Consider the following 56,201-nt stretch of genomic DNA (forward strand, 5'->3'; position numbering starts at 1 on the left):
TCCCAGGTTTCCCAGAGATTACGAATAATCAAATGCTCTTTTTCTGACTGGGGTTCGGGCAACTGCTGGGGAATATCGTTGGTGGCCAAGACATCAAAAATTAAGACTGACTGGTGGGAGGCAATGGCCCGGCCGCTCTCGCTGATCAGGGTGGGACAGGGAACCGTTGCGGCTTCACAGGCCTCTTGCACTGCCGAGATTACATCATTGACGTAGTTTTGAATGTTGTAATTTTTGGAGGCATAAAAATTCGTTTTGGAGCCGTCGTAATCGACCCCCAGGCCGCCTCCCACATCCAGATACTGCATATTAGCCCCCAGTTTGGCCAACTGCACATAGATTTGGCTAGCCTCGGTCATGGCCTCCTTAATCACGGAAATGGAGGAAATTTGCGAGCCGATATGGAAATGGAGCAATTGCAAACAATCCAGCATTTCCACCGCCTTGAGCTGATTCACCACCGCCAGCATTTCGGGAATAGTCAGGCCAAATTTGGCCCGGTCGCCGGTGGAAATACCCCAACGTCCAACCCCCTGGGTACTCAACTTGGCCCGGACTCCCAGGATCGGTTTAATGCCCAGGGCCTGACTGATCTCAATGGCCAGGGTTACTTCGGAAACTTGTTCCACCACAATGATCGGTCGGTGTCCTAAACGCCGGGCCAGCAGGGCCGTTTCGATGTATTCCCGGTCTTTATAGCCATTACAGATCAACAGAGACTGATTAGCCTCCATATCTGGGCTTTCCGCTGGCTCCAGCATGGCTAGGGCAATCATTAATTCCGGTTTGGAACCCGCCTCTAGGCCAAAATAGTAGGGTTTTCCGTAGCGCACCAGGGCCTCGACGATATGGCGGTGCTGGTTACATTTAATGGGATAAACCCCCCGATAGCTGTTGGGATACTTGTAGCGGGCAATGCCTCGGGCAAAGGCGGCATTGATGCGGTTAATGCGGTCGGCCAGAATATCGGAAAAACGCAGGAGCAGGGGCAGGCCAATATTACGTTTCCGCAGACCCTCCACTAGTTCGTAGAGGTCGAGGGAGCCACCATGGTCTCCCTGGGGCGAGACCGTCACATGGCCAGCGGCATTGATGGAAAAGTAGGGGTCTCCCCAACCTTCGATGCGGTATAGATTTTCACTCTCTTCAATGGTCCAGGCCGGGGGGGCTGTCGAAGGGGCGGGGGCCTGGGACGTTGTTTCTAGGGTGGCGGTCATTTCCAATTCCATACGGTATAGTCTCGAAGGCTGGGCGAGAAAGCAAAGGCAAGAGTCCAGGTAGAGGCCTAGACCTTCCCAATTATCAACGATCTTGATTTTTCTGGCGGGGCCAGACTGGTAGACAGGGAAAAACCCCGGAATAGAAACGATTTGCCCTAGCGGGTGGCCTGATTCACCAGAGCCATGACATCATTACGACTTAACTTTTCCTTGCCTAGGGCTAACACATCCAGGGTGCCATAGGCCAGGGTGAGGGGAATGCGACAAAAATTCAAGGCTGGCCCCGCCGGTAGGGACTTCGTGTATTGATCCGCCAAGCTGAGATTATAGCGGGCATAGCGGTGCATATCCTTGACTTCCCAACCCTGGGGAAAGAAGCTCACGCCCCGACGCTGGTCTTCGCGGTGGTTGCGGACAATGTTCACGGCCTGTAGGCCCCGGCCAAAACCAATAGCCTGGGAACGATTGGTTTCAGTGCCATCAAACCAGGCCCAGAGATCAGACAGGAGCAGGCCCACAGCCCCAGCTACACTAAAAGTATATTGGTCTAGATCCGCTTCAGTTTCAATCAACCAGTTCCGTTCCGACCAGTAGGCCATGCGGTCTGCCATGGCCGCCGTGGCATCCCAAATGCGGGGGGCAATACTTTCCGGGGCCAGCAGGGCCCATTCCCCCACTCGTAAACTCACTTCCGGTAGGATGCCCTTATAAGTCGCTAGACCATTGGCAAAGGCTTCTGGAGTCGACTTTTCCCCCATCCCCTGGAGATTGAGACTAATTTGCCGTAAAATCCGTGCTTTGGTGACAGTATCGAGGTCAGGGTGGTCTTCCACTTCATCAATAGCCCGCATACAGAGGTAGGCCGAAGCCACCGCTTCCAGTAAACCCGCCGGCAGGATACTGATGGGAATATAGAATGTCCGGCTAGTTTCTTTCAAAACTGCGAGGGCATGATGGCGCAAATTCATTCACTTAACTCCTGACACCAAATTTAAGCATTAGCATACACTCATCTCAAAGAGAGATCCGAATCTATCCCCGGAAGTTCCAGCAACGCTCAAAATTTTGCTGAATTGTATCAAGGGAAACTCTACAATAGGTCAAATCCCTAGGCTGAGATGAATCATGACTATTTTACCTCCCTGGATTGTACTCGACCCACTTTTACAGCAGTGGCTGGTGGAGGATATTGGCCGGGGAGACCGTTCGACCCAAGGGTTAGAACTGACCCAGTCTGGCCAGGCTTATTGGATGGCCAAGGAAGGGGGCATTGTGGCAGGCTTGACCGTAGCGGCGCGGGTCTTTCAGTTGTTGGATAGTCAAGTCGTTTACACGCCCCTGGTGGCGGAAGGAGAACGGGTGGAACAGGGCCAACGGATTGCAGAAATGAGGGGCCCGTTAACCAGTCTGTTAATGGGGGAACGGGTGGCCCTCAATCTGGCCATGCGTTTGAGTGGCATCGCCACGGCTACCCGTCGTTATCTGGACGTGATCGCCGATCTCCCGACCAAGTTAGTGGATACCCGTAAAACCACGCCCGGTCTGAGGTTATTAGAAAAATACGCTACCCAGATCGGCGGGGCCATAAATCATCGTATGGGCCTTGATGATTCGGTGATGGTCAAGGACAACCATATTGTGGCGGCGGGGGGCATTGCCGAGGCGGTGAAACGTATCCGCAAATCCATTCCCTATCCCCTCACCATTGAGGTAGAAACCAGCAGTTTTCAGGAAATTCAAGCGGCCATCACCGCCAAGGCCGACATCATCATGTTAGATAACATGACCCTGGAGGAAATGACCCAGGCCGTTCAATTTATCCGTCGCCAAAATCCTGACATTCGTATTGAGGCCTCCGGCAACATTACCTTCGATAACCTACGCCTGGTGGCTAAAACTGGCGTGGACTACATTTCCAGTAGCGCCCCCATTACCCGCTCCCCCTGGCTGGACTTGAGTATGAAGCTTATTTTCTAGGACAGGGCCATGGAACGAGAAACACTATCGGCCCTAGTAACGGATTTGTTAGCCCAAGGCGGACTGGTGGGGGCCGATCCCTTAGCTTTTCAAACCCGCATCGACCACTATGGCCAACGCCTGAAAGCGGGTCAGCAAGTCCTTCTGGCGGAAGCCGATCCCCTCAATTTCCTGGCAGGTTTTCTAGCGGCCCGCCAGGCCCCGGTCTCTCTTTTTCTGGGGAATCCCGCCTGGCAACAGCAGGAATGGCAGGCCCTAACCTCCGTACTCCGGCCCGATGTCATTTTCGGAAACGTTCCTCCCCTAACTTGGCAAGGGCTAATCCCCAACCCCTCCCCAAGCTGGATCGGTATTCCCACCGGCGGTTCCTCCGGCCGTCTTCGTTTTGCCTGTCATACCGGGCAGACGCTACAGGCCGCTGTCGAGGCTTTCCAGGCCTATTTTTCAGTGAATCGTGTGCATAGCCTCTGCTGTCTTCCCCTTTACCATGTCAGCGGTTTGATGCAATTTCTGCGCTCATTGCTCACAGGGGGCCAGTTTTATTACCTGAATTATGCCCAGCTCAAACAAGGGCCCCCGACGGGAGACTTCCACGGTTGGTTTATTTCCCTCGTGCCGACTCAACTCCAATATCTTTTAAGCCATCATCCCCACTGGTTGCAACCATTTCAAGCCGTTCTCCTGGGGGGAGGGCCAGCTTGGCCCAGCCTCCTCACGGCGGCCCGTCAGGCTCAGATTAACCTTGCCCCGACCTACGGCATGACGGAAACAGCGGCCCAGATCGCAACCCTGAAGCCCAAAGCCTTCGCCCAAGGCCAGGAGGGAGTCGGCAGGATTTTACCCCACGCCCAGGTGGCGATTGTGGATGACCAGGGCCAGGCCTGCGAACCAGGCCAAGTCGGCTCCTTGCAAATCCAGGCCCAGTCCTTGTTCCATGGCTACTATCCGCCCCGGGAACGACCGACGGTGTTTAACCCTGGTGACCTCGGTTACTTTGACCCCCAGGGGCAACTCCATATTCTCGGTCGCCAGGGCCGGTGTCTGATTACGGGGGGAGAAAAGGTCTTTCCCCAGGAAATCGAAGCGCTTCTCTTATCCTCGGGTAAGGTAAAGGATGTAGTGGTGTTGGGTTGGCCCGATGCCCATTGGGGCGAACAAGTGATTGCTGTTTATTCTCCAGGTTCAGCAACCGTCACCCCCACCGAACTCCGTCGTTATCTCAAACCTCTACTCAGTGCCCATAAATGTCCGAAGCAGTGGTTGGCGATGCCAGAAATCCCCCGCTCTCCGGCAGGTAAACTCAATTATTCTGTGCTCCAGGCCTGGGTGGCTAAGCAGTTGGCCCAAGCCTAAAACAGTGTGTAAATGAAAGGAGCAATGACGGAACCCTGGGTAAAGATAATTAAGGCCCCGAGCAGAATCATGGTTAGGATCAACGGCAAGAGCCAATATTTTTGTCTTTCCCGTAAAAAGCCCCAGATATCTCGCAAAAGTTCTAGAAAATTATCCATGGCGCCAAAACGTCGTTAACTCCTCACTCAGCTTCTGATCACGATTGGTAATTGAATGGGGGTGGAGAGACTTGAACTCTCACGAGCTTATAAGGCCCAACGGATTTTAAGTCCGCAGCGTCTACCATTCCGCCACACCCCCGTTGAAAAAGATATTTTTATCGACAGCCACTTATACTAACACATTTTTATCGGAAATTCAGAAAATATTTGGGGACTCAGGTCAACAAGCTTTGCAGACCAGGGTAGTTGAAACAGAGACGATTATTTTCGTTCTGCCAGACCAAACCCTGTTTGCGGAGACGGGCCAAGAGACGAGTCACTGTCACCCGAGTTGAGCCGACCGCCTGGCCGAGTTGGGCGTGGGTCAGGGGATAGGGCAAATAGTAGTCCTGTCCGGGCGTTTCCCCCATGCTTTTGCCCCAGAGGATCAGAAAATTGAGCAGTCGATGGAAAGTCGATTTTTGGCCGAGAATGCCCATCCAAAGCAGTTGCTGACGATGCTGGGCCTTGAATTGCTCTAGGATCTGTTGGTAGAGAGCCTGCCATTGCTGGAGTTCGTTCCAGTAAAGCCAAAGAACCGCTGTGCCATCCACGTGGGCCTGGGCTGAAATCACAAAATGGGGATGGGAGACAATTTCAAAGGGTTGACCAATACCCAGCAGTCCAACCAAGGCTTCGGCCGGAGGGTGGGGCGGTAGGGCGGAAGGAAAGGTGGTCTGACTAACGAGGCGAACAACCCCGTGATGGACTAGATAGAGCGGGCCAGGCCGGGTCGGGATCAGGGCTTCCTTAGCAAAAATACGGTCTCGATAATGGTCTTTACCCCATTGCACCAAATCCAGCCACAGGGGAGAAATGGGGAGGTCAATAAAAGTCATGGTTTAGGGGGTCGTTACGTGGAAATTAGTCAAGTATCTAGGGGAAAACCATTCCCTTGCATTGAACCGTTATGGCCGATTTTATCCTTAAAATTTTGCCTGCAAACACAATTACAACAGGCCCTCACCTCTACTTATCCAACCCTTAATCTGGCGCCCCAGGCCATTCCCCTCTCCCCCAAAATCACCCCCTTTCACGTCAGCTACCGCTGTGCCCTGGCCTTTAAACTGGCTTCCCATTGCCGTCAATCCCCGGCCCAAATTTTGACTACCCTCCAGCCTTGGCTTCCTCAACAGTGTTCCTTCCCCAACGCAGTTAATCTTCCTCTCCAGCTTGAGACGACAGGGTCAGGCTGGTTCACCCTAACCTTGGCCTATGGCGACCTGGAACCCTGGCGGCAGGCCTGGATGCCCCAACTTGCTCAACAACGCCAGGCCCTACCCCCAAAGAAAGGGATAACGGCACCAACACCCTGGAGTGCCTACCAATACACCCACGCCCGCCTTTGTTATTGGTTAACATTGCTGGAATCCCAGGACTGGTCCCTACCTGACCCATCTCTCCGTCTTTCTCCCTGGCCTGCTTCGATGCAGGCATTATTGGGCCAAATATTAGCGCTGATCGATGAGTTAGCTGATCAGGGCGGTCTGTCCCATCCTCGTCTAGATAACCTCTGTGCCCTGGCCTTAGCGGTTATTGCCGACTATCCCCTGACCTACTTCCAGGCTGAACCGAATCTCCAAGGGGCCATTATGGGCCTGCTGAATCTGGCCCAATATCTCCTTGCATACAGCTTAAATCGGCAAGGAGCCTACGACGTCCCGACAGAACTGTAGAGCGACATCCGCTTGAAAAACTGTCTCTCACCAAGGGTTTGGAAGGCCTCTGCTAGGATAGAACTGAAGCAAATTCCTGTCCTAAGGCCTGGGGCAAAAGAGGCTTCCTGGAATGCTTTTAAGACTATTACCCAAACTCACCTTATCGATAACGATTTGCCAAGATGAAAATTCCCGTTCCTCTACGCCGAATTAGTGGCTATCTGCTGGCCTTTGTGGTGGGCAGTGTTTTTGCGTTAACTAGTCTGCCCAATCGTCATGCCGTTGCCGAGGATCTTACGCCTGAATTCCTCTCCCAAGTTCCTGCTCCGCTATCGGCGGATAGTTTTGTCGCTGCGGCGGTGGCTAAAACCGGCCCGGCGGTGGTTCGGATTGATACAGAAACAGTCGTGACACGACGCATTGACCCGCTGTTTGATGACCCCTTCTTTCGGGATTTTTTTGGGGGTTCTTTTCCTGTACCGCCCCGGGAGCAGAGAATTTCGGGCCAAGGTTCGGGTTTTATCATTGACCAGAGCGGTATTATTCTCACCAATGCCCACGTGGTCGATAATGCCAATAAAGTAACCGTAACCCTCAAGGATGGCCGCACCTTTAACGGTGAAGTTCGGGGAACAGATGAAGTGACTGATTTAGCTGTGGTCAAAATCAATCCTCAAAATGCTTCCCTACCCGTTGCTCCCCTCGGCGATTCCTCAAAGGTGCAGGTGGGCGATTGGGCGATTGCGGTCGGTAATCCTGTGGGCCTGGACAATACCGTTACCTTGGGTATTATTAGTACTATTGGCCGGTCGGCGGCCAAGGCCGGTATTCCCGATAAGCGCGTCGAGTTTATCCAAACTGACGCAGCCATTAATCCTGGCAATTCCGGCGGCCCGTTGTTAAATGCGCGGGGCGAAGTCATTGGTATTAATACTGCTATCCGGGCCGATGCCATGGGTATTGGCTTTGCCATTCCAATTAATCAAGCCAAGGCCCTGCAAAAAACCTTGGCGGCTGGTCAAAAAGTTCCCCATCCCTACATTGGCGTCCAGATGGTGAATTTAACCCCAGAATTGGCCCGGCAAAATAATCGCGACCCCAACTCACCTTTCGTCATTCCCGAAGTCGAAGGTATTCTTGTGGTGCGAGTCTTGCCCAATACCCCTGCTGAACGGGCTGGGGTACGTCGGGGGGATGTGATCGTGGCAGTGAATGGTCAACCAATCCGCGATGGTGCTCAACTGCAAGCCCTGGTGGATCGTACTGGTATTAACCAATCCCTCAAGCTTACTCTCCAACGCGGCGATCGTCGCTTGGATTTGTCAGTACAAACTGCCCAATTAGAAAATCCGACATGAAAAGGCGTTATCTTCTAGGAGCAGGGCCGCTCACCCTAGGGGCCCTCTGGTCAGCCCAATATTTATCCTCTAACGAAACCTCTGAGGCGAAACCCTCATCTATCATTGAATCCTCAACTCCTATGGCAAAATCCACTGAAGTCTTTGAAGTCACCAAAACCGATGCGGAATGGCAGGCCATCCTGACGCCGGAACAATACAAAGTCCTGCGGAAGCACGGAACAGAGCGGGCCGGAACGAGTCCCCTCGATAAACAGTATGGTCCCGGTACTTACCGCTGCGCTGGCTGTGACCAACCCTTATTTTCATCCGAAACGAAGTTTAATAGTGGCACCGGTTGGCCTAGTTTTTATGCCCCCCTGGAAAATGCTGTGGCGACCTCCGTTGACCGCGCCTTCTTTATGACCCGTACTGAAGTGCACTGTGACCGTTGTGGTGGTCACCTGGGCCATGTCTTTGACGACGGGCCAGCACCGACGGGGAAACGCTACTGTATGAATGGCGTGGCCCTCAAGTTTACTCCAAAGCAGGCCTAATTTGGTTTTGGTCAAGCAATTCTAGCCCCTAGGTCAGGCCCTGGGGGCTAGAATTGACCGATGGACTTCACCCAGATTCCTTGATAGGAACCTCAGAAGTGAGCCAATGGCCAAATTGCTCTAGCAAACGATCCTGTCGAATAGCTTCTCGAATGCGCGTTGTAAATCGAACCAGTTCCGTAATGTTGTGCAGAGACAGTAAAATATAGCCCAACATTTCCCGGCAACGAACCAGGTGGTGTAAGTAGGCTCGACTAAAGGTCTGGCAGGTATAGCAGGGACAAGTCTCATCCAGAGGACGAAAATCTTCCCGAAAAGGAGCATTTTTAAGGTTCCAGCGTTCTCCTTGTACCAAAGCTGTCCCATGGCGGCCTAACCGGGTGGGAATCACACAATCAAACAGATCAATGCCCGAGGCAATGGCGATCACCATTTCTTGGTAGGTGCCGACTCCCATTAAGTAGCGGGGCTTCTGGACTGGTAATAGGGGAGCGGTGGTTTGAACCACTTGGTGAATCAGTTCTGGCGCTTCGCCAACGCTGACACCACCAATGGCATAACCCGGCAAATCCAGGGAAATCAGATCTGCGACGGCCTTAGCCCGGAGGTCTAGATAAACCCCGCCCTGCACAATGCCAAACAGGGCCTGATCCTGGGGCCGACTATGGGCCTGGAGACAGCGCTCTAGCCAACGATAGGTTCGGGCCGTTGCAGCTTCTACCACTTCACGAGGCGCCTGGCCAGGAGGGCATTCATCAAAGGCCATGATTACATCCGCCCCGAGGGTATTTTGAATCTGGATCGAGCGTTCGGGGGTCATATCAATCAGGCGACCATCCTTGGGAGAGCGGAAGATCACGCCTTCCTCTCGAATCGTCCGCAGGGCACTTAGGCTAAAGACCTGAAAACCACCAGAATCTGTCAAAATTGGCCCTGGCCAACCCATGAAGGCATGGAGGCCACCGGCTTGATGAATCAGATCTTCTCCTGGTTGTAGATGGAGATGGTAGGTATTGGATAAAACCATTTGGGCCCCGGTACTCGCCAATTGGTCAGGGGTAATTCCCTTCACGGTGGCGAGGGTACCAACGGGCATAAAACGAGGGGTTTCCACAGGGCCATGGGGGGTGGTAAACACCCCCGCTCTGGCCTGGGTCTGAGAACAACAGGCCTGACAAGAAAAGGTGAAGGTCACGAACGGTTATGAGATAAGACTATCATGGTTGACTCAAGCACGTTATGTACTAATCCCAAACAAATTGTAAGACCAAGCTTGAGCCGTGCCCTGAGATAGACTCCATTTTAAGTGAGTCTTTTTTCCCCAATAACTTAGGCTAAGAATCGTCAGGAATAAAGAGGTTAAAGGGTCCACTTTCCTTCAGTTTCAGGACTTTCCTGTTTAGGAAGTCCCATGCTGTAATTGAGCACACGACTATTCAGGTTATAGGTCAGTTCCCCTGCTTGCAATAGGGAGCGAATAAAATGCTCGAGTTCAGAGCCCATACGCCGTAGATTGTATTCACTCAAATCTTCACCGCTATAGGATTCAACCAAATGGTCAAATTGCTGGTAAACCTTTTGAAGGGATTCCTCACTCCAATTAAATTCGTTATCAGGGTCAACATCAAGGGTTAGAACTTTATCACTGGGAACTAATTCATTGCCTTGAACTTCAGCCGAAAAAATGCGAATGTGACGAGTGGTAGATTTAACGAGCATAGAACCTCTGCAAACAGCCTTGGATAATGGTTTCTTTAGGACTAATCGCCCTCTTCAAACAAAAGCTCCTCTAGAATATACTGCATTCTTTCTTCTTCGGGGGTGACCAACTCAATATCTCCCCGGACGTTAGATTTTGCCAGAAACAGCAAGGGAGCAAGGGGAGTATAGATAGAGTAACGTTGCTCTTGATGATAAAAGCTGGCCAGAAATTGTAATTCTTCCGGTTCTAAACCCTCTTCCGCTTCATCGAGTTCTAGCGTCAGGATGTCCTCGTCTTCAATGGGAGGGAGTTCTCCACTCACCGTTAAAGTATAGGCTGTATATTTCAAGCTTAAATTGAGTTCTTCTAGTACTGCTTTGGCATCTGCAAAAATCAGCTCAATTTCTTCGTTATCTTCTAGTAAGACGGCTTCAGCATCGTCCTCTTCTTCACTATCTGCTTCATCTTCCCAGGCAATAATCACAATGGGAATGTCAACGGGCATGAGCAGGAGATAGGTTGCGTCGTCAAAATCAAGGGAGTTTTCAATGTAGCAATCAAGCGTTCTTCCCGCCTCATCTCGGAGAGTGACGCTATCCGCCTCATCTGGCTCATTTTCTTGGCTAAAAAGATAGGAAGACATAGGATATCACGCTAATTTGACTACTTAGAATATCACATTAGTTGTAACTACTCTGTTCTTTTGGGATGCAATGCAGTCGAAAACCAAGGGGCCTCCCTGAGGGCATGAAAACCCGCAACATCGGTTAAATTATAGTGGAGGGGGGTAATGGTGATGTAGTTGTCCTGGATAGCGTGAACATCGGTTGGAATACCAGTGGACAGGTGAAGATGTTCCGGTTGCTCAATTTCCTTAGCCACTTCTCCCGCTAGCCAGTAGTAACGTTTTCCCCTGGGGTCAAAACGCTCCTCAAAGGTTTCAATGTAGCGACGTAGGCCCTGGCGTGTCAAGCAAACGCCCGCAATGTCAGCCTCCTCAACAGGGGGAATATTGACACTAAGGAGGGTGGTATGGGGCAAGGGGTGCTGGGCCAAATGCTGCACCAGGATCTGGGCAAAATTGGCCGCTGGCTGAAAATTGTGGGCAGCAAAACTGGCCAGGCTAAAGGCAATGCTGGGAATATCTTCGATTAGACCCTCCATAGCCGCCGAGACGGTTCCCGAATATAGCACATCTGTTCCTAGGTTTGCCCCGTGGTTAATACCCGAGAGCACAAAATCTGGCCGCTGGTCTAGCACCGCATAAAGGGCAAACTTGACGCAATCAGCGGGGGTTCCTGAACAAGACCAGGCCGTGACAGCAGGATGGAAAACCCCTTCTACTTCATCGGCACGAATCGGTTGATGAAGCGTCAGGCCATGGCCGGTGGCGGAGCGTTCCCGGTCAGGACAAACGACGGTGACCCGATGCCCCGCTTCTGCAAAGGTATTAGCTAAGGCGCGAACACCGGGGGCGAAAATCCCATCATCATTACTAATCAGCAGATTCAGCACAGTCGATTGATTTTGGGGAAATACTTTCCCCCCAGCATACTGCCTTAAGGCCCAGTGAAGCTATGTTCTGCCCCACAAAGGAATCGTGCTGGCCTGGAGGCAATGAGCAGGCCCGTCTCCTAAGTACCGGACAAAAAAGAAAAAGTGGCTCTGAGAGCTTGTCGGTGGGAGGGAGTCGGGTTTAATAGCAGATGTTGAAGGTGGTCAAAACCGGTGCGAAAAACACTTTTGGCTTTGCGCCCATGGTTTTTGATAGGGATTGGGGTGTGTTGGGCAATAAATCGCCCCGTCTGCATAGCCCAGCACAAAGCCAAGGTTAATAAAGCAAATAACTTGCTCAAGCGCTCCGGGTCTTTGAAGTGGGTGGATTCGATGCAAAAGCCTCGGGTTTTGAAAGCCCCAAACCAAGTTTCAATGTTCCAGCGCTGTGCATAATCTTGAAGGGGTTCAGAGGTTCCGACCGGAGCGACGACGGTGAGCAACTGACCATCCGGCAGTCGCAGTGCTTCTACCATGACAGCACAGCCCCACACCTTGCAAGAACCGCTTAAGCGCTGCTTCTCTCCTACTTGGAGATGGGCCAACAGGGTGCCAGCAGCAAGGGTTTTGCCGTCATGGGTAATCTTATCGGTCTTGCGAATCCGCAGCCGGAAGGACTGCTGCGGCTCCAGCAGCAGATAGAACGTCCAGACTTGACCAATAAACTCCCGGTCTCCGGCAAGGAAGGCCACTGCCGCGTCTGGAAACAGAACCGAGAAGCGCTCCATCAGCTCAATGCGCTCACGCTGGTTGCTATTACCTTTCTTATCCAGCATCTCCCACATCAGGGGGTAGGCGATTCCCTCATGGACCAAGGCCAACACCAGCAGGTTATGACAAGTGTTGCCGAACTCCCAGGTGGTTCGGTCTAGCGATAAGACCCAGGGCTGGGGAATCTTCATCCAGGTCACGACCATCTGGGCTATTTCCTGGTAATCAAGGTCAAAGTCAGCAAAAAAACGTGATAGACGCTTTTCGCTGGAACTTGGCTTGGCTTCACTCTCGAATCCCTTACTAAGCTTGCTTAAACTTACGCTTTGCACTTTAAACAGGGCGACCAGGAACAAGCTCAGAAAGGCTAGTCTCGCTCCATGCCAACTGAAGTGAGGTTGTAGGGCGGCCTGTAAGTCTTTACTATGGGTCATGGGGTTTCTGGTGGTTGTGGTTAACCTATGAAACCCCACCCCTGACTCTCTTTCAACCCCGCAACTCCATTTTTTGTCCGGTACTGAGGCCCGTCTCAACCCAGACCAAGAAAAAACCCGGCTTATACCGGGCTTGGTGGACTGACTGAGCTATCACCCCAAGGGCAGATTTACTGAACCAAGCTACAGGTTAGAGGACAGGCAGCAAAGCGGGCCTGATGGGAAGGACTGGCTTGACCATGGAGCCAGCCGAGCCAGCGAACTTCCTGGGGATGAATACCCCGGAGGGTTAAGACTCCTGCACCGACTAACACTGCAATCAAATTCCCCCCAATCAAGCTACCGGCTACTAAGAGAACAGCACTCATAGGAAGCACCGATTGCAAAGTGACAGTGGCTAATACCCCTACCGTTGCCATTAAAACCACAATGGGAAAACCAACCACTAGCCAACAGACGAGCAGGGTCAACGTCCAGACCGAAAAACTCTTGAGCAGGGTAAGGCTGTATCCTCCCCCCATACCTTCTTTTGCTGATAGTTCCATATAAATTTGCTCCGACAACAACAACATTTTTTTACTCACTGATCCCTAGGGTTAACGAAACCGTTAAGGATGCGTAAACACCAGTATAAGGAACTTTCCTGGTAAAATGAGTAGAGCGAAATATATTTTTACATTTAAGGCTTGACAGAAAAACTTTCTTTTTAAATTACTATTGATAGACTTGGCTCTCATCCCCAAGATAAAAGAGTTGCAACTAAGTTTTTGCCCAAAAAATCCCCTTTACCCTCTAAATCAATTGATCCCTAAAACTGAGGGAAATCATTACGGGTTGATGTTTCGGTCTTAACGATGAGCTAGACGAGGAATTAATATCTTGAAGAAACATTTCTTTACATTAATGGGGAAGATTCTCAGTTTATAGGCGGAAGGTGGAACTGGAGTCATGGAGCAGGGTTCCTCTAGTCCAAGGACAACTTTTCGGTAAAATGGGTGAGCCAGCCCATCTGAGCCATCAAACCAACCATGATTCATCAACCACCCGCAGGGGCGCGAGACCTGCTTCCGCTGGAAGTTGCTCAAAAAGCCTGGATTAATGACCGTCTGCAAGCTGTTTTCCAACGCTGGGGCTACCAACGGATTGTGACTTCGACCTTGGAGTGGTTGGATACATTAGTGGCGGGGGGAGCAATTGATCCAGCTACCGTTGTCCAACTTCAGGACGGCTCGGGCAGTCGCCTTGGTCTGCGGCCAGAGCTAACGGCGTCCATTGCACGGGCAGCAGTCACTCGGATGACCGATGGCACCCATCCCCAACGTCTTTGCTATCGAGCCAATGTTTTTCGCCGGCCCCCGATGGGTCATCCTGACCGGCAGGTGGAATTTTTTCAGGCTGGTGTAGAACTTTTATTTGTGGGAGGCGTTCGGGCCGACGCGGAAATTCTATTGCTGTTGGCCGATAGTCTCAAAAATCTAGGACTGGATCGTTGGACACTTATCTTAGGAGAAGCGGGCCTGACCCAGGGCCTATTAGCACGCTTTCCTTTGCCCCTCCGTCAACAAGTCCGCCATTGCATGGCTCACCTAGACTATGTGCAGCTACAGGGATTGGAGTATCCAGACTCAACGTTAAAACAATGGGCTCTACAGTTATTTGACCTGCGGGGAAGCGCTGATGAAGTGTTTCAGCGCCTAGAGCATTTTGACCTCGATGGCGTTTGTCAACAGCGACTCCAAAACCTCAAGGCCCTGGTGCAGTTAATTCAGGCAAGCCAGGAGTCTCTTCCGCCGTTAATTTTAGACTTAAGTTGGCTCCAACCCTTTGATTACTACACGGGCATTGTCTTCCAGGCCTTTGGCCAAATAGTGGATCAATGGTACGTTCTTGGCCAGGGAGGGCGCTACGACCAGTTACTCAGTCAGTATCATCCCCAGCAGACTTCCCTTCCAGGTATTGGTTTTTCCTTTAATGTTGAGGAACTGCATACATGCCTATTGGTAGGAGATGATTTACCCAAAAGTACTCCTGTGACAGATTGGTTGGTAATTCCCCAGGGGCTAGAGGCCGAACAGGCCGCGTTTCAGTATGCTCAGCATTTGCGGGAGCAGCATCCCCAGCAGCGCATTGAAGTGGACTTAGGGGGCCGGAGTCCAGAGGCCTTGCTAGACTATGCACGCTATGCTCAAATTCGTCAGTTGGTATGGGTGACGGCCCAGGGCCAGGCGGAGGTCAAGCTCATTGATTGAGTGGCTTAAGGGCAACCTCAGACCCCTATTCCCTAGGGGCCAAGCATCGTTCAAGATTTAATCTTCGTCCCAGGCTTCAACCAATAGGACCTCTTGAATGGGGTCTTGCATAGTAAAACCAAAGTCTTCTAGTTCTCGTTTCCAAAAGGCCCACTCATCTCCGTAGAGTAGGGCGAGCTTCCAAAGACTGTCGTTAGGTTTAATGGCGTTGGACTCCACAAGGGAAGCCATTTTACGCTGAAACTTTTCCATCGGGTGGGCAAGCTGATTTGTCATAGATAGACAAGCTAAATGGGTTAAATAGGTTGAGTTTTCAAAAAATTAAAATTAGGTCGCAGGTCGCGACGCTGGTGGTGTCTTGGTTGCATTAATAGGGTAGACACGCTATCCCAGCATATCCCATTTTTAGCGGATTCCCCAGAAAACGGCAAGTCCCCCCGCTGAATCCCCTGAAGAATCGCTGGTTTCAGGGCCATGTCGTTGGGGATGAGGAACTATTTAACGCGCCCTTGAGCCCTCTAGAGATGATAGCTAGAAGCCACAATCATCGAGCCGATACCCAGATCGCTGAAGACTTCCAGGAGCAAAGCATGGGGCAAACGACCATCGATAATGTGGGCGGCCCGCACCCCTTGGGCCAAGGAACGGACACAGCAATTTACTTTAGGAATCATGCCCCCGGCCACAATCCCCGCTTGAATCAATTCCCGGGCCTGTTGGATATCCATCTTGGTGATCAACGTTGATGGATCTTTGTAATCCCGTAGGATGCCCCGCGTATCCGTCAAAAGGATCAGTTTTTCGGCCCCCAGGGCGGCGGCAATCTCTCCGGCAACGGTATCGGCATTGATGTTATGGGCCTGACCAAATTCATCGGCGGCCACACTGGAAATCACCGGAATATAGCCACTTTTCACCAGGGATTCCACGAGTTGGGCATTGACGTTGCTGACCTCTCCCACAAAACCAATATCCTGCTGGGTAATTGCCCGAGCCGTGATCAGGTTACCGTCCTTACCACAGAGGCCCACGGCCAGGCCACCGGCCTGGTTAATCAGAGAGACAATTTCCTTATTGACCCGCCCCACTAACACCATTTCGACGATATCCATGGTCGGGGCATCGGTGACCCGCAGGCCATCTTTAAATTTGGGTTCAATACCTAACCGATCTAGCCAACTATTAATTTCTGGCCCCCCACCGTGGACGACCACCGGATGGATGCCAATGGAGGCCATAAAAACAATATCCCGAATCACTTTATCTTTGAGGGAACTGTCCTTCATGGCCGCGCCCCCATACTTCACCACGACCGTCCGCCCCGAAAAATGTTGAATGTAGGGAAGGGCCTCACTCAAAATTTTGACCCGAGTGGCGGCCTCTTCACCAATATATTCGTGGGTATTGCTCATAGTATCGTTGGCCTTGAATAGGGCTATCGCTAAAAGGGTTGCTTCTCAGTTTAAACGGCGCATCCCCCTGCCAATCTGTCCATCATTGACAGTTCACGGGATTTCCCTCCTCTGGGTTACTGCTTAAATAGGCCCTGGGGCCGTACCAGTAGAACCAGGATCATTAAAGCGAGTGCGACCCCAATTTTGTAGTTGGTGCCAAACCAAGGCACACTGGCTTCCTGGGCCAGACCAATCAAAAAACCGCCGGCAATAGCCCCGTAGGGATTGCCAATACCTCCTAGAATAACGGCGGAAAACATCGACAAAATTAAAAACCAGCCCATATTGGGTTTGAGGGTCGTAACGAGGCCATACATCGAACCCGACAAGGCAACCAGAATCGCCGTGATCACCCAAGTCCAGATCACAACCTGCTCGACATTAATCCCCGAAACCCGAGCTAAGTCAACGTTGTCAGCCACCGCCCGCATGGCCTTACCAATTTTGGTTTTCTGTAGGAGGAGGTGAAGCAACACCATCGCCCCCAGGGCCATGGCAATAATAATCAGACGATTGTACTCCAGCTTTAGACCCCACAGGTCTTGGGCCGGTAGGATGGGAACTTGATAACTTTGGTTACTGCCCCCCCAGATCAGGAGAATGCCATTCCGCAAAAAGAGGGCCAGGCCAATGGAAATAATAATCAAAGTGGTCGCAGGCGCCCGCCGGTCGCGCATCGGTTTCCAGAGTAACCACTCCGATAGCAACATGGCTCCAATGGTGCCCAGACAGCCGAAAATCATCGAGATCCACAGACTGATGCCGTTGAGATTGGCGACCCAGGTGAGGTAGGCCCCCAGGGTCATAAAATCCCCATGGGCAAAATTGGAAAGTTTTAAAATTCCGTAGGTCAGGGTCAGGCCAACGGCGGCCAAGGCGATCACACTCCCGAGGGCAAGGCCATTAAAAACGAGTTGAGGAAATTCCATGACGGCTGAACGGACTCTATGGGCTGATTGCTTCCCCAAATTACACCAAATCGGCTTTTTTTGAATACTGCACCCTGTTTTTCCCTGTCTGAGACCCATCGCCATCGGCCCCGTCCCAGCGTCCTTAGGGTTCAATCACGGCGGCAACACCGAGGTTTTGCAACTGGAGAGAAACCTGCTGGGCATTGGTAGGGTCTTGGAAACGACCAACCTGTAGCATCGCCTGGCCTTGGTAATGGGTTCTAAAGGCCGTGGGGAAAAGACTGAATACCTGCTGTTCCTGGTTGATGCTTTGGACAACGGCCAATACCCGGTAGGAACGAGCAACGCTAGGAGTATTGGGCTGGGATTGGGAATAACTTGCAGGGCTACTAGCGGGGTTAACAACAGGATTCAGGGCCGCAGAGGGACTCGGAACCGGATTAGGGCCGGGCGGTGGTGGTGGTAATAAATGTCCTGAGCTTGTTTGGGCTAAAGCTGTTGTCGTCAGTAAAATTCCGAGCAAGCCTACCAAATTTAGGCCGGAGCAGACCTTCCCAAGGAAAGACCATCGGGATTTTTGATAAATTAACAGTGGCTGGGGCAAAGGCAGTGCCATAGTTTGTAGTTCTCCAATGTCTCTCGATTAAGGGCAGGACTAGACACTCAATGATTCTAAGAGCAGGGCCTCTAATTGTTGCCACACTGCTTGCATTAGCGAGTCTAGACCCAAGCGTGTCACCGCAGAAATACAAAAGATTGGGCCAGCGTTTAGGGCCGCAAAATCTTGCTGAAGACTATTTAACTGATCCGTCGTCACGGCGTCAATTTTATTCAGCACCAGGATTTGGGGCCGTTCCGGTAGACCCCGGCCATAGGATTGCAGTTCCTGGGTAATAATGCGATAGGCTGCCAGCGGTTCCTCGGCAGTGCTATCAATTAGGTGGAGCAAGAGACGGGTTCGTTCAATGTGACGCAGAAATTCGTGCCCGAGACCAATGCCCTCAGAGGCCCCTTCGATTAGACCAGGAATATCCGCAAAAACGGTGCCATCGCCCGTGGGTTTGCGAACGACCCCCAAATTGGGAATCAGCGTGGTAAAAGGATAGTCAGCAATTTTGGGCCGGGCCGAGGAGAGGGCCGAAATCAGCGTTGACTTACCCGCATTGGGCAGGCCAATAATTCCCACTTCCGCCAAGAGTTTTAATTCCAGGCGCAATTGGCGTTTTTCTCCCTCCAGCCCTGGCAGGGCGTATTCCGGGGCACGGTTGCGATTACTCAAAAAATGCTGATTTCCCAGGCCACCCTTTCCCCCTTGGGCCACGCAGAGGGTTTGGCCCGGAACCACTAAATCCCCCAACAAGTCACCCGATTCCGCATCGTAGACCATGGTGCCACAAGGAACTTGAATCAGCGTATCCTGGCCCGCCGCCCCGGTGCAGTTATTGGGGCCGCCTCGCTTACCATTTTCGGCCTTAAAACAGCGGGCATAGCGAAAGTCCAGGAGGGTTTGAAGATCATCCACTGCCTGGAGCAAGACCGAACCGCCCCGGCCCCCATTGCCTCCGGAAGGCCCGCCGGCGGGGACATATTTTTCTCGACGAAAGGCTACAATGCCATCTCCGCCCTTACCGGCTTCAACTTCGATCTCTGCGTGGTCAATAAATTGCATGGGCTAGATATAGTCAGAAATATCCTCTTTGCAGTCATCCGCTAGGTAGGACAGGGCCCGAAAACGTAGACCGACCAGTTGTTCGTAGAGCGGATTGAGTTTGCAGAGGGGAGGAATATGAACCAGTTTATGCCCAAAGAGGGTGACATCCCGTTCAAAGGGACATTGAGGGGGCACCAGTTTGCAAATAAAGCGGGCCAAACGTGGGTCATGGATGGCCATGCCATCCAGCCAGTCCTTCATGGGATGGAGCAGGTCAGGATGGGGATGAGCTTGTTCTAGTATCTGACTTTCGGGATCGCAGAGGGTATGCTCTAAGGCTTCCAGGGCCTGGATTTTAATGCCCAGGGCCTCACAAAAATCGTGGAGAATAGTCGATTCGCTGGGGGAGTAGAGACCATCGGCAATAGCCACTAAAACTGCAGTTCGCAGAAAGTTTTCTGCCGTGGCCTTATCTTTACCCAGGCCTTCGACCAATTCCTCGGGATGGATGGCTTTGAACAGCACCGTATCCGTTTCCTGAAAGCCCATTTCTTTAACCAGTTCGGTGATCAGGGTCTGCTCCTCGGTAGTAAAGTCGCCGTCGGCCCAGGCAATAGTAAGCAGGCCCCGCAACCAAGTGGCCATCTGCACGTTGCTGTAGGGAGTGGTTGAGGTAGAAACCATAGAGAATACGCCTCGTGAAGGGGAACCAGGGAAACACAGACTACTTCTTCTGAGTGACAATGACCGGAGTGCCGGGCTGTACCAATTCAAATAGGGCTACCACATCGGGGTTGCGCATCCGGACACAGCCATGGGAAACGGCTTGACCCAACAGGTATTCGTGTTTTTTAGGGGTACCGTGGAAGCCAATAGTATTTTTGCCGTCGCTCCAGAAACCGATCCAGCGAACGCCAATGGGGCCATTGAGGCTAGCCGGAATTTTTTTGCCGTTCCAGGGATTTTCCCAAACCGGGTCTTTGGTCATTTGAATGACTTGAAAATTACCTGTCGGGGTTTCCCAACCCTTTTTACCAACAGCAACAGGAAAACTAGCCAATACCTTGTTCTCTTGGTAGGCATAAACCCGACGCTCACTTAGTACCAGAACCAGTTTAGTGGCCAGGGCCTTAGTTTGAGGTGCGACGGTGGCCGTCGTAGCGGGGAGGGGAGCCTGGGGCGTTGACGCGGGCTGGGATTGAGCCAAGGCCGTGGTTGTCACCGTTAGAGCCAGGGCCAGGCCAGACAGTTGGGTTAGGGAAAAAAACATCGACATCCTCACCATCAGCATTGCAAAGATCAAAAGTCAAGCTTATCTTAACCTGAGTCCAGGGGTCATGGCTGAATCTGTCCTAGGTGCCGTAACGGTCGCGGAGGTCTGGGCTCAGGTGGCCCCGGTCGCCCATCACTTCGATTAAAGGGCCATGTTCTGACATGTGAACAATACTAACGGCGGCCACCGGCATCCCGATCCGGTCTCGATAGCGGCCAATGTCAATGCCCAGTAGGGAACAGAGCATGATGCGAATGGTGGATTTGTGGGAAACGACCAAAATATTCCCCTGCTCAAAGGTATGTTCAATTTCCTCTAGCACCTCCGAACTCCGTCGAGCAATATCAATGCCCTTTTCGCCACCGGTGGGAGAATTCCAACCCGGGTCGGCCAGCCAGCGCACGTAGTCATCGTGAAATTCCAAGTTAACCTCTGCCGGGGTTTGGCCTTCCCATTGGCCGTAGGCAATTTCCTTTAGGCCCTCCCGTTGTTGAATGGCCATCTCCAGTCGCTCGCTTAGGGGCCGGGCTGTGGCCATGGTGCGGTGGAGCGGACTGGCAAAGATCGCTGTCCAGTCGAGGCTTTGGTAAGCCTCGGCAAATTGGTCGGCCATTTGGTAGCCGGCCGGCGTGAGGTCAATATCCAGACGACCACAGAAGGTGCCAGTTTGACTGGAGGTGGTTTCGCCGTGGCGTAGGAAGTACAGTTTAAGGGGCATAGGTCAAGGAAAGACGGACAAGAGAAAACCCCAAAATAGGGTCTAGGGTGATGGCCGTTAGGATAACTTACTCCGCCGACTCCAGAACCATTTTTGCAGGGCCAAACTCAGCAGGTAGGTCAACCCCGCCACCAGAATAATCGTGGCTCCGGAGGACAGGTTAAACGTATAGGACAGGGCCAACCCCAATCCATTGAAGATCACGCCCAAGACAGTGGCCAATCCCATCATTTGCTGAATATCCTGTACCCACTGGGCGGCAATGGCGGCCGGCAGGGTTAACAGGGCAATCACCAGAATCAGGCCCACCACCTGCATGACCATCACCACCGTCAGGGCAATGGCGGCAACCAGCAGAAGATAGAGGGCATCTACCGGCAGATTGCGGGTAGTGGCATAGACGGGATCAAAGGAAATGGCGAGAAATTCCTTGTAGAACAGGGCCAATAGAACCAAGATGAAAATATCCAGGCCCAACATCAACCAGAGGTCTTGGCGCGGCACCGTTAGAATACTGCCAAATAAATAGCTGCTCACATCCGCCTTGTAACCGGGAGTGAGGTCAATCAGCATCACCCCCAGGGCCATGCCCAAGGCCCACATCACGCCGATCAGGGTATCACTCCGTTGTTGGTAGCGACGCTCGACCCAGCCCATGGCCAGGGCCGACCCCAAACAAAAAATAATCGCCCCTAGTACTGGACTAAAGCGGAAAAAGTAGCCAAGGCCAATGCCACCGTAGGCCGCATGGGCAACGCCACCACTGATAAAGACCATACGATTCACCACCACCAGGGAACCGATTAATCCGCAAGCAATACTGACTAAAATCGCGGCCCCCAACGCATTACGAATAAATTCAAACTGGAGCGCTTCAACCAAGGCATTAATCATGGGGGCAATCGTTGGCATGGTCAGGGAAAACTCGGTGGGGAACCCCGTGGGCAATGAGATCCACAGGGCACTGATAGGTTTGTTCGATCATTTGGGGGGTGATCCGGCAGTCATTGTGGTAGTGCAGTCGGCGATTGAGGCAACCCACGGTTTTGACGTAGCGGGAAACGGCCCCCAGGTCGTGGGAGATCATGACAATGGTGATGAATTGATTCAGATCTTTCAGAAGTTCGTAAATACCGTACTGCACCTTGCTATCAACGTTGGCTGTCGGCTCATCAAGCAACAGAATGCGGGGTTCCGAGGCCAGGGCCCGAGCGATGTAAACCCGCTGTCGTTGGCCCCCCGACAACGCTCCAATCGGCCGATCTGCCAGGCCTTCTAGGCCAACTTGGGCCAAACAATGCTGAACCATAGCTTCGTCCTGGGAAGAGTAGGGACGAAACAGCCGGCGCTTGCCGAGACGGCCCATGCGCACCACCTCCCGGACTCGGACGGGAAAATCGCGGTCAAATTCCAGCACTTGGGGCACATAACCCAGGTAGCGCCGCCCCTGTTGGACGGGATAGCCCAGGATACTCACGTGGCCCCGTTGAGGGGGAATTAGGCCTAGCAGGACCTTCAGCAGAGTGGTTTTACCGCCGCCGTTGGGGCCGATCAGGCCAAGAAAATCTAAGGCCTGCACCCGTAAATTAATGGCTTCTAAAACAGGCGTCGGGCCATAGCCAGCCCAAACATTATCAAGGGTAATTACTTCATCCATGGAGCGGCATCTGCCTGCTATCGGTAACGTCCTGGCCCATCGCTAGGAGGAGGGTAATAAAAATGAAAGCCATTCTCAATCCTAGACGATCCATCTACTTCCAGAGCATTGCGCCCCAAAGAAACCCCTATGATGGGAAGGCCCCTTGTCTAGGTTTCCATGAAAATTCAGCCCCGTAAGCGTTTTGGCCAACATTGGCTCAAGAGTCCAACGAGTTTGGCCCAAATTGTGACAGCGGCCAACCTCCAGCCCACGGATCATGTCTTGGAAATTGGCCCTGGCCTGGGGGTGCTTACCCAAGAACTAGTGAACCATGCGGCTTCCGTCGTGGCGGTGGAGCTAGACCGAGATTTATGCCAAACCCTTGTCCAACGCTTTGGTCAACAGGAAAACTTTCTCTTGCTCCAGGGGGATTTCCTGGCCCTGGATTTGGCCGAACTCCTCCAGGACTTTCCCAAATTTAAACCCTTGAATAAAGTGGTGGCTAACATTCCCTACAACATCACCGGGCCAATTTTAGAAAAATTGCTGGGGGCCATGGGAGCGCCCCAAATTCCCGCCTACGACAGCATTGTCCTCCTGATGCAAAAGGAAGTGGCCGAACGCCTGGTCGCAGAACCCAAAACCAAGGCCTACAGCGCCTTGTCGGTTCGTATGCAATACTTGGCCCACTGTGAATGGATCGCTGCGGTTCCCCGTCAGGCCTTCTCGCCCCCACCGCAGGTGGAATCGGCCGTGGTGCGTTTAACCCCGCGTCCCTATCCGGCCCCACCCCATAATCCTCGTCTTTTGGGCCAACTGGTTAAATTAGGGTTTGCCAATCGCCGTAAAATGTTACGCAACAACTTTAAAGGCTTACTCTCCAGCGAGGTCTTAACCGGGATGCTAACGCAATTGGCCCTCCCCGCCGAAGTCCGAGCCGAAGAAATTGGATTGGCCCAATGGATCGACCTGTGTAATCGTCTAGAAACGTGCCTCACTCCCCCAAGCTAATGCGTTCCTACACCCTGTTTGCCCCGGCTAAGATCAATCTTTTTCTTGAAATTCTAGGAGACCGCCCCGATGGCTTCCATGAATTAGTAATGATTTTACAAAGTATTAGCCTTGGGGACTATATTCACCTCCAGGCCAACGGCACCCAGCAGATCCGTCTCACCTGTTCTCGCCAGGATCTGCCCGCCGACGAAAGTAACCTGGCCTACCGGGCCGCCCGCCTGATGACCGAGCGTTTTCCCCAGGCCTTTGCTAACTACGGGGGCCTGAATATCGACCTTGAGAAACAAATCCCCATCGCTGCTGGTTTAGCCGGGGGGTCGGCCGATGCCGCTGCGGTTCTCGTCGGCATCGATCTCCTCTGGCAACTGGGCCTAACCCAACCCGAACTGCAATCCCTGGCCGCGGAATTAGGGTCGGATATTCCTTTTTGTATTGGCGGGGGAACGGCATTGGCAACGGGCCGGGGCGAAAAACTAGACCCCCTCCCTGATGTCGATAATTTCTGGGTTGTCCTAGCCAAGGATCAGACCCTCGCGGTTCCCACCCCCTGGGCCTACCAAACCTACCGTCAACAATTCCAGACCCAATACCTCCCAGCGGGAACCCCCCAACGAATTCGGGCCCGCGAAATTCATGCCGGCCCTCTGGTACAAGCCATCCAAAAACGGGATGCTATGGCGATAGCCCTGGGCCTGCACAATGACCTGGAAAAAGTCGTGCTGCCCCATTACCCAGGCGTAGCAAATCTCCGTCAAGTCTTAGCTGAAGCCGGGGGCCTGGGAACCATGATGTCCGGCTCGGGCCCGACGGTGTTTACGTTCTGTGCCTCTCAAGAGTCAGCCGAGCAGGTTAAAGCTACCGCCGAGAGCCATTTGGCTAACCCCAATGTGCAATTTTGGCTGGCCCGGCTGATCGGCCATGGTATTCAAGTGATTGACTAGATTTTATGGACTGGCAACTGTTTGGCTTAAGTTTTATCACCGTCTTTCTCGCTGAAATTGGCGACAAAAGTCAGTTGGCGGCCATTGCCCTGGGAGGAAGCGCAAAATCTCCTCGGGCCGTTTTTTTCGGCTCCGTCACGGCCCTAGTCTTAGCTAGTTTCCTAGGAGTATTAGCCGGGGGTAGTGTGGCCCAACTGTTACCCACGAAACTGATGAAGGCCCTGGCGGCTTTGGGTTTTTTAATTATGGCCCTGAAGTTACTTTGGCCGGCCTCGGACAACTAAAGCGCTCGTAGTGATAGCCGTGAATGGGGATGACCGGCCGGGGATCTCGCTGGCAAGTAGGCAGATCCACCGGGGCCAAAAAATTAACCAGCCATAGGTCTAGGGATTGGGTCTGAGCTGCGAGGAATTGTTTTAACTGCTGGCCGGCCTGGGGACTCTGTAATCGAGTCTGGGGAATCAGGACAAAGCGAGGGGGCCTGGGTAGCGCCGGGGTCTGCTGGATTTGCCAGGCTAGTCCCATCATTTCGCCGACCTGGACGAGGCTCTGTTGGGTCGTGACGATCAGCGGCGATGCCTTGCCAGGATTCTCTGCCAGGGCCTGGAGCAATTGTTCGGGGCGGTAGTATTTTTGATAGCCGAGGTTGTGGGTGATGGTCAGGCCACTGATCAGGCCCACACTGATGACGATGAGGACGGTGGGATGGCGGAAGGGCCGTTTTGGGAGTGGATTTTGCTCAGATGAGGAAAAGAGACGGCTATCCAGACCAAAGGCTAGTAGCCCGATCACAATCGGTAAGAAATTGAAACTATAGCGGGCTCCCCTGGTAATATCCATGCCACCGAAGTAGGTGATGCCCAAGTACAGAAAAATAAGACTACCCAATAATAGCCCTAAGAGCCTGATTTCAGGATGTTGAGGGTGGGATTGCTGTAGGCCCTGCCAAACCTTGGGGCCAAGCCAAAGGAGGTAGAGTAACATCCCGACTCCCGACAGGATCACAATCCCTAGCGAGGAAGACTCTACCGGGAATAGACAAACCATGGTGATCAAGGCCGCCAGTAGCTGAAAAGGCGGGCCAATCAAGTTGCTAAAACTGCTATTGTCCTGGCGAATCCAGTCGGTCATGCCGTTGCCATAGCCCCGTTGACTAATCATCCAGGCCCAGTAGAGCAGGGCGGCCAAGGTTCCCAGCACCACCGGGAGCAAACTCCGCCAAGCCTTGGCCGAGAGGGCCAAGGACGACGAAGGCCAATACCAGAGTAGTAGTAGGGTCAGGCCCTGAGCCGTTAACAATAAACCCGTAAAGAAATGTACCGACAGGGCCAGGCTATTCACCAAAACCCAAGCAAAAACCAAACTCGGCGGCAGACGCTGGCCCCGCAGTAGGCATTGACTACCCTTGAGAAAACACCCCAGGGAAAGCAGAACCAGTAGAACGGCCAGGGTGTAGTGCCGGGCTTCCTGGGCAATAAAAATGGCGTAGGGGGACAGGGCCATCAACAGGGCCAAACTGTGGGCCAATCCCGCTGATTTCCCTAACCAACGCATTCCGGCATAGCCGAGGGGAATAGCTGCAACCCCAATTAAAGCGGGTAGTGCTCGGGCCGCCCAAAGATTCACCAGGCCGGTTGAAGTCGGAAATAACCGTAGCCAGAGATGGGCCAGGGCAAAGTAGAGGGGGGGATGATTATCCTGCTCGAGAATCAAGTCAATGACAGTACTAACTTGGGCCGTGGGATTGGTCTGGAGAGGGGTCAGCAGTTCTGAACTACTCAGGGCAGTATGGGGAGGAATAGTACTAAAAACGTTGCCTAGGCTAAACACCAGCGTGGCAAACTCATCCGTCCAGGGAGGCTTATCGGTCAAATTCTGAAAGCGTAACCAGGCCCCGAGGAGCGTCCAGCCAATCAGTAGCCCCAAATTCGATGTTAACCAGGAACGCAAAGGCAAAATCAGAGGCAAATATAAAGAACGTCCCCATTATCGACCAACACCTGTCCTTCGGGAGCGTTATCCCAACCCGCTGCACACCTGACCCCACCCGTCCTTCCCTTGTGAAGAGGAGGTGCTGCAGGCGGAGGGGTAAAAATCTGTAGCCCTTAGCTGATTTGCTTTGTTCTGGGACAGTCACAGGCTGGCTAAGCTTTGCCAATCAAGAATCCCAGCCAAGTAAGCTGCATCATTCTCAATCAAAACAGCTACCTAATTTAGAGAATTGGTATTTAGACGGCGTCGCCACCGCAATCCCGTCCACGGCCTCTCAAGATTGGGAAAAAAATGTTGGTTTTTCAGTTGGCTTTGTATGATTGGGTTAATTGCTCTACCGCTTCGAGGACTCCTATGAAATACGTTGCCTCTGCCCTTGTCCTGGGTTGCGCTTTAAGCCTATCACCCCTCTTAATCAGCGTAGCCCCGGCTAACGAATCCTCGACCACCATTAAACAGGATAAAAAAGCGATGGTGGCAGAAGTACTTAAATTATTGAATGATGACCAAAAAATGAAGCTCTTAAACGGGATTGAACAGGGCCAGGAAATCAAAGACATTCTTCCCAGCCTAGACCTGTCGCGGGAGCAAAAAGTCCAACTCTTCAAAATCATGAAATCGGCCCAGGATGCCAAGCAATAATCATTACTCTAGAGTATCCGTCAACCGACGAGCCGGAAGCCTCGACAGAAAGGAATCCTTGACCTAAAATTAATAAATCTTTCAGCCTAGCAGACTTAGGCTCTTTTGCTTGTATCCGGAGCCACACCCTAGCCTAGGAAGTCTTTCATCACTTTACCCCATCTCATACGGTCTGTCCTGTGGTTGCCTCAATTCCCAAAACAACATTTCCCCAAGTCATTCCGGCCCAACGACGCACCGGGGCCTATATCCTGATCGATAGTCTAGAGCGCCATGGCGTGAAGCATATTTTTGGTTATCCCGGCGGGGCCATTTTGCCGATCTACGATGAACTGCATCGCGCTGAGGCCCGGGGGAATCTCCAGCATATTCTGGTGCGCCATGAACAGGGAGCGGCCCACGCAGCGGATGGCTATGCCCGCGCGACGGGTAAGGTGGGGGTCTGTTTTGGGACATCGGGCCCTGGGGCCACGAATTTAGTCACCGGCATTGCAACAGCCCACCTGGATTCGATTCCCATGGTGATCGTCACTGGCCAGGTCGGTCGTCCTGTGATTGGCAGTGATGCCTTCCAAGAAATTGACATTTTCGGCATTACCCTACCGATTGTTAAGCATTCCTATGTGGTTCGCCACGCCAAAGATATGGCCCGCATCGTCGCTGAGGCCTTCCACATCGCTAGTACTGGCCGGCCTGGCCCAGTTTTAATCGATGTGCCCAAGGATGTCGGTCTAGAAGAGTGCGATTACATGCCCATTGAACCCGGAGAAGTCAATATCTCCGGCTATCGGCCGACGATCAAAGGCAATCCTCGCCAAATCAACGCCGCGCTACACCTTTTGGAACAGGCCCAGAAACCCTTGCTTTACGTTGGTGGTGGAGCCATTGCAGCCAATGCCCACGCCCAAATCCATGAATTTGCTGAGCGTTTTCAACTCCCTGTGACCACGACTTTGATGGGAATCGGGGCCTTTGATGAGCACCATCCCTTATCCGTAGGGATGCTGGGGATGCACGGAACAGCCTACGCCAACTTTGCCGTCAGCGAGTGCGACCTCCTGATCGCTGTCGGGGCCCGCTTTGATGACCGGGTGACAGGAAAATTGGATGAATTTGCCTCTCGGGCCAAGGTAATTCACATTGATATCGACCCCGCAGAAGTAGGTAAAAACCGTGCTCCCGAAGTTCCCATTGTGGGCGATGTCCGTCAAGTCCTGGAGCAACTTCTGCAACGAGCTCGGGAACTCGACTATCCCACTAATCCCCACCTCACCCAGGCCTGGTTAGCCCGAATTAATCAATGGCGGGCCGATTATCCCCTGGTCGCGCCCCACTACGACGACATGATTTCTCCCCAGGAAGTGGTCGTAGAGCTAGACCGCCAGGCCCCCCGCGCTTTCTACAGCACCGATGTGGGCCAGCACCAAATGTGGGCCGCTCAATTTTTACACAACGGGCCGCGCCGCTGGATTTCCAGTGCCGGTCTGGGAACCATGGGTTTTGGTCTACCCGCCGCCATGGGGGCCCAGGTGGCCGTTCCCGACGAACAGGTTATTTGCGTAAGTGGTGATGCCAGCTTCCAAATGAATTTGCAGGAATTGGGAACCCTGGCCCAGTACGGCATCAACGTGAAAACCGTGATTTTGAATAACGGCTGGCAGGGGATGGTGCGCCAATGGCAACAGGCCTTCTACGATGAACGCTACGTCGCCTCCAATATGCAGTCGGGAAGCCCCGATATTGAACTCCTCTGCGCGGCCTACGGCATTAAGGGCATGACCATTCGAGATTATGCCGACTTGGCCCCCGCCATTGCCGAAATGCTGGCCCACGATGGCCCCGTAGTGCTGGATGTCATGGTCAAAAAAGACGAAAACTGTTACCCGATGGTGGCCCCTGGCAAGAGTAACGCCCAAATGCTGGGGCTACCGGAGCGGAAACGTCCAGAGGCCTTTGATGAAGTTCTACAATGTAGTACCTGCGGGGCAAAAAATACCATGACCAATCGTTTCTGCCCAGAATGTGGCACTAAACTCTAAAGCTCTCCCGGCCTTGGCTTCTACGTTTTTACGGCTGGCCAGGGCCACATTTTTCGCGCATCACCATGCCTCCTGTCATCTCAGTATCTCTAAAAACCCTCTATGAACAGGACTTTGTGGCCTGGCTCGACCAGACGGCTGAGCAAATTCGTCAGGGGAGTATTACGGAGCTGGATTGGGAACATTTGTTGGAGGAGATTGAGGCCTTGGGGAGTGAACAACGGCGAAAGGTGGAGAGTTATTGCCTCCGTCTTTTGATTCACCTGCTGTGTTATCAGTATTGGCTCAGTGAGAAAGCGTGGTCAGGACGGGGCTGGGAAAAAGAAATTGATAATTTTCGCCTAGAGCTAGATTCATTACTGGCCTCTAACGTTCTGTTCAATCACCTCCAGGAAAAGCAAGCCGCTATCTACGCCAAAGCTAGAGGACAATTTTTGAGAAAATCAGGATTGCCTGCGCTAACTATTCCCGAGCAATGCCCTTTTTCCCTAGAACAAATTTTAGATATTGGCTTTTTACCCTAGGTTGATTATATTTTTGTCCTATTGAAAGATTTTCCCATAATCTTTTTCTGATCTTTTTGAATTCTATCAATTCGGTTATTTCCATCGGCCAGAATCAATTGTTTACCCCATTCTGACCAGGGCTGCTATCAAGTAAATCAAGAGAGACTGGGCCAACTTTTCGTTAAGATGAAACTTCAAGGCCTTGCTGAGCAACTCTTTGCCTCTTTATGACCTCGTCTGATCTGCCCGAAATTGAAACAGTCCTAGCGCAACAAGTCCAACGGGTTGAGGCCCTCCTGGCCCTGCCTCGGCTGGCAGATACCTTACCAGAACAGGCCTTTCTCCAAGAAGCGCTCCAATACCTCGAACAGCTAACCCAAAGCCAAATTTCCTTTATCCATTTCATCAACGATGATGAACAGACGATTGAATTAGTCACCTGGTCTAAGCGGACTCTCGACACCTATTGCCATGCCGCTTACGACCACCATTATCCGGTAACAAAGGCGGGGATTTGGGCCGATGCGTTACGCCAGCGCCAGCCCGTTGTGTTTAACGATTACTCAGCCTATCCAGCCAAGCGGGGATTGCCCCAGGGCCATGCGGGTATGCAACGATTGATCAGTGTGCCGGTGATTAGCCAGGGCCGCGTGGTAATGCTGACCGGTGTGGGCAACAAAGCGACGGACTACAACAACCTGGATGTGGAAAGTGTGCAGTTGCTGTCCAACGAAATCTGGAATTTAGCCCAACGTCGTCGAGATATTTTAGCCTTAGAAAAACAGGAAAAACTCTTTCGGGCTACCTTTGAGCAGGCGGCAGTGGGGGTGGCGCGTCTCTCCCTAGAAGGCGCTTTTCTACAAGTGAACGAGCGTTTTTGCCAGTTGGTGGGCTACCGTGCCGATGAGTTAACCCAAATGTTCTGTCAAGACCTGATCTACCCCCCGGATCGTGCTAGGGATATGACCGAACGGAAGAAACTACGTCAGGGCCTGATCTCGACCTATTCCCTAGAAAAACGCTATTGCCATCACAATGGCTCCCTGATATGGGTCAATTGTACGATGTCTTTCGTCTCAGGCGACGACGAGCCCAGCTATTTCATCGCTGTTGTGGAGGATATTGGCGACCGTAAACGGGCGGAGCAGGCCCTCCAACAACTCAACCAAGACCTAGAGTCTTGTATCGAAGCCCGCACCTATGAATTGTCTGCCTTTCGGCAAGGAGTAGATTCCGCAGCCATCGTCGCCATTACCGATCCAGAGGGGGTGATTACCTACGTCAACGACCGTTTTTGTGAGATCTCTGGCTACCAACCCGAAGAAGTGCTCGGCCAGACCCATAAACTCTTGAATTCCGGTTATCATCCCCCCGAATTTTTTCAGACCCTGTGGGAGACCCTGAAATCGGGGCAAGTCTGGCGGGGAGAAGTCCGCAATCGTCGCAAGGATGGTAGTTTTTACTGGACAGATAGTGTTCTTGTTCCTTTTTTAGATAAGCAGGGCCAACCCTACCAATACCTGGCCATCCGCTTTGACATTACTGAACGGAAGCAGTACGAAGTCCAACTGGCCCAGGCAAATGAAGAACTCCTCTCTGCTAGCCGGCTCAAGGATGAATTTTTGGCCAATATGAGCCATGAATTACGCACCCCTCTCAATGCGATTTTGGGCATGGCGGAAAGCCTGCAAGAAAGAATTTTTGGCCCGTTGACTGAACACCAACAAATGGCCCTAGACACCATTGAGAATAGTGGCCTGCATCTACTGGAATTGATCAATGACGTGTTGGATTTGGCTAAAATTAGCGCGGGGAAACTCCAGTTGGCGCCCCACTACACCGATGTGGCCCAACTTTGCCATAGTAGCCTAACGTTTATTCAACAACAGACCTTTCAGAAACAGATCAGTGTCCATTTAAGCCTGGCGCCCCAACTCCCAGCAGTTTGGTTAGATGAGCGGCGTATTCGTCAGGCCTTGATCAACCTGTTGAACAATGCAGTGAAATTTACCCCAGTGGGGGGAACGATTACCCTCGCCGCCTCCCTACAATCCAGTCTTGATCCCACCCAAGACCCTCCGCTTCAGTTAACAGTAACCGATACAGGCATTGGGATTCCGACGAATCACCTTCAAAAACTGTTTCAACCCTTTATCCAGGTGGATAGTGCCCTTAATCGCCAATACCAAGGGGCGGGCCTGGGCCTGGCTTTGGTGAAACAGATCGCAGAACTCCATGGGGGCAGCATTACGGTCACGAGTACGGAGGGCGCTGGGAGTTGCTTTACCCTGACCCTTCCCTGTCGCCAGGGGCCTGATTCCCTAGAAGCAGCTCCTGTCTTGACGCCCAAAGCACCATCTTCTAGCCCGAGCCCTTGTCGCTTACTCATGGCGATGGGGAATAGCGCCAATGGTGCGACGCTCCTCCACTATCTCCGGGCCAGGGGCTACGAACTACTTTTGGCCGAGGAACCCGAAACGCTCCTGGCCCTTGCCACGACCCAATCACCGGATCTGATTCTGTTGGATCTACAGGCCCCCAGCCTCCAGGGCCTAGAAATGATTCGCAGCCTGCGTCAAACGCCAACTCTTAGTCAGATGCCCATCCTGGCCTTGACAACGGAGGAGAGGGAAGCGGCCCAATGCTTGGCGGCTGGGGCCAACGATTGCCTTCGCCAACCTGTTAGACCAAAGGAATTAATTAACCATATTCACGGCCTTCTCGTTGCTTCAACCGATAGAATGAACCCAGGTAATCCCCTGTGATGCACCGTCCTTCAGACAGCATTTAAAACGGCGAATCTCCATCCGTCGAGGGAGTTATGACTGACGTAGCGGCGTTTCCCACAGAATTTCGTCCTTAGCCATTGTTATTTAAAGCCCACAAGGAAAACCATGCCCTCAGCCTCCATCTTGATCGTTGACGATGAGCCGGATAACTTCGATGTGATTGAAGCCTTGCTCGGGGATCAAGACTATGATTTTCATTACGTCCCCAGTGGCCCGCTGGCCCTCGAGTCGCTATCAACGTTTTCCCCTGATCTAATTTTGCTGGATGTGATGATGCCGGGGATGAATGGGCTTGAAGTTTGTCGCCAGATCAAAGCGCGGCCAGACTGTCAGGGTATTCCTATCATTATCATCACGGCTTTAAATGAAAAAAGTGATCTGGCCCATTGTTTAGAAGCAGGGGCGGATGACTTTCTCACAAAACCCGTCAATCGTCTGGAATTAAGGGCCAGAACTCACTCCATGTTGCGCATTCGTCGCCAGTACCAACAACTTGCTGTCTTTAATGCTCACCTAGAGCAGATGGTACAGGCGCGGACGAACCAGCTCCATCGCATGATTTTTGAGGATAGTCTGACCCAATTACCCAGTCGGGCTTTTCTCGTGAAAGCGCTCACGGAGGCATTAGCCGCAGGACAAGTGGACTTTGCCCTAGTCATTTTTGACTGCGACCAGTTCCAATTAGTTAATGGTTCCTTTGGCAGTGTGATCGGTGATCAACTCCTGAAGGCGGTTGCTCAACGTTTAAATCAGCATCTGCGTCCCCAGGATATATTGGCACGATTGGGAGGGGATGAGTTTTGTTTTTTACTCCACCAAGTTGCGGAACCCGCGATGGTTGAATCCTTTATTCAAACGGTGATCGCCAGCTTTGAACGGCCATTCTTAGTGGAAAATTGCGATATTTTTATGACGGTTTCGGCGGGAGTCGCCTGGGGGCAAAATCCTGAGCAGAAGGCCGAAGCCCTGCTCCAGGATGCTAACAGTGCCATGTATCGAGCCAAGGCCCGAGGAAAAAGCAATGTGGCCATCTTCGATTCGGCCATGCACCAGGAAATGCTCCAGCGTCTACAACTGGAAAACGATCTGCAACGGGCCCTCAAGCAAGAAGAATTTGTCGTCTACTACCAGCCGATTATGGATCTGCAGCAACAAACTCTCGCGGGCCTAGAAGCTTTGATTCGTTGGCAACACCCCGAGCGGGGTATGGTCTCACCAGCGGAGTTTATTCCCTGTCTAGAGGCGACGGGCCTGATTGTCCCCGTGGGGATCTGGGTCTTGCGCCAGGCCTGTTGGCAACTCCAGCAATGGCATCGGCAGAGTTTACCAGACCTCAGTGTCAGTGTTAATTTATCCGTCCGCCAGTTCAATAGTCCGACACTCCTTAGCGATATTGATACCGTCATCACAGAAACTGGCCTAGATCCTCAGTACCTTAAATTGGAAATTACGGAAAGCGCGATCATGGATAACGCCGATGACGCGATTGCCATTACCCAGGCCCTACAGGAGCGTCAGATCCAGCTCAGTATTGATGACTTTGGCACAGGCTATTCTTCCCTGGAATATCTCCACCGTCTGCCGGTGGATAACCTTAAAATTGACCGTTCCTTTGTGGATCACATTGGCAAGAACTCACGCAATTATTATGTGGTGAATACGATTGTTACTCTCGGCCATCAATTGGGTCTCAAAATCATTGCTGAAGGGGTTGAAACTGAGGAGCAAGAAGTTTGGCTACAAAATCTAGGTTGTGAGTTTGGCCAGGGCTATCGCTATGCCCGGCCCTTGCCGGCCGCCGAAATCGAGGCCCGCTACCTGCATCATTAGTACTAATCCTCCCATTAAGCCGTCAGTACTTCAAGAAGCATTTGTATCATTCGCCAATTTTGATAATGGCAAGCAGGTACAATAGGAATAGAAAATTAATAAACAGTAGGAGAACGTATTGGGCGAAGGACACATTAAATTTTGATTGATCTCCCCAGACCCAAAGTATTCCTAATCTGATTTTCTAGGCTTTACCGGGAATAGGGCCTCGTCGGCCCTGGGCCGTCGTGGATTGTTGCAGGAACCGACAGAGGTGTTGAACAGAGGGATTTTGTTCGCCCTGTTGGAGTTGGGCCAGGGCCTCTTGGAAGGTCAGGCCAGAACGATAAATTAGACGAAAGGCTTTTTTGAGATCTGCTAAATCCTCGGGGGCCATACCCGACCGTTGTAGGCCAATCAAATTCAGGGAGCGGACACGGGAGGGATTGCCTTCGACGATGGTAAAGGGGGGCACATCCCGCTCAATGCGACTCATGCCACCGACCATGGCCAAGCGACCAATGTGAACAAATTGGTGGACTCCCAGAACCCCACTAATGCGGGCCTTGGATTCGATGTGGATATGACCCGCTAGGGCAACGGAGTTGGCGATAATCACCTCGTCTTCGATGGTGCAATTATGGGCAACGTGGGCGTAGGCCATGAGTAAATTGTGATTACCTAGTTGCGTGACAGCTCCCTCTTCCGTCGCCCGGTTGATGGTGACGTATTCCCGAATTTGGTTATAGTTGCCGATTTTGACCCAACTTTCCCCGCCCTTATACTTCAAGTCCTGGGGCTCTGAGCCGATGATGGCCCCGGCAAAAATGCGATTACCGATGCCAATTTCCGTTGGGCCCTCAATGACGACGTGGGAAGCGATGGTGGTATCGGCGGCGATGGTGACGTGTTCACCAATGACGCTATAGGGGCCAACTTTGACCGTGGGGTGTAACTTCGCTTGGGGATGGATAATGGCAGTGGGATGAATCTGGGGGCTCAAGGAATCCTCTCCCGGGCGTTGTTGTTCGGTCAACATGGATGTTCTGTGCCTAGCTTACAAAGGATGCGGTCGTCTTACCTAGTCGATTAAGGAAAATAGCATATCTGCTTCGCAGACAAGTTGCCCATCCACGACGGCCTTGCCGTGCATTTTAGCAATGCGGTTGAGCTTCAGGGAGAGAAGAGCAACGGTCATAATCAATTGATCTCCGGGAATGACCGGCCGCCGAAAGCGCACGCCATCAATACCGGCGAAGGCGAAAAATTTGCCCTTCATCCCTGGTAATTGGGTCAGGATCACTCCCCCTACTTGGGCCATGGATTCCACGATTAACACCCCCGGCATAATCGGCCGCCCCGGAACATGGCCGGGAAAAAACGGCTCGTTAATGGTGACATTTTTCAGTCCCGTGGCTTGCTTGCCGGGAACATAGTCGAGAATACGATCCACCAGGGCAAAGGGGTAGCGGTGGGGCAGGAGGTCTTGGATTTCCCGCACCTCAAAGGTGGTTTGCTGGCTAGCCGGCGTTGCTGGGGAAGAAGAATCAGGGGAAGGGGAAACAGAAGTGGTCATAACAGCGCTATTCAGCGGACAAAAGCTGGGGATTTCTCGACGGTGTCATAGTTCAGGAATTAGTTTAGACGGATTTGGCCCCTTTTCTGCGTCTAGGGCCGGATCAATAGACGACCTAAGCAGGAAAGTTCAGCAGGGCTAAGGTTCAAGGCCTCAAGACTGACATCCTCCCCTAAATCCACCGTTAATGGCCCTAGTTTAGAGTTAGCAAGACCGGGCAGGCCCTGGAGTTCTAGATTGTCGAGGTGGAGGGCCTGGGGATTGAGGAGGGAGAGGTGGGCCCGTAACTTTAGGTAATGGGTTTCCTGAGCTGTTGTTAAATCGGCCGATAGCGTAAAGGATTGTTCGGCCAGGACAATACTCTGCCATTGCAGTTGATAGTCCGCTAGATAGGCCTGGGGATCGGCAATGTCGAGGCGTTCCAGCAGGGCCAAAAGAAGTTCCGTCAAGGCATTGCTTAAAATCGCGGAGGGCAGAGAGGCCTGAAGATCGGCCTGGCTAATTTGCACCTCCCCACTGACTTGGATCGGCTCTAGGAGTTGCAGGGGTTTACCCTTGACGATCTGACCAATATTAATGCGGATATTCTCCCCCTTGAGCAAGACCCGTCCCAGGGAGAGGCCTTGGTACAGGGCCTGACGGGATTGCAAGGCTACGCGGGGGACGTACCCCTTGAGAATCTGACGATTTTGCCCTTGAATGTCAATTTCTAGACTTTCGACCGCTTCGAGTTGGGACTGGAGCCAGAGGCGGAGGGCCGGCGTCAGGATTTTAGTGATCAGGCCATGACTAACATCAGTGGACATAGGAACTATCAAAAGTAGGCAACAATTAGAATAAAGACTATAGCAAGGGCCGACCCCCTCCGTTGGCCGGGGCAGGAAATGATGCAGGAACGGGTTCAAAAAATTCTCTCTCAATGGGGCATTGCCTCCCGCCGCCACGCGGAAGCGATGATTTTAAGTGGCCGGGTGGCCCTCAACGGCAAAGTGGCTGAACTGGGGGACAAGGCCGACCCCCATCGAGATTATCTGGAGGTCGATGGGAAGCGGGTGGAACCCCTCAATCGTCCCCAGCTTTTCTATATTTTGATGAATAAACCCAAGGGGGTGCTTTCCACCTGCGATGACCCCAAGGGCCGCAAAACCGTTATTGAACTTCTGCCCCCTAACCTGCAACAGGGCAAAGGCATTCATCCCGTTGGCCGCCTCGACCGTAACTCTACTGGAGCCTTGATTTTAAGCAATGATGGGGAACTCACCCTACGCCTGACCCATCCCCGTTACCACCTGCCCAAGACCTACGATGTTTGGGTCGAGGGCCATCCCAGTGACCAGGCCCTGGAAGAATGGCGGCAGGGCATGATCCTCGATGGCCAAAAAACGCTCCCGGCCCAGCTCGAAATTCTAGAGGAAACGCCCCAACAAACCCGCCTACTGATTACCCTCACCGAAGGCAAAAATCGCCAAATTCGCCGTCTCGCGGAACAATTGGGCCTGGAAGTCACCAAACTCCACCGCCGCAGTATTGGTAATCTCGCGCTCAATCAGGGCCAACAGCGTCTTCTGCCGGGGGAATACCGCCTGCTCAAGCCCGCAGAAGTCAGCTACCTCAAACGCCATGTCCAGCTAGAAGCTTCTCTGGCCTTGCCCGTTGCCCGTCGGAACCAAGGACGCCCCCGTTAAGGCCAATCCTCCCAATTAGGGCTACAGATGTTTACCCCTCCACCTACGGCACCTCCCCTTGTGAGAGGACGGGTGGGGTTAGTTGTATAGGCGGGCTTCAGGGATGGGGGATAAGGCCCGGGGCCAAGGATGGATCTTTTTGTGGAGGGTTAGGGGCCGGCATGGAGTTTCAGCCGGGATATCGAGTTCCTCCGGAACGGAAAGCAGACCGTATAATAGTTCAGAACAAGCTATAGTGATTGATCCAGAAAGTTGGCGCAGCGTCGGCAGAGAAAACCAGCATGGGTAAAGTAGTCGGAATTGACCTAGGAACAACAAACTCCGTAGTCGCAGTGATGGAAGGGGGCAAGCCTGTTGTGATTGCCAATGCTGAGGGCATGAGAACAACCCCTTCGGCGGTGGGCTTCAACAAGGATGGGGAATTGGTGGTGGGCCAGATGGCCCGGCGACAATCAGTACTGAATCCCCAAAATACGTTTTATGCTGTCAAACGCTTCATGGGCCGACGTTATGGAGAACTGAGTGCAGAGTCGAAGCGGGTTCCCTACACCATCCGCCGCGACGAAGCCGACAACATTAAAATCCGTTGTCCCCGCCTGAAAAAAGACTTTGCTCCGGAAGAAATCTCGGCCATGATTCTGCGGAAATTAGCCGAGGAGGCCAGTCGTTATCTAGGGGAAAAGGTAACGGGGGCCGTGATTACTGTCCCAGCCTATTTTAATGATTCCCAACGCCAGGCGACGAGGGATGCGGGACGCATTGCCGGTCTGGAAGTGCTCCGTATTATTAACGAACCGACGGCGGCCTCCCTAGCCTATGGGTTAGAACAACGGCGCAGTCAGAAAATTCTGGTCTTTGATTTGGGGGGCGGCACCTTTGATGTCTCGGTGCTGGAAGTCGGTGATGGCATTTTTGAAGTCAAAGCGACCAGCGGCGACACCCAACTAGGGGGGAATGATTTTGACCGGCGCATTGTAGATTGGCTGGCGGAGCAATTTCTAGAAGCGGAAAAAGTTGATTTGCGGCAGGATCGGCAATCTTTGCAACGGTTAACGGAGGCCGCAGAAAAGGCCAAAATTGAACTGTCGGGGGTGAGTGTTACCGATATTAACTTGCCCTTTATTACCGCTACGGAAGATGGCCCCAAGCACCTGGAAACCCGCCTCACTCGCTCCCAATTTGAAGAATTGTGCGGGGATCTGGTAACACGTCTGCGCCGCCCGATTAAACGGGTGTTGAAGGATGCGGGACTGAGTCCAGTACAGGTAGATGAAGTGGTGCTGGTCGGGGGAGGCACCCGGATGCCCATGATTAAATCCCTAGTGCGGAGTTTTATTGACCGAGAACCCAACGAAAACGTAAACCCCGATGAAGTGGTGGCCATTGGGGCTGCCATTCAGGCGGGCATTTTGGGTGGTGAGGTGAAGGATATTTTGCTCTTGGATGTGACGCCCTTGTCCCTGGGTCTGGAAACCATCGGCGGTGTCATGAAAAAACTGTTGCCCCGCAACACCACCATTCCGGTGCGCAAATCGGATATTTTTTCCACCGGCGAAAATAATCAAACCGTGGTGGAAGTCCATGTCCTGCAAGGGGAGCGGGAAATGGCCAGTGACAATAAATCCCTGGGACGCTTTAAACTAAGTGGCATTCCCCCGGCCCCCCGAGGCATTCCTCAAGTTCAGGTGTCCTTTGATATTGATGCCAACGGTATTTTGCAGGTCACGGCCCGGGATAAAACGACGGGTCGAGAACAAAGCATTACGGTGCAAGGGGCCTCAGTGCTGACGGAAAGTGAAGTGAACCGCATGATCCAAGAGGCCGAACAATTCGCCGACCAAGACCGCGAACGCCGGGAACGCATTGAAAAACGCAATCAGGCCAAGGCCCTGACGGATCAGGCCCAACGTCGCCTCAAGGAAGTTACCTTGGACTTTGGTAGTGCCTTCACCGTTTCCTATCGTCGTCAGGTGGAAGCCCTATCGGCAGAAATTTTAGAGGCCCTGGAAAAAGAAGACGACCGCCGCCTCGACCGGGCCCAGAGTGACCTTCAGGATGTCCTCTACGAACTGAATCGAGAAGTGCGTTTGCAATACGAAGAAGAGGATACGGGCTTCTTTAGCACCCTCAAGAAGACCTTTATTGGTGACGACGAGGAAGATGACTACGACCCTCGGCCCAATTATCGCCGCGAGTACCCAGAGTCGTCGAGCAATCTGGGGGGAGCCTCCTACCGCATGCCCGGCCGTGGGCCAGGGCCGGAAAATTACCGCTCTACAGCCTACAGCGATTGGGATCAGCCCCGCGTCTCCCGTCAACGCACCTACGGCAGTAGCCGCTCTGAAGATGACTGGCAGCAGAATAATGACTTTGCCTCCCCTGGCCCTCGTTCCCGCCCCATACCAACGGATAATGGTCGCTACGAAGAACGGACTAGTAACCGTCCAAGTCGCCGTCAGCGCCCTCTTCCCCCGGAAAATACCTGGGATGAAGAAGACGATGATGATTGGTTCTAAACGTCTTCAGGATCCAGAATTTTAAAGTTAATGCAAACCTAGGTTAGTTGGGGATTTGTCAACGGTTGTTTGGCCATGCAGCAAAAAGGGAGAAATTACTACCAAATTTTAGGGGTCTCGCGCAACGCGACCAACGAAGAGATTAAAAAATCCTTTCGTAAGTTAGCTCGTCAGTACCATCCTGATGTCAATCCCAATGACCGCCTCGCGGAGGAAAAGTTTAAGGATATCAACGAGGCCTACGATGTCCTCTCCGATGAAGCTAAGCGGGCCGACTACGATGCCCTTCTGTTCGGTCGTCCTAATCGCCGTCCCCGACCAGCCCCTCCCCGTAGCAATGGCAATGCTACCTATGAAACGGCCTCCCCCCCCCGTCAACCAGCAGAATACTGGCGGGACTATAGTGCTAGTACGACGAAACGAACCAAAGTCGTTGGCGCATCCTCTCGTCCCCTACCCCGGGATGTAGAAGCAAAGCTGACTCTGCCCTTAGAAAAGGCCTATCGGGGGGGGCAAGAACGAATTCGCCTAGAGGATGGCCGTTCCCTAGAAGTCGAGATGCCCAAGGGCATGGCCAACGGCCAACGCATCCGTCTTAAAGCCCAGGGCCTGAATGGCGGAGACCTATACCTCAAAATTAGCCTCGAACCCCACCCCTTTTGGGAACTCCAGGGAACCGATATTTTTTGTACCATTCCGGTCACGCCCAGTGAAGCGATCCTGGGCGGGGCCATTGAAGTTCCCACTATTGATGGGCCGGTTAAAATGACCGTTCCCAAGGGAGTCAAGGCGGGCCAACGTCTGCGCCTGGCCCAGAAAGGCTATCCCGATGGCCAGGGCAACCGGGGCGACCAATTGGTAGAAATTCAGATTGCGATTCCCCCAGAACCCAGCGCGGAGGAATTGGCTCTTTACGAATCTCTGCGCCAACTTGAAACCTACAACCCCCGCCAGGGATTATTGACAACCTAAGGCTCTAAAACTTGATAAATGGGTAAATGTAGTAGCATGTATTCTCTTCAGAAAGAGCGATGTTAGAGATCATGTCTGAACCACAAAGGATGAAAATACACCATGCGGGCTCACTACCTACAACACGTTCCCTTTGAGGGCCTGGGCAGTATCGAAGACTGGCTCAGGGCCAATAACGATACCATCACCCAAACTGGTTTCTTTGAGACGTCGTGGCACCTACCGGAACCGGAGGACATTGATCTGCTGATTATTCTCGGCGGGCCGATGAGTGTCAATGATGTCGCCGCATATCCTTGGTTGACGGCGGAACTGCAATTCATTCGTCAGTGTCTAGAAGTCCGCATCCCCACCCTAGGCATTTGTTTAGGGGCTCAACTGATTGCCCGGGCCAGCGGCGCTCAGGTCTACCCCAACCCCCACAAGGAAATTGGTTGGTTTCCGATTATGGGCACAGGGCCTCAGCAACCTGATACCTTTATCTTTCCGGCTTCCCAAAGGGTCTTTCACTGGCACGGCGAAACCTTTGATTTACCGACTGGAGCCCAACTTCTGGCCCGTAGCCAGGCCTGTCCGCATCAGGCCTTTCAACTGGGGCGTTCTGTCCTGGGACTACAATTTCATCTGGAAACCACCCCCGCCTCGGCCCTGGCCCTGGTGGCCCATTGCCGTGATGAATTAGTGCCTGGCCTCTACATCCAGTCAGAACAAGCGATTCTAGCAGCTTCGCCAGCAGACTACCAAGTTATTAATCAATTGATGGTGGAAGTTCTCCAGTTTCTGAGGGCAGGGGTTTCTTGCTAAGCCGAGAGTGATTAAAGTAAAGTAAACAAGTGTAACGAATCTGAAAAAATTCTGTCTTCTTGGCCTGTCTCTATGAATAACTTAGGCTTTCGAGGTTGGTGTCTGGCCTTCGTCGCAATCGGTACAGCGTTCTGGCTTTGGCTGATCAACCCCACCCCAGCGTTAGCAGTAAACAACCCAGAACTGCTCCCGGAGCAAGTTACTCCCATCGTTGACCTAGCCAACTTTTTGCCCCAACCCCAGGAAGATAAGCTGATCCAAGAGATTCAACAATTTGAAGCTGAGACAGGCTGGAAGCTGAGGATTCTGACGCAGTACGACCGTAGTCCGGGCCGGGCTGTGATTAATTTCTGGGGCCTGGACGATAAAAGTATTTTGTTGGTAGCGGATGCTCGAGGCGGCAACCTTCTGGCCTTTAGCATTGGGGATGCAGTCTATGAATTGATGCCTCGTACCTTCTGGATTGAACTCCAGGCCCGCTTCGGTAATATGTATTTTGTTCGGGACAATGGGGAAAACCTCGCCATTACTGAGGCCCTGGATACCGTCAAGGGGTGTTTAGTACAAGGGGGCTGTAATGTTGTCCCTGGTCTACCCCGTGAACAATGGATTTTAACCCTGGTAACGTCGATTGTTGGTGGTTTGATCGTTGGTTTTGCCGCCATTCCCCGCAAAGAGGGCCAAATTTTTGCTTGGCAATGGGTGTTAATTATGTCGCCCCTGTGGGGAATTTTGGTGATTGCCTTTGGTATTGGCCCAGTTGTCAGTCGTACCAGTGATTGGTTGCCCTTGGTGCGCAACTTGATGGGATTTACCCTCGGTATTCTTGTGGCTTACCTTTCGCCCTTGCTAAATCAACCCAATCCGTCTAAAACTTAAGACTAAGCGCCCCCCTTTTCTGAGCAACCACCATGGATCTGCACCTCATCGACGCCAAAAGTTTAGCTCTGATCGACCAGGAAATAGATAGTGATTTTTGGTCGCCAGCAGAGTACGAAATTGTTCGTCGTGTGGTTTACGCTACTGCTGATTTTGAGTACCAACATCTACTTCGTTTTTCTGAGCGGGTTCTACCGGCTGGTGCGGCGGCCCTGGCCTCTCGGACAACAATCATTGTGGATGTACCTATGGTACAAGTGGGGGTGGTCTCTCGATTGCAACAAACCTTTGCCAACCCGGTTTACTGTAGTACGCAAACCATTACCCGGCCTCAGAAAAATAAACCCCAAGCGGCCTGGGGCCTGGAAACCTTGGCCAGCCGCTACCCCGAGGGGATTTTTATCATCGGTGATTCTCTACCGGCCCTCCATTCCTTGGTAGAACTAGTACAACAACAGCGTCTGCGGCCGGCCTTAGTGATTGCCACACCTTCGGGGTTTATCGGAGCCGAAGAGGCTAAAAAGCAACTGTATCAGGCCAATATTCCCAACATTACGGTGACGGGACGCAAGGGCAATGCGGTGGTAGCTGTTGCCATTCTCAATGGCCTGGTGGATCTGGCCTGGCAGGCCTATGAGCAGAGTGCCCAGGCAGTGGGTTAGACAGCAAAAGCCGCTGCTATTAAATCCCAAATCTTTTCGAAGAGGTTAGAGTCGGCAACATCAAACCAATGAATATCGGGCTGGCCCCGGAACCAAGTGCGCTGACGTTTAGCAAATTGGCGTGTATGAAGCGCAATGGCCCTTTGGGCCTCTGCTAGAGAGGTTTTGCCCGCTAGATAGGTTTTGATTTCGGCGTAACCCAGGGTTTGTAATAGCGGTAAGCCAGGGCCATATTTTTGCATTAGGCTAGCTACTTCGGCCACAAGGCCCTGATCGAGCATGGCCTGGGTGCGTCGGGCGATCCGCTGATTTAGTACATCGGTGTCACAACCGAGTCCAATCTGAAGAATTGGGTAGGTGGGCGGATTTTCTCCCTGTTGTTGGGAAATGGGCTGGCCCGTGACGTAATAGACCTCCAAGGCCCGCAGGGTACGGACAGCATCGGCGGGCTTAATTTTTTGACAGGCCTCGGGATCCACTTGACTCAACAACTGATAGCAATGGGCCTGGCCCAAGGATTGCAATTGTTCTCGGAGGGCCGTATCGGGAGCAACGCGGGGAATAAGCAGGCCGCGAGTAATGGCCTTGAGATAAAGACCCGTTCCCCCTACCAGGAGCAGAGGGGACGGCAGTTGTTCAATTAACTGCTGGGCCTGGAGTTGATAATCAGCCAGGGTGAGGGTTTCCTGCGGATCACAAATATCGATCAGGTAGTGGGGCACCAGGGCCTGGTCAGCGGGAGATGGCTTGGCGGTGCCAATATCGAATTCCCGATAGATTTGGCGGGAGTCGGCACTGAGGATCACTGTCTTTAGGCGCAGGGCCAATTGCAGGGCCAACTGGGATTTTCCGCTAGCAGTCGGGCCACAAACCACGATCACAAAGGGCTGGGCCATGGGCTACTGGGCTAGATAAGCCGTCAAGTCGGGAACAGCAACCCATCGTTTCTGCTGGTGGGCCTGGTGGGTCAGATCCATTAGCAATTGGGAGTAGGTGCCTTCTCGGAGGGAGGGGGCCAGGGAGACGCCCTCAGTAATTGCTGCTAACCATTGATCGACCACCCTTAGAAAAGGGGCGAGGCGGCCATCGGTAAAAACCTGGGAAAAGGCCAATTCCTTGGGAATTTCTACTTCGGTGAGGGCCTTACCGGCGGGAGCGGCCCAGAGCCGAAAACCATGGACATAATCCTTGAGGTTGTCACTGCCTAAAACGAGGGTTCCTTTCTCGCCGTAAACCTCCAGCCAATGACCCCGGCCCGCGTAGGTCACAGAACTCAGATTGATCTGACAAGGAACGCCCCCAGCTAGGGTCAAACTGATCAGGGCCGTATCGTCGGCGGTAACGGGCTTGGGTTGACGATTGTCCAGGGGATCAGGGCGTTCAGTAATGGCACAACTGAGACGGGCGGAAAGTTCCTGGGCTGGGCCAAAGAGCCAATGCAGGTAGTCAAAACTATGGGAACCCAAGGCCCCCAAGGCCCCGCCCCCCTGTTCCGCCTGGGCATACCAATTCCAGGGCCGCTCTGGATTGGCCCGACTGCCCACTAACCAATCCACCTTCACGAACCGTAGTTTCCCCACGGCCCCCTGGGCCAAATATTGCGCCAGGCATTGCCAGGCCGGAATGAAGCGAAATTCAAAATCCGCCATGGCGATCACCTGATTTTGCTGGGCTAAATGATAGAGTTCTCGGGTTTCTTCAGCCCGTAGGGTGAGGGGTTTTTCCAACAGAAGATGCTTACCCGCCGCTAGGACTTGTTTGGCCATGGCATAGTGCAAAAAAGGCGGTGTGGCAATACTAACGGCCTGCACCTCCGGCAAGCGTAGAATCTTCTCCAGTTGGTTATGGGCATGGGGAATCTGGTGTTGATCGGCAATGGCCTTGGCCGTGCCCAAATCTCGATGATAGACCGCCACTAACTCAGTGCCGGGGTGGTGCTGAAAGGCGGGAATGTGAATGATTTTGCCGAAGCCGGTACCGACCACGGCGACTCCCAATGGGGTGCTCATGGGTTTCCTCCTGAACAAAAGGCCTTGTAACCCATGAGCTTATAGATCAACTTGGCCGTTGAAAACTCCGACACCACCGAATCCACCACGGGTGCCAGTTCCATCACATCGCAGCCAATCACCTCATGGCGTTCAAAAATGCGTCGTAAAAAGCGTAGGGTTTCGTACCAGCCCATGCCCCCTGGTTCTGGGGTTCCCACGCCGGGCATAAAGCTGGGGTCTAGGCCATCTACATCAATGGTGATGAAAACTTTCTCAGTTTTAATCTGCTGAAGCGCTTGATCGATCCAATGGGGATTCACTGCCATTTCTCGGGCCCAAACAACGGGAATGTTTTTTTCGGCAATCAAATCCGCTTCTTCTTGGCAAATAGCCCGGATCCCCACCGGCAGAGTTGGCAGGCCCAATTCCAGTACCCGCCGCATCACACAGGCATGGTTATGGCGCGACCCCTCAAAACGATCCCGCATATCGCCATGGGCATCGATCTGCACCACCGTAAAATCGTTGTCATAGACTTGCTGATAGGCCTGGACGACGCCTGTGGTAATGGCGTGTTCTCCCCCTACTGCCACCACAAATTTCCCGTCAGCCAGGGCCTGGGTCACCGCTTGAGTCACGGCCGTCAGCATTTGTTCCGCCGTGAGATCGGGATGGAGGCGGGTATCCGCCACGTAGGGTAGGGTATGAATGCCAAACTGGTGGCAGGTTTCTTGGCGGAGTTCTTCGTCGTAGGCCTCTAGTTGATCTGAAGCCGCTAGAACGGCATCCGGGCCTTGCTCACAACCCTTGCGATAGGTCGTTGTCGCCTCGTAGGGAATGGGCAGAATCACAGCTTGGGCCTGAGCGTAGGGCGTTTCAGCCTCTGATCCCAAAAATTGCTTAATGGCTACTAGCGGCGTAACAGTCATGACTTTGCTTAAAAAGAACTGTTTTCCAGCCTATCATCTAAAACCTGTCCCCGTACTCCCCTAGAGCCTCCCGGAGGAGGAGATTTCAACCCATTACCGCTAAAATCGAGGGAAATTCTCCCTCCTGGGCATTGTCATTATGGTCAATCCGTCTTCCCCGGAAGAAAAGAACCATCTGGGCTTTGGTTTTCCGGTGTTTCTACTGTCTGAAAGTATTGTTTTCATCAGTTTTTTTATTACCTATGCCATCTTGCGGCTCAAAACGCCCCAATGGTTTCCAACGGGGGTAACCGGACTGGATATACCCCGAGCCGCCATTAATACCATTATTTTAGTCGTTAGCAGTGGGGCCGTGATTTTGGCCGAGCAGGCCCTAGAGCGACATCAAGTGGTGCTTTTCCGCCGTCTTTGGCTTCTCACGGCGACCCTCGGAATTATTTTTCTCTTTGGCCAGGCGGCTGAATGGCAAGCCATGCCCTTTAGCTTGGATGCAGGGCCAGCCGGGGCAACCTTCTACCTCCTAACGGGTTTCCATGGCCTGCATGTGCTGACGGGAGTCCTGCTGTTGCTGTATATTTATCGCCGCTCTCTCAATCCCCGCAATTTTCGTAGGGGCCATGCCGGCGTGACAGCGGTGGCCCTATTTTGGCATTTTGTTGATGGCATCTGGCTGGTGCTCTTTGCTCTGCTCTACCTTTGGCCCGCTGGTGCTATTTATTCTCCGTGACATCGGCTTGCACAGGACGGACAATGGCCGGGAAGGGGTTAGCCGGAGTTTCAAAAATGGCCGCCAGGGCCTGGTTGAGGGTTTCCGCCATAGCAATCTGATTACCGTAGACCACAATCACTCGGGCCAGGGTGGGTAAACTGTTTTTCTCTGCTTCCAGATAAATGGGTTCGACGTACAGCAGAGATTCTTCAATGGGAATCACCAGCAAGTTACCTTGGATCACCCGTGAACCATCCCGGCTCCAAAGACTAATACGCTCGGAAATGACCGGATCTTGGTTGATTAAGGCCTCGATCTGCTCTGGCCCATAGACGAGGCGCTCCTTGGGTAGAGTGTAGAGGAGTAATTTGCCATAGTTTTGTTCATCAGAACGAGCAAACAAAAGGGCGTTTAAATTATTACGACTAATGGGTGTATAAACCTGGGAGAGGACAAATTCCTCCTCCTGGTTATTGATACCCGTTAATTTCATGATCAGGTAGTAGGGACTGACGGGGGTCGGTTCACTACCGTAGATTTCCCGAGGAATTTGCCACTGGTCTTCCCGATTATAAAAAACATCAATATCCGTCATGTGGTAGGTCAGCAATCGTTCCGACTGAGTACTGAAAAGATCGACGGGGTAGCGAATATGACTGCGCAGGGTCTTGGGCATGGCCGCCAGGGGTTGAAACAATCCGGGAAAAACCCCTTGCCAACTTCGTAGAATTGGGTCGCTAGGATCCATGGCGTAGAAGCGGACATCACCGTTGTAGGCATCGATGACGATCTTAACGGAATTACGAATATAGTTAAAATTGCGCTCTCCGGGGTCGGCGTAGGGGTAGTAGTGACTGGTGGTGTAGGCATCAACAACCCAGTACAGACTCGTATCATCGCGGGGATGAGCCTTCGCTGTGACTAAGTAGGGATTGCGATCAAAGTGAAGAAAGGGGGCCAATTCCCGGATACGGCGATTAATATTGCGGCGAAAGAGGACTTGGGTATCTGGCGTAAAGTTGCGGGTAAAGATTATCTTCCAGTCCCGTAGATACCAGGCAAACAATCCATGTCGGAGATACCCTCCCAGACGAACGCCGCCTTTGCCATCGTAGATATTGTAGACGTTGTCTTGGCCACTGGGAAAATCAAACTCTCGCACTTTTGTGCTGGTCATCACGTAGGTATCCGTTAGTTCTCCAAAATAGATACGAGGTTTACTAATAGGGATACTACTGCGGATTAACTCACTGGAAGTTCGCAAGGCATCCTGCTGGGTTTCGGTGCCAATGTCCTTGACGAAATAGAAGGGGAGGCCCCCTTGATCCACTAGGTTGACGGGGGAGAGGGTAAAACCGTAGCCGTGGGTATAGACCAAATGTTCGTTAACCCAGGTCTTAGCTTCCGCTGGTACGGCATTGTAATCTAGTTCTCGGCTGGCGATCAAAACTTGTTGTTTGGCCGTTGTAATTTGGTCAGGTTGCTCGGTGGATTGGACACGGATGGTGTAGCGGTCGAGGTCAGCATCGGGGAATTTATAGTAAAGGCGAATTTGCTGAAGTTGACGATTGGTTTTGAGTAGGGGGATGGGATCCCAGAGACGAATATTGTCTAATGTTAAATGGTTATTAAGTAAATCCTGATAACTAAGGGGGCCGGTGCCAGAAAGGGTCAGGGATTGGATGGTATCTAGGCCAAAGGCAGCTCGGGTGGCTGCAATACTGCGGGCCAGATAGGGCCGTTCTCGGTCTAATTGGTTGGGCTGAACATTGAGCAGTTCCACTCCTTGGGCAAGCAGCAGTTGTGTTACCAGCAAGAAAAGGTAAAGCAAAAACGGCCAAACAGAAAACCGGAGGGGAACCCAGTGGCTGGGGGAGCGTAATTTGGGAGAACGAGACCAACCCCATTTTCCTAGCCAGCCTAACCACAGGGCCATCGTTAAACTCAATAACACCAGAGCCGTTTCCAGGGGTAGGCGAATATGAATATCACTATAATTAGCCCCGTAGACTACGGGATGAACTGTGTAGAGGTATTGGTAGCGACGCAGGCCATGGCCCAGGGACAAGATCAGGGCCACTAAAGCCCCTAGGCGACAAAGATGGCGGAGTTGGGGACGAGAAAAGCCTGGAAACTTGCCCTCCGAGAGACTATTAGCCGACTGGAGGTAGGTCAGGACGGTGACTAAAAAGGCAAAGAGAAACAGGCCCCGTAGCCAGGTTTCTAGCAACTGCCAAACCGGGAGGTAAAAAATATAAAAGCCAATATTGCGCCCAAATTGAGGGTCTTGAGCGGGAAAGTTTTGATAATGCAAAAACTGGACAATATGCGTCCAATTCCCGGCTAGAATGCCCCCCCCCATCAAGCTCAGAATCGTGATCAGCGTCGGAAGGGCCCAGGTACGTCGCCACCAAGTCAGGCCCACAATCCCCAGCAGGATCAGTCCTGATAGCAAATTAGAAGGTAAATCGTAGAACCATTCCCACAAAACCTTTACCTGGAAGGGCTTGGGAACGGCGGGAATAATTTCCGGTAAATTAAAGTCCAGCGTCCAGGCCGTCAGGGCCGTTTTACCGTAGTAGATCACCAGGGCCGCTAGTAGAAGCTCAATCCCAATAATGAGCGGCAACAACCAGGCCAATCCCAGAGGAGCCGTGCGGGGTGGGGTTGAATCCAACGGCGGTGGCTGGGGTAGATAGCGTGAGGTGAGCCGACGGTTTGAGGAAATGACAGCGGGCCAGGCTAGACCACGGGCCTGCCGGTAGTGCCATCCTAAAAAAGCTAATGAAAGTAGCGTTCCCGCCGTTGCTAGCAAGAATTCCCAACGAAGACGGGTAAAAAAGACCTGGAGGTAGCCCAACTCCTGAAACCAGAGCATTTCAATGTAGAAATGGGCGACCAGTTCAATACCTAGCACCCCGGCTAAGAAAGCCAGCAGAAATCGCCAAGGAAGAGGCTGGGTGTTCACAGTTTCTAGGAATGAGGGTCGATAATCCGATTATAGGCGGTCTGTCGTCGGAGCCTGGGGATTGGGGCCAGGCCCCCAGGGCCATAAAAAACTCCCCCAGGTAGAACCCGGAGGAGACATCTAGGCGAAAAATCTATTTTTTCTTCTTGCCCTTACCGCTGGCCTTGGGTTTTTCTTCAGCCTTGGCTACCTCAGCGGCAGGAGCGGCTTCCTCTACAGGGGCCGGCTCGGCTACTTTTTGACCCGTTTGAGCGGCCACTTCGTCGGCAAAGTTAACGGTTTCTTTTTCAATGCCTTCTCCCAGGTTGAAGCGAATAAAGCGCCGTACTTGGATATTTTCTCCTAATTCGGCAACGGCTTTTTTCACCAATTCCCCGACGGTCATGTTTTGGTCTTTGATGTAGGGTTGGTCGAGCAGGGCCAACTCTTTCAAACGCTTGTCGATGCGGCCTTGAACGATCTTTTCCTTGATGTTTTCGGGTTTATTGCCCAAATCATCGCGGCCCATTTCAATCTCTTTTTCTTTCAGGGCCACGTCGGCTGGAATATCTTCAACTTTGACGTATTCAACATTAGGGCAAGCGGCAATTTGCATCGCCACATCGTTGACTAAATCTTTAAAGCGGTCACCTCTAGCCACAAAGTCGGTTTCGCAGTTGACTTCCACCAAGACCCCAATCCGGCCGCCAAAGTGAATATAGCTATGAACCAGGCCCTCGGCGGCAGTCCGTCCCGCTTTTTTATCTGCGGAGGCAATCCCTTTTTGGCGCAACCACTCAATGGCCTTTTCCATCTCGCCCTGGGTTTCAGCGAGGGCCTTTTTGCAGTCCATCATGCCAGCGCCGGTTTTGTCTCTTAGTTCCTTGACTAACTTTGCTGAAATTTCTGCCATTGGTCTTTTCCTACTCGTAAGTTTCTATGATTACACGGGCGGTCGCTCAGAGTGGGGCCAGGTGATCGGCGATACAGAACTGGCCCCCGTCAAGCCTAAACCCTAGTTATCATCGTCCTGATCGTCGTCTTTATCAAGATAGTTGCTGTCTTCCACTAGGTCAGCCTCATCGGCGTAGGTCGCGTCATCGCTCTCGTCGAGGGCATCCTCGAAGCCTTCGTAATCATCGCTTCCTTCTAACTGGCCATGGCGGCCTTCGTAGATGGCATCGGCCAACTTGCCCAGAATTAATTTAATAGAGCGAATCGCATCATCGTTGGCGGGAATGGGAATATCCACCGCATCGGGGTCGCAGTTGGTATCCAACAGCGCAATGATGGGAATTCCGAGTTTTTGGCATTCCTGGATGGCATTGTATTCCCGGCGTTGGTCCACCACCACTACCACATCGGGAATTTTCCGCATGGTCTTGATGCCCCCCAGGTATTTCTGGAGTTTACCCAGTTCACGACGGAGAACAGAGGCTTCTTTTTTGGGACGACGGTCGATGGCTCCACTGGACTCTAGGGTTTCCAGTTCCTTCAGGCGCTCGACCCGGTTACGAATGGTTTCCCAGTTGGTGAGCATTCCTCCCAACCAGCGTTGGTTAACATAATTAGCCCCACAGCGTTCAGCTTCCTGGGCAATAATGCCAGCAGCTTGGCGTTTAGTACCGATGAACAAAAAGCGCTTGCCCTGCTCTGTGGATTTACGGACGTAATCGTAGGCATCTTCAATCAATTGGGCCGTTTGCACGAGGTCAATAATATGAACCCCATTGCGGGCCGTGTAGATGTAAGGGGCCATACGGGGGTTCCAGCGGCGGGTCTGATGACCAAAGTGAACCCCAGACTCTAGCAATTCTGCAAGAGAGACAACCGGCATATTAATTTTCTCCTATTCGGGTTTATCCTCCATCCAGGGGAATTTCCGTGTTAGAAACACCCGAAAACCTGAATGTGCGAATTTTGACAACCTTTCCAGCTTAGCAGATGGCCGAGTCGATTCCCAAATTATTCTTTTTTGCCCAGGGCCGGGCCAGGTAAGGCTTCCGTTTCAGCCGTTGGGGAATTGTTAACCAGGGGAGCCGCCTCACGGGGGTTAGGGGAATTGACCCGATTATTTTGTTGTTCCTGGAGGCGACTGCCTTTACTTTCCAGTAAATTCTGCGGGGGCTTAGCCGGCTGGCCGGCATCAACGGGTGGGGGCGTGGCCTCGTTGGGAACCGTCACTGGGGTATCAGGGAGGGAATTGGCCGGCGGCGTTTGGGGCAGGGGAATTTCAGGCAAGGTCGGCCGGACAGAGCGGGGTTGGGCCGCTGGAATCTGGGCCGGGGCAACGGTTTCTGGTGAATTATCGGCGGGGGGGGGCAACGTCGGCCGTGTTGGTGGGGCGGCTATCGGGGCAGGCGTGTTATTCGGCAAACTGGGCCGGGGGGCCTGATTATTAGTCGGATTGACATCGGGGAGGCTGGGCAGCGTCTGGGACGGTGTCGGTACAACCCCTAGGCTTGCGCAGAGTTGGGGATCGTAGCGAAAGTTCACACTAATCTGGGTGGGTTGACGAACACTTTGGCCCGCAATGGCTTTCTGCGCGATTTCATTAAAAATGGGATAGCGTGAAGTACTAATCGGCGTTAGCTCTCCATCGGGGGCGACATTGTAAACCACTGTGGCTTCCGTCTGATTGCGACAGGCAATCCGGGGATATGCTCCTGTTAAGGTAATTCGTTCCTTAATGGTGGCCCCTTGGCGAGCTTGCCAGATCAAATCATTATTGCGAGCCTGAGCTATGGGAGTATCTTCGCCCGTGGCCTGGAGCGTCTCTAGCTGTTCCCCTGGGGGCTGGGGAGCGCGGGTAATAAAATCCGTTCCCCGCATCGGTTGTAGTTCACCAAAATTAGGACGTTGCGGGGCCGAGGCCTGGTCGCGGTCAATGGCATTGCCGTTATTGCCAAAGGGAAGACCCGGGAGGGAGGGCAGTCGGCGGGAGTTAGGAAGAGGCGGTATAGAAGGTAAAGGGGGTAAGGAAACGGGGGGAGCCGCAATGGGGAGATTGCTTAAGTTCCCATAACTGGAAAGAGGCGGCAAGTTGGGAGGATAGCTGGGCAGATTGGGTAGGGCCGGCGGGGCTGGAATGGCGTTCAGACCAGGAATATTATTGTAGTTGTAGTCACTGCTGGGGAGAGAGGGCAGGGCCGGATTGGCACCAGGAACCGCTGGATTTGGTAAGACCGCTACATTAGTGGTGAGGGGCGATGGATGTGGAAGGCGACTCTGTTCTGCCGGACTCAGCTCAATAACCCCGACGGTTTCTCGGCTTCTCTCGCTGGGAGCTGGCGGCTCATTCCAGTGAAAACTAGGTAGGATCAGCCCCAAAATAAAGGCATGGAGGCCGACCGAGGTGAAAATAGCTGTATTCGCCGGAGTGAAGACCTGGGTAATCGCCGGGTTGGGGGTGAGCTTAATAGAGGAGTCCATGGAAGTAGGGGCGGCGCCATGCCAGACACATCGTCTTTTGTATTTTAGGGTAGAGCCTGAAAAACTGGGGCTTCCGAGACCATACTTTCTGCCTGGAAAACCAGATTGCCAAGGCCATGCCAGAATAAAAGTCAATAACCGCCACCTGTATAACAAAGGCGTGTCCTCGGGACTTACGAAAATACAGGAATTGCGGCGTAAGTCCCACCTTGGGTTGGTGAGACCCTATCCTTAGCAAACCTCTGGAGGAAGACCGTTATCGAGTGTTAAAGACTCAATCCCATTCAGACCTGCAATCTTGGGGATACCGGCGGGGCCTGGCCCTGACCTTAACCAAGGTTCCGTCTTGAGGGGAGATGGCCCTCCTCTTCCTCTAGAGGCCAAGTTCACTTTCAGCTATTCTATGCGCTCTAGAACTCAGCAGACTCAGCAATTGAGGCGACTCAGCTTCCCCTTTTCCTCCCATTTTTGGGTTTGGGGACGTCGCTTTTTTATCCGTCCCAGTTATATCGGCCTACTCTATCGCCGTAATCAGTTTGAACGACGACTAGAACCCGGCGTCTATTATTTTTGGGATTTTTGGTCGGAGCTAGAGGTAATCCGCATGCCCCGGGCCGAACGAACCCTGGAGGTCAGTGGTCAAGAAGTCTTAACCAAAGATAACATTGCCCTCCGCTTCTCCTACGGTGTGCGGTACCGAATTGTGGATGGCGAAAAGTTATTGACCTTCATTGATCCCAGTGACATTGATCCCCCCGATTACTTGTTTGTTACCAATAACGTTGGCATTGATGTTCCCGTAGAGCGCATTCTGCATCCCCTCAGCCAGGTGTATTGGCGGGAGGCCATCAGTCAGATAGATAGCTTGGCCCTGAATGAGCAACGACAGAACTTTTTCTTGAATATTCCCGAGGGATTAAACGAAACCCTGGCCCAATATGGGATTGAGGTGACGGCCATGTACCTACGGGATATCACTTTCCCCAAAGCCATTCAAGACCTCTTTGCCCGTCAACTAGAGGCTAAAATTCGGGCCCAGACGGATTTGGAGAATGCTCGCTCCGTGGTGGCCACGGCCCGGGCCTTGAAAAATGCGGCCCAGCTGATCAAGGAAGATGACAACATCAAATTCCTGCAATATCTGGAAACCCTGACCAAAATCGCCAGCAAGGGCAAACACACCTTTGTCATTGGTGAATTACCCATGGGTACAAATCTCCGGCCCGCCTCGCCGGAGCAAGATTCCTAGGGTGATGGCCTTAATTTTTCCGGGCCTCTAGATCCGCCACAGCCTTCGGGACATCGGCGGTTAATACCTCAGGTCCGCTAGCGGTTACCAGTACATCATCTTCAATGCGAATACCAATGCCGCGCCATTGTTCAGGAACCTCCGGTTGGCCCTCGGCTGGCTTGATATCCGGGGCAATGTAGAGGCCCGGTTCGACAGTTAATACCTGGCCGGGTTGGAGACTCAACCAGGTTTCCTCGTTGACTTTATAGGCCCCGGCATCGTGGACATCCAGCCCCAGCCAGTGGCCGGTACGGTGCATATAGAAAGGCTTGTATTTTTCTTCTTTGATGATTTCTTCACTGTCGCCCACCAATAGACCGAGCTCCTTCAGGCCTTCCACCAAAACCCGGACGGCGGTGTCGTGGATTTGGTTATAGGGATTACCTACTTGAACTGCTTCAATGGCCTGGCGTTGGGCCTCTAGAACAATTTCGTAGAGGGCCTTTTGTTCTGGGGTAAATTTGCCACTGACGGGGAAGGTGCGGGTAATGTCGCCGTTGTAGTAGCCGTAGGAACAGCCGGCATCGATCAGGATCAGGTCATTTTCCTTTATTTGGGCATCGTTGTTGATGTAGTGCAGGATGCAGGCATTGGCCCCGGTGGCGACAATGGAGGGATAGGCTGGCCCCAGGGCCCCCTGGAGTCGGAAGGTGTGTTCAATTTCCGCTTGGATTTGGTATTCGTAGTGGCCGACCTGGGTGAATAGCTGGGCTCGGTTATGGGCCTCGGCGGAAATGCGACAGGCCTGGCGCAGAAGGGCCAATTCCTCTTGACTTTTGATTTGGCGTAGGGGATGAATCAACGGATGGGGGTTTTCCAAGGCCCTGGGCGCAATGCCCTTTTTGGGATAGTTGGCCATTAACCGTTGCCAGTGGTTGAGAACGACCTCGTTGAAATGGTGGTCACGGCCGAGATGGTAGTAAATCCGGTCAGCTTTTTCCAGATACTGGGGTAACTGTTCCTCTAGTTCCGCAATGGAGTAGGCCACATCGGCCCCAAAGCGTTCCTTGGCCCCTTCCACACCGTAGCGGTAGCCCGTCCAGGTTTCCTTTTCCGGGTCTTTGGGTTGGACAAACAGAATAAACTGATGTTCGGGATGGTGGGGGGCCAGCACAGCCACAGCCTCTGGTTCATTAAAACCCGTCAGATAGAAGAAATCACTATCCTGCCGAAAGACGTACTCCACATCGTTGTGCATCACCGCCGTTGGGGCGCTCTGGAAAATCGCCGTTCCCTGGCCAATTTTCTCCATCAGTTGGGCGCGACGTTGACGGTATTCCGCAGGACTAATATTCATAGTAGGCTCTGAAGCAATCGTGAAACACAGGTTGTCTGCTACTCTAACGCGAAGGCTGTAGCCGCTTCAAACCCTCAGGCCTTATCTACCAGACGATGCACCAAGGGTTCCCCAAAAATAACCACCGAACATTGAAGTTGATGGAGCACCTGTTCCGTGAGATCACTCATGGTCACACCCC

56 protein-coding genes and 1 tRNA gene (2 of these 57 cut by a window edge) are annotated in these 56,201 nt (G+C 52.7%); 23 read left to right on the forward strand and 34 right to left on the reverse strand.

What is annotated here, in order from left to right; all coding sequences use genetic code 11:
• Both speA and ABXS88_RS00300 read right to left on the reverse strand, forming a co-directional pair.
• Positions 1–1,217 carry the 5' portion of a biosynthetic arginine decarboxylase gene (speA, locus tag ABXS88_RS00295; protein WP_353673223.1) on the reverse strand. 787 nt of this gene lie to the left of the window's left edge, so only the first 1,217 of its 2,004 coding nucleotides appear in the window; the start codon lies at positions 1,215–1,217; the stop codon falls past the left edge of the window.
• A gap of 158 nt (positions 1,218–1,375) precedes the next feature.
• Positions 1,376–2,188 (reverse strand): phytoene/squalene synthase family protein, encoded by an 813-nt coding sequence (locus ABXS88_RS00300; RefSeq protein ID WP_353673224.1) that lies wholly within the window; start codon positions 2,186–2,188, stop codon positions 1,376–1,378.
• A 157-nt stretch (positions 2,189–2,345) separates the two neighbouring features.
• Between ABXS88_RS00300 and nadC the strand changes: the two genes are divergently transcribed.
• Both nadC and ABXS88_RS00310 read left to right on the forward strand, forming a co-directional pair.
• Entirely contained in the window at positions 2,346–3,197 is an 852-nt protein-coding gene (nadC, locus tag ABXS88_RS00305; RefSeq protein WP_353673225.1) for a carboxylating nicotinate-nucleotide diphosphorylase, read from the forward strand.
• Positions 3,198–3,206: 9 nt separating this feature from the next.
• Complete coding sequence (locus tag ABXS88_RS00310; RefSeq protein ID WP_353673226.1) at positions 3,207–4,550, forward strand: AMP-binding protein; 1,344 nt, start codon at positions 3,207–3,209, stop codon at positions 4,548–4,550.
• Here ABXS88_RS00310 and ABXS88_RS00315 read toward each other — a convergent pair.
• The 3 genes from ABXS88_RS00315 to ABXS88_RS00325 all read right to left on the reverse strand — a co-directional run bounded on the left by ABXS88_RS00315 (position 4,547) and on the right by ABXS88_RS00325 (position 5,589).
• Entirely contained in the window at positions 4,547–4,708 is a 162-nt protein-coding gene (locus ABXS88_RS00315; protein ID WP_353673227.1) for a DUF5989 family protein, read from the reverse strand. The two genes, ABXS88_RS00310 and ABXS88_RS00315, sit on opposite strands and share 4 nt — an antisense overlap.
• A 56-nt stretch (positions 4,709–4,764) precedes the next feature.
• Positions 4,765–4,850: transfer RNA gene (locus ABXS88_RS00320), tRNA-Leu, on the reverse strand.
• 76 nt (positions 4,851–4,926) lie between these two features.
• A complete protein-coding gene (locus tag ABXS88_RS00325) occupies positions 4,927–5,589 on the reverse strand; it encodes a Crp/Fnr family transcriptional regulator (protein WP_353673228.1) in 663 nt (220 codons plus the stop codon).
• A gap of 18 nt (positions 5,590–5,607) precedes the next feature.
• Here ABXS88_RS00325 and ABXS88_RS00330 point away from each other — a divergent pair, with 18 nt between their 5' ends.
• The 3 genes from ABXS88_RS00330 to msrB all read left to right on the forward strand — a co-directional run bounded on the left by ABXS88_RS00330 (position 5,608) and on the right by msrB (position 8,302).
• Positions 5,608–6,426, forward strand: a complete 819-nt coding sequence (locus ABXS88_RS00330) for a hypothetical protein (RefSeq protein ID WP_353673229.1) — start codon at positions 5,608–5,610, stop codon at positions 6,424–6,426.
• A 164-nt stretch (positions 6,427–6,590) separates the two neighbouring features.
• Positions 6,591–7,766 (forward strand): HhoA/HhoB/HtrA family serine endopeptidase, encoded by a 1,176-nt coding sequence (locus tag ABXS88_RS00335; RefSeq protein ID WP_353673230.1) that lies wholly within the window; start codon positions 6,591–6,593, stop codon positions 7,764–7,766.
• Positions 7,763–8,302, forward strand: a complete 540-nt coding sequence (gene msrB, locus ABXS88_RS00340; protein ID WP_353673231.1) for a peptide-methionine (R)-S-oxide reductase MsrB — start codon at positions 7,763–7,765, stop codon at positions 8,300–8,302. Before ABXS88_RS00335 ends, msrB begins: the two co-directional genes overlap by 4 nt.
• A gap of 67 nt (positions 8,303–8,369) precedes the next feature.
• Here the strand turns inward: msrB and tgt are convergent, their stop codons facing one another.
• The 6 genes from tgt to ABXS88_RS00370 form a co-directional block, all read right to left on the reverse strand.
• Positions 8,370–9,497 carry a tRNA guanosine(34) transglycosylase Tgt gene (tgt, locus tag ABXS88_RS00345; protein WP_353673232.1) on the reverse strand — a complete coding sequence of 376 codons (1,128 nt, stop codon included), beginning with the start codon at positions 9,495–9,497 and terminating at the stop codon, positions 8,370–8,372.
• A gap of 164 nt (positions 9,498–9,661) precedes the next feature.
• A complete protein-coding gene (locus tag ABXS88_RS00350; protein ID WP_353673233.1) occupies positions 9,662–10,021 on the reverse strand; it encodes an NAD(P)H-quinone oxidoreductase subunit M in 360 nt (119 codons plus the stop codon).
• A 41-nt stretch (positions 10,022–10,062) separates the two neighbouring features.
• Complete coding sequence (locus ABXS88_RS00355) at positions 10,063–10,647, reverse strand: DUF3727 domain-containing protein (protein WP_353673234.1); 585 nt, start codon at positions 10,645–10,647, stop codon at positions 10,063–10,065.
• A gap of 47 nt (positions 10,648–10,694) precedes the next feature.
• Positions 10,695–11,516, reverse strand: a complete 822-nt coding sequence (gene surE, locus ABXS88_RS00360) for a 5'/3'-nucleotidase SurE (RefSeq protein ID WP_353674844.1) — start codon at positions 11,514–11,516, stop codon at positions 10,695–10,697.
• 122 nt (positions 11,517–11,638) lie between these two features.
• Positions 11,639–12,703 carry an IS4 family transposase gene (locus ABXS88_RS00365; protein ID WP_353673235.1) on the reverse strand — a complete coding sequence of 355 codons (1,065 nt, stop codon included), beginning with the start codon at positions 12,701–12,703 and terminating at the stop codon, positions 11,639–11,641.
• Between the two features lie 170 nt (positions 12,704–12,873).
• The gene (locus ABXS88_RS00370; protein WP_353673236.1) at positions 12,874–13,248 is read right to left on the reverse strand and encodes a hypothetical protein; all 375 of its coding nucleotides are present in this window, start codon (positions 13,246–13,248) and stop codon (positions 12,874–12,876) included.
• 483 nt (positions 13,249–13,731) lie between these two features.
• On the opposite strand from ABXS88_RS00370, the gene ABXS88_RS00375 reads away from it, so the two are divergent.
• Positions 13,732–14,952: an ATP phosphoribosyltransferase regulatory subunit gene (locus ABXS88_RS00375; RefSeq protein ID WP_353673237.1), complete on the forward strand. Its 1,221-nt coding sequence runs from the start codon at positions 13,732–13,734 to the stop codon at positions 14,950–14,952.
• A gap of 57 nt (positions 14,953–15,009) precedes the next feature.
• Here the strand turns inward: ABXS88_RS00375 and ABXS88_RS00380 are convergent, their stop codons facing one another.
• From ABXS88_RS00380 to ABXS88_RS00425, 10 genes are all read right to left on the reverse strand, one after another.
• On the reverse strand, positions 15,010–15,228 hold the full coding sequence (locus ABXS88_RS00380; protein ID WP_353673238.1) for a DUF4327 family protein: 219 nt from the start codon (positions 15,226–15,228) through the stop codon (positions 15,010–15,012).
• A gap of 242 nt (positions 15,229–15,470) precedes the next feature.
• A complete protein-coding gene (argB, locus tag ABXS88_RS00385) occupies positions 15,471–16,364 on the reverse strand; it encodes an acetylglutamate kinase (protein ID WP_353673239.1) in 894 nt (297 codons plus the stop codon).
• A 116-nt stretch (positions 16,365–16,480) separates the two neighbouring features.
• The gene (locus ABXS88_RS00390; protein WP_353673240.1) at positions 16,481–17,335 is read right to left on the reverse strand and encodes a branched-chain amino acid ABC transporter permease; all 855 of its coding nucleotides are present in this window, start codon (positions 17,333–17,335) and stop codon (positions 16,481–16,483) included.
• Positions 17,336–17,459: 124 nt separating this feature from the next.
• The gene (locus tag ABXS88_RS00395) at positions 17,460–17,933 is read right to left on the reverse strand and encodes a hypothetical protein (RefSeq protein ID WP_353673241.1); all 474 of its coding nucleotides are present in this window, start codon (positions 17,931–17,933) and stop codon (positions 17,460–17,462) included.
• Positions 17,934–17,972: 39 nt separating this feature from the next.
• On the reverse strand, positions 17,973–18,986 hold the full coding sequence (gene obgE / locus ABXS88_RS00400; RefSeq protein WP_353673242.1) for a GTPase ObgE: 1,014 nt from the start codon (positions 18,984–18,986) through the stop codon (positions 17,973–17,975).
• Positions 18,987–18,989: 3 nt separating this feature from the next.
• Positions 18,990–19,652, reverse strand: coding sequence for a Mo-dependent nitrogenase C-terminal domain-containing protein (locus ABXS88_RS00405; protein ID WP_353673243.1), 663 nt, complete (start codon positions 19,650–19,652; stop codon positions 18,990–18,992).
• A 40-nt stretch (positions 19,653–19,692) separates the two neighbouring features.
• On the reverse strand, positions 19,693–20,238 hold the full coding sequence (locus ABXS88_RS00410) for a L,D-transpeptidase (RefSeq protein ID WP_353673244.1): 546 nt from the start codon (positions 20,236–20,238) through the stop codon (positions 19,693–19,695).
• A gap of 82 nt (positions 20,239–20,320) precedes the next feature.
• Complete coding sequence (locus ABXS88_RS00415; RefSeq protein ID WP_353673245.1) at positions 20,321–20,959, reverse strand: histidine phosphatase family protein; 639 nt, start codon at positions 20,957–20,959, stop codon at positions 20,321–20,323.
• A gap of 57 nt (positions 20,960–21,016) precedes the next feature.
• Complete coding sequence (locus ABXS88_RS00420; RefSeq protein ID WP_353673246.1) at positions 21,017–21,871, reverse strand: metal ABC transporter permease; 855 nt, start codon at positions 21,869–21,871, stop codon at positions 21,017–21,019.
• Positions 21,846–22,616 (reverse strand): metal ABC transporter ATP-binding protein, encoded by a 771-nt coding sequence (locus ABXS88_RS00425; RefSeq protein ID WP_353673247.1) that lies wholly within the window; start codon positions 22,614–22,616, stop codon positions 21,846–21,848. Before ABXS88_RS00425 ends, ABXS88_RS00420 begins: the two co-directional genes overlap by 26 nt.
• A 159-nt stretch (positions 22,617–22,775) precedes the next feature.
• Here ABXS88_RS00425 and rsmA point away from each other — a divergent pair, with 159 nt between their 5' ends.
• Genes rsmA through ABXS88_RS00440 form a run of 3 tightly spaced genes read left to right on the forward strand, consistent with a single transcriptional unit; the run spans position 22,776 to position 24,837 of the window.
• Positions 22,776–23,609 carry a 16S rRNA (adenine(1518)-N(6)/adenine(1519)-N(6))-dimethyltransferase RsmA gene (gene rsmA, locus ABXS88_RS00430; RefSeq protein ID WP_353673248.1) on the forward strand — a complete coding sequence of 278 codons (834 nt, stop codon included), beginning with the start codon at positions 22,776–22,778 and terminating at the stop codon, positions 23,607–23,609.
• Positions 23,609–24,553: a 4-(cytidine 5'-diphospho)-2-C-methyl-D-erythritol kinase gene (ispE, locus tag ABXS88_RS00435; RefSeq protein ID WP_353673249.1), complete on the forward strand. Its 945-nt coding sequence runs from the start codon at positions 23,609–23,611 to the stop codon at positions 24,551–24,553. The genes rsmA and ispE overlap by 1 nt, the downstream gene beginning before the upstream one ends.
• 5 nt (positions 24,554–24,558) lie before the next feature.
• Positions 24,559–24,837, forward strand: coding sequence for a TMEM165/GDT1 family protein (locus ABXS88_RS00440; protein ID WP_353673250.1), 279 nt, complete (start codon positions 24,559–24,561; stop codon positions 24,835–24,837).
• Here the strand turns inward: ABXS88_RS00440 and ABXS88_RS00445 are convergent.
• On the reverse strand, positions 24,797–26,509 hold the full coding sequence (locus tag ABXS88_RS00445) for a hypothetical protein (RefSeq protein ID WP_353673251.1): 1,713 nt from the start codon (positions 26,507–26,509) through the stop codon (positions 24,797–24,799). The two genes, ABXS88_RS00440 and ABXS88_RS00445, sit on opposite strands and share 41 nt — an antisense overlap.
• Before the next feature lie 390 nt (positions 26,510–26,899).
• Here ABXS88_RS00445 and ABXS88_RS00450 point away from each other — a divergent pair, with 390 nt between their 5' ends.
• The 5 genes from ABXS88_RS00450 to ABXS88_RS00470 all read left to right on the forward strand — a co-directional run bounded on the left by ABXS88_RS00450 (position 26,900) and on the right by ABXS88_RS00470 (position 34,351).
• A complete protein-coding gene (locus tag ABXS88_RS00450; RefSeq protein ID WP_353673252.1) occupies positions 26,900–27,187 on the forward strand; it encodes a hypothetical protein in 288 nt (95 codons plus the stop codon).
• A gap of 179 nt (positions 27,188–27,366) precedes the next feature.
• Positions 27,367–29,226, forward strand: coding sequence for a biosynthetic-type acetolactate synthase large subunit (ilvB, locus tag ABXS88_RS00455; protein ID WP_353673253.1), 1,860 nt, complete (start codon positions 27,367–27,369; stop codon positions 29,224–29,226).
• Positions 29,227–29,291: 65 nt separating this feature from the next.
• Positions 29,292–29,750, forward strand: coding sequence for a DUF29 domain-containing protein (locus ABXS88_RS00460; protein ID WP_353673254.1), 459 nt, complete (start codon positions 29,292–29,294; stop codon positions 29,748–29,750).
• A gap of 209 nt (positions 29,751–29,959) precedes the next feature.
• Complete coding sequence (locus tag ABXS88_RS00465) at positions 29,960–32,497, forward strand: PAS domain S-box protein (protein WP_353673255.1); 2,538 nt, start codon at positions 29,960–29,962, stop codon at positions 32,495–32,497.
• Positions 32,498–32,626: 129 nt separating this feature from the next.
• Positions 32,627–34,351 carry an EAL domain-containing protein gene (locus tag ABXS88_RS00470; RefSeq protein ID WP_353673256.1) on the forward strand — a complete coding sequence of 575 codons (1,725 nt, stop codon included), beginning with the start codon at positions 32,627–32,629 and terminating at the stop codon, positions 34,349–34,351.
• A 184-nt stretch (positions 34,352–34,535) separates the two neighbouring features.
• Here the strand turns inward: ABXS88_RS00470 and lpxA are convergent, their stop codons facing one another.
• The 3 genes from lpxA to ABXS88_RS00485 form a co-directional block, all read right to left on the reverse strand.
• Complete coding sequence (lpxA, locus tag ABXS88_RS00475; protein WP_353673257.1) at positions 34,536–35,369, reverse strand: acyl-ACP--UDP-N-acetylglucosamine O-acyltransferase; 834 nt, start codon at positions 35,367–35,369, stop codon at positions 34,536–34,538.
• A gap of 42 nt (positions 35,370–35,411) precedes the next feature.
• Complete coding sequence (fabZ, locus tag ABXS88_RS00480; RefSeq protein WP_353673258.1) at positions 35,412–35,906, reverse strand: 3-hydroxyacyl-ACP dehydratase FabZ; 495 nt, start codon at positions 35,904–35,906, stop codon at positions 35,412–35,414.
• A 92-nt stretch (positions 35,907–35,998) separates the two neighbouring features.
• Positions 35,999–36,712 (reverse strand): DUF2993 domain-containing protein, encoded by a 714-nt coding sequence (locus ABXS88_RS00485; protein WP_353673259.1) that lies wholly within the window; start codon positions 36,710–36,712, stop codon positions 35,999–36,001.
• 81 nt (positions 36,713–36,793) lie between these two features.
• On the opposite strand from ABXS88_RS00485, the gene ABXS88_RS00490 reads away from it, so the two are divergent.
• From ABXS88_RS00490 to ABXS88_RS00515, 6 genes are all read left to right on the forward strand, one after another.
• Entirely contained in the window at positions 36,794–37,591 is a 798-nt protein-coding gene (locus ABXS88_RS00490) for a pseudouridine synthase (protein WP_353674845.1), read from the forward strand.
• Between the two features lie 281 nt (positions 37,592–37,872).
• Positions 37,873–40,107, forward strand: a complete 2,235-nt coding sequence (gene dnaK / locus ABXS88_RS00495; RefSeq protein ID WP_353673260.1) for a molecular chaperone DnaK — start codon at positions 37,873–37,875, stop codon at positions 40,105–40,107.
• Between the two features lie 75 nt (positions 40,108–40,182).
• Positions 40,183–41,079 carry a DnaJ C-terminal domain-containing protein gene (locus ABXS88_RS00500; protein ID WP_353673261.1) on the forward strand — a complete coding sequence of 299 codons (897 nt, stop codon included), beginning with the start codon at positions 40,183–40,185 and terminating at the stop codon, positions 41,077–41,079.
• Between the two features lie 102 nt (positions 41,080–41,181).
• Positions 41,182–41,883 carry a gamma-glutamyl-gamma-aminobutyrate hydrolase family protein gene (locus ABXS88_RS00505; protein WP_353673262.1) on the forward strand — a complete coding sequence of 234 codons (702 nt, stop codon included), beginning with the start codon at positions 41,182–41,184 and terminating at the stop codon, positions 41,881–41,883.
• A gap of 72 nt (positions 41,884–41,955) precedes the next feature.
• The gene (locus ABXS88_RS00510; RefSeq protein WP_353673263.1) at positions 41,956–42,762 is read left to right on the forward strand and encodes a TPM domain-containing protein; all 807 of its coding nucleotides are present in this window, start codon (positions 41,956–41,958) and stop codon (positions 42,760–42,762) included.
• 32 nt (positions 42,763–42,794) lie between these two features.
• Positions 42,795–43,424 carry a precorrin-8X methylmutase gene (locus tag ABXS88_RS00515; protein WP_353673264.1) on the forward strand — a complete coding sequence of 210 codons (630 nt, stop codon included), beginning with the start codon at positions 42,795–42,797 and terminating at the stop codon, positions 43,422–43,424.
• Here the strand turns inward: ABXS88_RS00515 and miaA are convergent.
• Genes miaA through speB form a run of 3 tightly spaced genes read right to left on the reverse strand, consistent with a single transcriptional unit; the run spans position 43,421 to position 46,344 of the window.
• Complete coding sequence (miaA, locus tag ABXS88_RS00520) at positions 43,421–44,320, reverse strand: tRNA (adenosine(37)-N6)-dimethylallyltransferase MiaA (protein WP_353673265.1); 900 nt, start codon at positions 44,318–44,320, stop codon at positions 43,421–43,423. The genes ABXS88_RS00515 and miaA overlap by 4 nt on opposite strands.
• Before the next feature lie 3 nt (positions 44,321–44,323).
• Positions 44,324–45,433 (reverse strand): Gfo/Idh/MocA family oxidoreductase, encoded by a 1,110-nt coding sequence (locus ABXS88_RS00525; RefSeq protein WP_353673266.1) that lies wholly within the window; start codon positions 45,431–45,433, stop codon positions 44,324–44,326.
• Positions 45,430–46,344, reverse strand: coding sequence for an agmatinase (speB, locus tag ABXS88_RS00530; protein ID WP_353673267.1), 915 nt, complete (start codon positions 46,342–46,344; stop codon positions 45,430–45,432). The genes ABXS88_RS00525 and speB overlap by 4 nt, the downstream gene beginning before the upstream one ends.
• A 139-nt stretch (positions 46,345–46,483) precedes the next feature.
• Between speB and ABXS88_RS00535 the strand changes: the two genes are divergently transcribed.
• On the forward strand, positions 46,484–47,071 hold the full coding sequence (locus tag ABXS88_RS00535) for a heme-copper oxidase subunit III (RefSeq protein ID WP_353673268.1): 588 nt from the start codon (positions 46,484–46,486) through the stop codon (positions 47,069–47,071).
• Here ABXS88_RS00535 and ABXS88_RS00540 read toward each other — a convergent pair.
• Positions 47,055–50,021 carry a UPF0182 family protein gene (locus tag ABXS88_RS00540; protein WP_353673269.1) on the reverse strand — a complete coding sequence of 989 codons (2,967 nt, stop codon included), beginning with the start codon at positions 50,019–50,021 and terminating at the stop codon, positions 47,055–47,057. The two genes, ABXS88_RS00535 and ABXS88_RS00540, sit on opposite strands and share 17 nt — an antisense overlap.
• Positions 50,022–50,154: 133 nt before the next feature.
• On the reverse strand, positions 50,155–50,913 hold the full coding sequence (tsf, locus tag ABXS88_RS00545) for a translation elongation factor Ts (protein WP_353673270.1): 759 nt from the start codon (positions 50,911–50,913) through the stop codon (positions 50,155–50,157).
• Between tsf and ABXS88_RS00550 the strand changes: the two genes are divergently transcribed.
• Complete coding sequence (locus ABXS88_RS00550) at positions 50,855–51,019, forward strand: hypothetical protein (RefSeq protein WP_353674860.1); 165 nt, start codon at positions 50,855–50,857, stop codon at positions 51,017–51,019. The two genes, tsf and ABXS88_RS00550, sit on opposite strands and share 59 nt — an antisense overlap.
• Here ABXS88_RS00550 and rpsB read toward each other — a convergent pair.
• Positions 51,016–51,837, reverse strand: coding sequence for a 30S ribosomal protein S2 (rpsB, locus tag ABXS88_RS00555; RefSeq protein WP_353673271.1), 822 nt, complete (start codon positions 51,835–51,837; stop codon positions 51,016–51,018). The two genes, ABXS88_RS00550 and rpsB, sit on opposite strands and share 4 nt — an antisense overlap.
• 128 nt (positions 51,838–51,965) lie before the next feature.
• Entirely contained in the window at positions 51,966–53,432 is a 1,467-nt protein-coding gene (locus ABXS88_RS00560) for a hypothetical protein (protein ID WP_353673272.1), read from the reverse strand.
• 403 nt (positions 53,433–53,835) lie between these two features.
• On the opposite strand from ABXS88_RS00560, the gene ABXS88_RS00565 reads away from it, so the two are divergent.
• Positions 53,836–54,681, forward strand: coding sequence for a slipin family protein (locus ABXS88_RS00565; RefSeq protein ID WP_353673273.1), 846 nt, complete (start codon positions 53,836–53,838; stop codon positions 54,679–54,681).
• 10 nt (positions 54,682–54,691) lie between these two features.
• On the opposite strand, the gene ABXS88_RS00570 is transcribed toward ABXS88_RS00565, so the two are convergent.
• Both ABXS88_RS00570 and ABXS88_RS00575 read right to left on the reverse strand, forming a co-directional pair.
• Positions 54,692–56,020, reverse strand: coding sequence for an aminopeptidase P N-terminal domain-containing protein (locus tag ABXS88_RS00570; RefSeq protein ID WP_353673274.1), 1,329 nt, complete (start codon positions 56,018–56,020; stop codon positions 54,692–54,694).
• A gap of 74 nt (positions 56,021–56,094) precedes the next feature.
• Positions 56,095–56,201: the final stretch of a cation:proton antiporter gene (locus tag ABXS88_RS00575; RefSeq protein WP_353673275.1), read on the reverse strand. 2,020 nt of this gene lie beyond the right edge of the window; 107 of the gene's 2,127 nt are visible here — the last part of the coding sequence; its start codon lies off the right edge, out of view; it ends in the stop codon at positions 56,095–56,097.

The organism is Synechocystis sp. LKSZ1, from assembly GCF_040436315.1.
Classification (GTDB): domain Bacteria; phylum Cyanobacteriota; class Cyanobacteriia; order Cyanobacteriales; family Microcystaceae; genus Synechocystis.

Excerpts from the sequence above, each read along its gene's own strand:
- ABXS88_RS00310 (WP_353673226.1), top strand. The coding sequence starts at position 3,207 with ATGGAACGAGAAACACTATCGGCCCTAGTAACGGATTTGTTAGCCCAA.
- nadC (WP_353673225.1), top strand. The coding sequence starts at position 2,346 with ATGACTATTTTACCTCCCTGGATTGTACTCGACCCACTTTTACAGCAG.
- ABXS88_RS00550 (WP_353674860.1), top strand. The coding sequence starts at position 50,855 with ATGCCAGCGCCGGTTTTGTCTCTTAGTTCCTTGACTAACTTTGCTGAA.
- ABXS88_RS00300 (WP_353673224.1), bottom strand. The coding sequence starts at position 2,188 with ATGAATTTGCGCCATCATGCCCTCGCAGTTTTGAAAGAAACTAGCCGG.
- ABXS88_RS00365 (WP_353673235.1), bottom strand. The coding sequence starts at position 12,703 with ATGACCCATAGTAAAGACTTACAGGCCGCCCTACAACCTCACTTCAGT.
- ABXS88_RS00420 (WP_353673246.1), bottom strand. The coding sequence starts at position 21,871 with ATGCCAACGATTGCCCCCATGATTAATGCCTTGGTTGAAGCGCTCCAG.
- ABXS88_RS00560 (WP_353673272.1), bottom strand. The coding sequence starts at position 53,432 with ATGGACTCCTCTATTAAGCTCACCCCCAACCCGGCGATTACCCAGGTC.
- speB (WP_353673267.1), bottom strand. The coding sequence starts at position 46,344 with ATGACTGTTACGCCGCTAGTAGCCATTAAGCAATTTTTGGGATCAGAG.
- miaA (WP_353673265.1), bottom strand. The coding sequence starts at position 44,320 with ATGGCCCAGCCCTTTGTGATCGTGGTTTGTGGCCCGACTGCTAGCGGA.
- rsmA (WP_353673248.1), top strand. The coding sequence starts at position 22,776 with ATGAAAATTCAGCCCCGTAAGCGTTTTGGCCAACATTGGCTCAAGAGT.
- ABXS88_RS00535 (WP_353673268.1), top strand. The coding sequence starts at position 46,484 with ATGGTCAATCCGTCTTCCCCGGAAGAAAAGAACCATCTGGGCTTTGGT.
- ABXS88_RS00405 (WP_353673243.1), bottom strand. The coding sequence starts at position 19,652 with ATGGTTTCTACCTCAACCACTCCCTACAGCAACGTGCAGATGGCCACT.
- ABXS88_RS00350 (WP_353673233.1), bottom strand. The coding sequence starts at position 10,021 with ATGCTCGTTAAATCTACCACTCGTCACATTCGCATTTTTTCGGCTGAA.
- ABXS88_RS00500 (WP_353673261.1), top strand. The coding sequence starts at position 40,183 with ATGCAGCAAAAAGGGAGAAATTACTACCAAATTTTAGGGGTCTCGCGC.
- ABXS88_RS00380 (WP_353673238.1), bottom strand. The coding sequence starts at position 15,228 with ATGACAAATCAGCTTGCCCACCCGATGGAAAAGTTTCAGCGTAAAATG.
- ABXS88_RS00315 (WP_353673227.1), bottom strand. The coding sequence starts at position 4,708 with ATGGATAATTTTCTAGAACTTTTGCGAGATATCTGGGGCTTTTTACGG.
- lpxA (WP_353673257.1), bottom strand. The coding sequence starts at position 35,369 with ATGTTGACCGAACAACAACGCCCGGGAGAGGATTCCTTGAGCCCCCAG.
- ABXS88_RS00415 (WP_353673245.1), bottom strand. The coding sequence starts at position 20,959 with ATGCCCCTTAAACTGTACTTCCTACGCCACGGCGAAACCACCTCCAGT.
- tsf (WP_353673270.1), bottom strand. The coding sequence starts at position 50,913 with ATGGCAGAAATTTCAGCAAAGTTAGTCAAGGAACTAAGAGACAAAACC.
- ABXS88_RS00525 (WP_353673266.1), bottom strand. The coding sequence starts at position 45,433 with ATGAGCACCCCATTGGGAGTCGCCGTGGTCGGTACCGGCTTCGGCAAA.
- argB (WP_353673239.1), bottom strand. The coding sequence starts at position 16,364 with ATGAGCAATACCCACGAATATATTGGTGAAGAGGCCGCCACTCGGGTC.
- ABXS88_RS00325 (WP_353673228.1), bottom strand. The coding sequence starts at position 5,589 with ATGACTTTTATTGACCTCCCCATTTCTCCCCTGTGGCTGGATTTGGTG.
- ABXS88_RS00450 (WP_353673252.1), top strand. The coding sequence starts at position 26,900 with ATGAAATACGTTGCCTCTGCCCTTGTCCTGGGTTGCGCTTTAAGCCTA.
- ABXS88_RS00390 (WP_353673240.1), bottom strand. The coding sequence starts at position 17,335 with ATGGAATTTCCTCAACTCGTTTTTAATGGCCTTGCCCTCGGGAGTGTG.
- ABXS88_RS00465 (WP_353673255.1), top strand. The coding sequence starts at position 29,960 with ATGACCTCGTCTGATCTGCCCGAAATTGAAACAGTCCTAGCGCAACAA.
- msrB (WP_353673231.1), top strand. The coding sequence starts at position 7,763 with ATGAAAAGGCGTTATCTTCTAGGAGCAGGGCCGCTCACCCTAGGGGCC.
- ABXS88_RS00570 (WP_353673274.1), bottom strand. The coding sequence starts at position 56,020 with ATGAATATTAGTCCTGCGGAATACCGTCAACGTCGCGCCCAACTGATG.
- ABXS88_RS00335 (WP_353673230.1), top strand. The coding sequence starts at position 6,591 with ATGAAAATTCCCGTTCCTCTACGCCGAATTAGTGGCTATCTGCTGGCC.
- ABXS88_RS00440 (WP_353673250.1), top strand. The coding sequence starts at position 24,559 with ATGGACTGGCAACTGTTTGGCTTAAGTTTTATCACCGTCTTTCTCGCT.
- ABXS88_RS00485 (WP_353673259.1), bottom strand. The coding sequence starts at position 36,712 with ATGTCCACTGATGTTAGTCATGGCCTGATCACTAAAATCCTGACGCCG.
- ABXS88_RS00395 (WP_353673241.1), bottom strand. The coding sequence starts at position 17,933 with ATGGCACTGCCTTTGCCCCAGCCACTGTTAATTTATCAAAAATCCCGA.
- ABXS88_RS00515 (WP_353673264.1), top strand. The coding sequence starts at position 42,795 with ATGGATCTGCACCTCATCGACGCCAAAAGTTTAGCTCTGATCGACCAG.
- dnaK (WP_353673260.1), top strand. The coding sequence starts at position 37,873 with ATGGGTAAAGTAGTCGGAATTGACCTAGGAACAACAAACTCCGTAGTC.
- ABXS88_RS00425 (WP_353673247.1), bottom strand. The coding sequence starts at position 22,616 with ATGGATGAAGTAATTACCCTTGATAATGTTTGGGCTGGCTATGGCCCG.
- fabZ (WP_353673258.1), bottom strand. The coding sequence starts at position 35,906 with ATGACCACTTCTGTTTCCCCTTCCCCTGATTCTTCTTCCCCAGCAACG.
- ABXS88_RS00370 (WP_353673236.1), bottom strand. The coding sequence starts at position 13,248 with ATGGAACTATCAGCAAAAGAAGGTATGGGGGGAGGATACAGCCTTACC.
- ispE (WP_353673249.1), top strand. The coding sequence starts at position 23,609 with ATGCGTTCCTACACCCTGTTTGCCCCGGCTAAGATCAATCTTTTTCTT.
- ABXS88_RS00460 (WP_353673254.1), top strand. The coding sequence starts at position 29,292 with ATGCCTCCTGTCATCTCAGTATCTCTAAAAACCCTCTATGAACAGGAC.
- ABXS88_RS00375 (WP_353673237.1), top strand. The coding sequence starts at position 13,732 with ATGATTCATCAACCACCCGCAGGGGCGCGAGACCTGCTTCCGCTGGAA.
- ABXS88_RS00470 (WP_353673256.1), top strand. The coding sequence starts at position 32,627 with ATGCCCTCAGCCTCCATCTTGATCGTTGACGATGAGCCGGATAACTTC.
- ABXS88_RS00510 (WP_353673263.1), top strand. The coding sequence starts at position 41,956 with ATGAATAACTTAGGCTTTCGAGGTTGGTGTCTGGCCTTCGTCGCAATC.
- ABXS88_RS00505 (WP_353673262.1), top strand. The coding sequence starts at position 41,182 with ATGCGGGCTCACTACCTACAACACGTTCCCTTTGAGGGCCTGGGCAGT.
- ABXS88_RS00410 (WP_353673244.1), bottom strand. The coding sequence starts at position 20,238 with ATGTTTTTTTCCCTAACCCAACTGTCTGGCCTGGCCCTGGCTCTAACG.
- ABXS88_RS00355 (WP_353673234.1), bottom strand. The coding sequence starts at position 10,647 with ATGTCTTCCTATCTTTTTAGCCAAGAAAATGAGCCAGATGAGGCGGAT.
- rpsB (WP_353673271.1), bottom strand. The coding sequence starts at position 51,837 with ATGCCGGTTGTCTCTCTTGCAGAATTGCTAGAGTCTGGGGTTCACTTT.
- obgE (WP_353673242.1), bottom strand. The coding sequence starts at position 18,986 with ATGCAATTTATTGACCACGCAGAGATCGAAGTTGAAGCCGGTAAGGGC.
- ABXS88_RS00565 (WP_353673273.1), top strand. The coding sequence starts at position 53,836 with ATGCGCTCTAGAACTCAGCAGACTCAGCAATTGAGGCGACTCAGCTTC.
- ABXS88_RS00490 (WP_353674845.1), top strand. The coding sequence starts at position 36,794 with ATGCAGGAACGGGTTCAAAAAATTCTCTCTCAATGGGGCATTGCCTCC.